Source organism: Magnetovibrio sp. PR-2, assembly GCF_036689815.1.
Lineage (GTDB): Bacteria > Pseudomonadota > Alphaproteobacteria > Rhodospirillales > Magnetovibrionaceae > Magnetovibrio.
Window position 1 is genome coordinate 219,690 of the sequence record NZ_JBAHUR010000005.1, and the last position, 55,804, is coordinate 275,493.

Genomic DNA, 55,804 nt, shown 5'->3' on the forward strand with positions numbered 1-55,804 from the left:
GTGTCGCCATGGGGCCTAAGCCCAAGGTGCGTGCCGCCCCATCCATATTGGCGGTGATTTTGCCCAAGCCTGTTTCTGCCGACCCAAACGAAAGCGACAAGAACCGCACCACATAGCCAAATGTGATGGCGATAATGGTGCCGGAAAAAATCAATCCGGTGGAAAAGCCAAAGCTCTCGCGTGCCCAGCCATCAATGGTGTTGTCCACCCATCCCAGATACATCACCAAACCGATGGCGAGCACAGCACCGGGAACCGCATAGCCCATTGCCGCAAACCGTGTCATGGCATGGATCCAGGGGCTTTGGCCTAAGCGCAGGCTGTAGGCCAAGAATATGCCTAAGATAATGGCGATGATGGCGGCGAGGGTCGACAGCAACAAGGAATTCCAAGTGGTGGTCCAGTAGTCGGCATCCAGTGTGTCTTGATAAAAATCAAGCGCATATCCGCCCAAGACCCATGACGGAACCAAAAAACCCAACACCACAGGCAACGCGCAGGCCATGAAGGCCAATGCACTCAGGCCCGGTGACAGTTTAAATCCAGGCAAAGCGCGTGTTTGGGTTGCGGTGTTGTGAAACTTTTGTTTGCGTCGGCCATAGCGTTCCAACCCGACCAAGACCATAACGAACATCAACAACAGACTGGCCAGTTGTGCGGCACCTTCGGGGCTGTTCATGTTCAGCCACACGTCGTAAATGCCCTTGGAAAATGTCGAGACGGCGAAGAAGTCCACTGTGCCGTAATCGTTCAGGGTTTCCATCATCACCAGGCTCACCCCAACGGCGATGGCAGGGCGGGCCAGCGGCAGGGCAACTTTCAAAAAACTTTCCCATGGGCCCTTGCCCAGTGTGCGGCTGGCTTCCAAAACACAAACACTTTGTTCCAGAAAGGATGCCCGCGCCAACAAATAGACATAGGGGTAGAGCACCAACGTCATCATGGTGATCGCGCCCCCCAGCGAGCGAATTTCCGGGAAATAATAGTCGCTCTTGGTCTCAAACCCGTAGAAATCGCGGATCATGCCCTGGATGGGGCCGGAATATTCCAGCAAGTCCGTGTAGACATACGCGATCACATAGGCCGGAACCGCCATGGGGATCAGCAAGGCCCACTCAAAAATGCGCTTGCCGGGAAACCGGCACATGGTGACGATCCACGCCGTTCCGGTTCCAATCACGAAGGTGCCAAAGCCCACGCCCAACATCAGCAACAGTGTGGTGATCACCAAATTGGTCAAAACCGTATCGACCAAATGTTGCCAAATGTCGCCGGACGGTGTCAGCGCCAAACCCAAAACCCACACGATGGGCATGGCAACGCCCAAGCACACGGCGAGTGTGCCAAATCCCCAGACATTAATCCTGGGCATTTTAAAGCGTTTTGGCGGTGTATCCACCAAGGTGGTCGGTGCTGTGTCTGTCATACTGGGGTCGGCCTAATAAACGAAAGCCCCCCCATTGGCTGTGATGCCTGGGGGGGCTTTGTGTTTAGTCGTCGAAGTGGACCTTATCCATCAACTTCGTTGCAGACGTTTGTGCCGCAATGATTTTGGTGAGATTGGTGTCATCCGCTTTGAACGTGCCCCAGGTGGCGACCAGGGAGTCCATTTTGACGCCGGGCTTCAACGGGTATTCGAAGTTGCCCGAAGAATAGATCGTCTGGGCCGTTTCCGAAGACAGGAAGGTCAGGAACTTATTCGCCAGGTCGAAGTGCTTGGACGCCTTGGTGATCGCCCCGGTGGACACGTTCACATGCGTGCCGCGGTCGCCTTGGTTGGGGAAAATGATGTTGACGGCTGCAGCCCATTGCTTTTGCTCGGGCTTTTTCTCGTTCGTGATCATTTTGCCAAAGTAGTAGCTGTTGCCCAAGGACACATCACATTCACCTTCGAAGATCGCTTTGACTTGTGCGCGGTCATTGCCTTGAGGCTTGCGCGCCAGATTGGCCTTCAAGCCTTTGGCCCAGTCTTCAGCAGCCGCTTCGCCGTTGGCGGCGATGACCGATGCGGTCAGGGTCACGTTGTAGGGGTGTTTGCCCGAACGGGTACAGACACGGCCTTTCATGTGTGGTTTTGCCAAGTCTTCGTATGTGGTCAGCTCGCCTTCTTTGACGCGGGTTTTCGACGCATAGACCGCGCGGGCGCGCATGGTGAGCCCCGTCCACATGTCGTTCGGATCACGGTATTGGGCGGGAACGTTACCTTTCAGTTCTTCACTTTTGAACGGCTGCAATAGACCTTCTTGGTCGAATTGAACGATCTGGCTGGCGTCAGCAGTGAGCACCACGTCGGCGGGGCTGTTCAGGCCTTCGGACTTCAAACGTTGCAATAGGCCTTTTTTCGAAAAGACGATGTTGACCTTGGCGCCGGTTTCTTTTTCAAACGCTTTGACCAGGGGATCGATCAAGAAAGCTTGGCGATACGAATAAACGTTGAGTTCTTGCGCTTGTGCAGCGGTGGTGAAGGTGGCGGCAACAACGCCCAAGGCAGCAAGGCCCAGGACCAGTGTTTTGTTTGTGCGTGAATGGGGCATGGTGTGTTTTACTCTCGTCGCAGATTTATGAGGGGGGAGGCTGGCTCACATCCGATTTTGGTGGGTCTTCTCAGTTCCAGTTTGGAATGATTATGAACTTGATAATCATTCGCAACAACTCTGCGGAACTTAAATAAGTTGCGAGTGAGTTGCAACAGCAAAAGTTGATTTTTATGATGAGATGATTTTCAAGACGGTTGAAGTTAAGCAAAGCGTTTGATTTCAAGAGAAAAAATTGCATCAACCGTTGTTTAACCCTAACTTGAGATGATCTATGATGATTTCAGACTCGAGTCTGCCGAAAGGTGCAAACTCTCATGGCGATGAAAATCGGCAACGTTAGCGGATCCAAGGGTGTTGGCGGGACCAAGCGCAAAAAAAGCGCTTCGGGTGCCGGTAGCAGTGCTTTTGCCGACCAACTGCGCTCAGCGGGTGGCGCGGATGGCGCTGCGCCGGCCGAAGGCGTCGTGGGCACCAGCGCTCTAGAAGGTGTCGACGCTTTGTTGGCCATGCAGGAAGTTGGCGATTCGACGGAAGAGAACAACCGCAAGCAGGCGCAAAACTATGCTTCGGATTTGCTCGACCGTCTGGCTCGAATCCAAGATGCTCTGTTGCGGGGGGGCATTGCGAAAGAAGACCTCATGCAACTCGCCAAACGCATCCGCGAGGGGCGAGCCAAGATACAAGATCCGCGTTTGAACGAAATTTTGGATGAAATCGAGCTCCGCGCGGAGGTCGAGATCGCCAAATACACCCGCGGCCTCTAATTTTTCTGTTCCTTTTCCGACAAACATCTCAGATTTTGCCGGATTTGAGCGATAACAGGGTGTCTTTACCCCTCAAAACGCGATTTTTCCACAGTTGAAGTGAAACGCCTCTTGCCTCAACCCGTGGGCTTTCATATATTCCGCGCGAAATACCAAACCTAGGGGGACATAGGTCGAACATGAACGTTACACTTCCTCCCGATTATAAACCCTCTCCCAAAGAGGAGTTTATGAATCCGATGATGCTCGAGTACTTCCGTCAAAAATTGTTGGACTGGAAGAACGAGCTTTTGAAGGAATCCAACGAAACGCTTGAACACCTCCAAGAAGGCGGTGTGATGGAGCCCGATATTGCTGATCGCGCGTCCATCGAAACGGACCGTGCGTTGGAGTTGCGCACCCGGGATCGCGCGCGCAAGCTGATCGCCAAAATTGATGAAGCTTTGGAACGCATCACTGACGGATCTTATGGCTATTGCGAAGACACGCACGAGCCCATTACGATCCCTCGTCTGGAAGCCCGCCCCATAGCGACGCTATCCATCGATGCCCAAGAGCGTCATGAACGTATGGAAAAAACCCACCGCGACGACTAAAAGCGGTGAACTGAACAACAAAAGGCCGGAGAGAAATCTCCGGCCTTTTTTGTATCTGAATCTCACTAAGGAACAAGAACTCCGAAGGGCGCAGCCCGAGGCAAGGCCAAGTGGCCGCCACGCGAGTGCGTGCAAGCCAAGGGAGCCGCAGGCGACCGCCCGGCGTTTGAGGGGCAAAATAAGACAAAAAAAGAAGCCGGAGCGAGACGCTCCGGCTTTTGAGTTTTGTTGGCAGGGCGGGGACGGCCCACCCTGACCAAACGGGAAACGATCCATACAACTCAGAACGGGAATAAGATGTCGAAGAGTTGCATGCCCCAGCGCGGTTGCTGGAGATCGCTGAGGGTTCCGCGGCCACCATAGGCCACGCGCATCTCAGCAATTTTGGTGTGTTGAACGCTATTGTCTGCGGCGATGTCGGACGGGCGGACCACACCGCTGACTTCCAACTCGCGCATTTCCGCGTTCACCATGACCTCTTGACGGCCCAAGATCACCAAGGCGCCGTTGGGCAGGATCTGGGTGACCACAGCGGCAAACGTCAGGCTGACCGTTTCAGAACGGTCAATGCTGCCGTCGCCTGCGGTTTTGTGCGTATTGCCGAAGTTGGCGGCATCGGTGCGATCAAAGCCCTGGGGCAAGTTGTTCTTGGCGAATTTTTGCGGATAGCCCAGCAAGGACGTGATGTCCGCATCTTCGCGGTCCGTGCGGTCGCGTTCCGTTTTGTTGCTCAAAGACGCACTGTCGTTCAGCGACAAGTTGACGGTGACGATATCGCCCACTTCTTTGGCGCGGTGATCTTTGAAAAACGCCTTTGCGCCGGGGCTCCACAATGAGTTGGCGTTGTCAGCCGGACGTTGCGGGGCGGGCATGGGCATGCTCACCGGGCGGTAGTTCGGCATGGCTTGTGGGTTGGTGATTTCGGTCAACTCAGGTCCGTCGCCGACTTGGGAGATCCGCGATACCGTGTTGCAGGCGCTGAGTGTCGCCGTTAAAGCCGTCGCCAAAGTGAGAGCTTTAAATGTGGAGATGGTCCGTTTCATGGTCTCTCTCCCTTTCCTTAGCGCAACGCAACGCTGAGCGGGGCCTCGACGCGGGCTTCGCCTGCGCCTGTGACGGTCGCTTCAACGACGGTGCGGGTTTGCGTGTTGGTGATGCGAATGGTGTCACCCTTAGATCCCGATTGCAGCGCTTTGCCTTGGACGGTTAAGCGCATTGCGGGGGTGGACAAAACCATCGTCACGAGATCGCCTTTGGTCACCGCCAAAGGACGGCGGATGTCACTGGACGAAATCGGTTTGCCGGGGGCAATGGCGCGTTTGGCGGCCATGCCAACGATGCGGCTGCTATCTGTGACGGCATTGCGCGCCAAGCGTGACTGCGGCATGGAGACCCAATCCAAATCGTGTTTGGAAATGATGTCGCCTTTCATCAAGCGTGATGACAAGACCGGAACCTCGCTCATGCGTTCCATACGGCCTGAAACCCGTCGGCGTTCGTCTTTGCCCGTGCCCCAGATTAAGATGGCGCTGAAGCGCGAGTTGGACATGTCGTAGTTCATCTGCTCGATGCCCAGCAGGTATTCTTCACCCACAGGAAGGTCCAGACGGAACGAACGGTTGGAAAGCTGGACCCGGGCGTTGGGGTCTGCGCCTTCGGCAATCAGGCGTTCGTAAAGTATTTCTTCGACTTCGGATTTGTTGACGATTTGGCTTTCGCGCTCAACGACGATGCGCTCAGCGGCAGAGCCCGGGCGCCAATCCATTTTGAAGGCTTTTGCAACCCGGCGCAGCCAGCGCGCATCGAACACGGAACGTGTGCCCGGGCGTGGGGCATAGGCGACCACGCGTTCTGCGTATTTGCCTGCGTTTTGGAACACATCGCCCAAGCGGATGACGCCGTCTTGGATAACGATGTGGTTGTTGAGCGTGATAAAGTCGATCTCGGGTGCGGGGGCGCCTTTTGCGTCCTTGGCGTTGGCTTGACCCATGGGGGCTGCCAACAACAAACCGAGAGCGAGTAGGATGGTGATGAGTTTCATGACACCCTCCATTACCTCAGTGACGTCAGGGTGCCCATCATGTCGTCCGAAGTCTGAATGACTTTGGAGTTCATTTCATAGGCACGCTGTGCTGAAATCAGGTTGGAAATTTCTTCCACCGCATTGACGTTTGAGGTTTCTAAGAAGCCTTGCAAAATGGTGCCGTACCCGGTGGAACCCGGTGCAGCCGTCGCAGCGTTGCCCGATGCGGGCGTTTCCAGATACAGGTTAGACCCAATGGATTCCAAGCCTGCATCGTTGGGGAAGATGGCGGTGTTGAGCTGACCAACGTTGGAATAGCTCACTTGGCCGTCCAATTTGACCAGGACTTCGCCGGACGTGTTGATGGAAACGTCAACGGCGTTGGACGGGACCGTAATGTTGGGCAGGATGGCGTAACCATCGTGGGTCACCAACTGGCCGTCGGCGTTCAGCTGGAACGTGCCGTCACGGGTGTAAGCGGTTTCACCGTTGGGCATTTGGATTTGGAAAAATCCACGGCCCTGAATAGCCAAGTCAAATGCGTTGTCGGTGGGGTTCAAGTTGCCTTGTTCGTGGATCCGGTAAACAGCGGCGAGTTTCACACCTAAGCCCAGCTGCACACCAGAAGGAACAATGTCGCCGGCGTCCGAAGACGTTGAACCCACGCGACGCAAGTTTTGATACAACAGATCGTGAAATTCGGTCCGGCGGCGCATGAAGCCGGTGGTGTTCATGTTGGCTAAGTTGTTCGAAATGACTTCGACGTTGCGTTGTTGGGCCAACATACCCGTTGCGCCGATGCTGAGAGATCTCATTGTTCCGTCCTTTCGCTCTTTGGCGTTTATCTTGTTTCTGGTGGAGACCTGTTATTTTTTTGCGGTCTCTACACCGGATTAGCTTTGAGAAATTTTGGCCAATTCTCCGATGGCCTTACGAATGCGTTCGTCTTCCTTGGTCAGCATGTTTTGAATGCTTTTGTATTTGCGGCTGATTTCGATCATGCGCGTCATTTCCATCACGCCTTCGACGTTGGAGCGCTCCAAGGCATATTGAGCCACTTCGGGGCGGTCCATGGCGATGGCGGCTTGATCGGTGGTGTACATGCCGTTGGCGGCGCGCTTGAGCTGCATTTCATTATCGAACTCGACGACTTGCAGTTTGCCCAGTTGGCCGTTTTGGGTGGAAATTGTGCCGTCGCCCGTGATGACGATATTGGTGTCTTCCGGAGCAAAGAACACAGGCGCGCCGGCCTGCGTCAAAACCGGAAGACCGGCTTGGGTCACCAGTTGTCCGGTGTTGTCCATGCGGAAGTTGCCGTTGCGGGTGTATTGCGGATCGCCATCCGGACCTTGGGTGACAAAATACCCTTTGCCGTGGATCGCGACATCCAACGGATTGCCGGTTTGTTCAATGGGACCGTCGTTGATGTTGCGATAAGACGCGACGTCGCGGGTGAAGGCCAGTTTCTGGTCGGCGATAAAGTCGGCAGACTTGGACCGGGTCAGGTGCTCAACAAACATCATGCGTTCGCCTTTGTAGGCGGTGGTGTTCATATTCGCGAGATTGTTGGCGATGGTGCTCATTTCCCGACGCAACGTCCCTTGACGAGATAGCGCGATATAGCCTGTATTTTCCATCTGTCTAACCTTCGGTTTTGATCGTTTCCGTTTGTGCCGCGTTTTTTTGTGCGGCGATTGACCAAAGGATTGCATAGACCGTGCCAATGTATAAAATATATGCAAATCAATATGTTAATGTGGTTTGAGAGGTGCCCCGAGATGGGAAAAAATCGGGCTGCGGCATGGCCTGCCGGGCAGAACTTGCCGAGAGATTGCGCCGCAGCCCTCAAGTGAAGTTGATTTGTCAGCCTTTGGGGTGTCTGGGGGGGATTGCCCAGGCCAGCCGTGCGGCGATCAGGGCGCTGGATTCGCAACAAAAAGTGAAATTTGAGGTCAACAAGGTGCGGCGGGTGGAGTGGCGAAACCCCTTGGTTTTCTTGGGTTAGTCAACCCCTTGTTAACCATCCGCGCTTTATTGTGATCAGCTGAGTTATGTTGCTTGGCGTCGCGGTTAGCCCCTTGGGGGGTGATGAGCGGCAATTGAGCATGAAAAGCAGACGGAGACGGCATGGCCGACGAAGAGCTGGACGAGGATCTGGAAGAAGGCGTTGACGAAGGTGACTTCGACGACGATGAAGACGGTGAAGGCGGTGCCGGTAAGAAACGCCTTTTGATCGTCGTTGCCGCCGTTCTGGTCCTGATTTTGGGTGGTGCAGCCGCCGCCTACTTTACAGGCCTGTTGCAGCCTGTGATTGACATGCTGGCCGGCGGTGAAGACGCCGCAGCGGTTGAAGAAGTTGAAGATACGCAAATCATTTCCGGTGATGCGGTGTTTTTCGATTTGCAGGAAATGTTGGTGAACATCAATACCGGCGGGCGCAAGGCGGTCTATTTGAAGATCCGCGTCAGCCTGGAACTGCAAAACGATCAAGACATCGTCAAGATCGAAGAGATGATGCCGCGCATCGTCGATAACTTCCAAATCTATCTGCGCGAGCTGCGCATTGAAGATTTGAAAGGGTCCGCAGGGATGTACAGGCTGCGCGAAGAGTTGTTAAAGCGCGTGAATGTGGCCGTGGCGCCTGCCGTGGTCAATGACGTGCTGTTTAAGGAAATGTTGGTTCAGTAGAGCCTGAGGTTGGACACGAGCACATGACAGCGCCTGGAGAAGATGTCGATCAAGACGCCATGGCTGCGGCCTGGGAAGCCGCCATGGGCGGTGGCGATGACGACGGCGGTGGTGCCGACGACGGCGGCGGTGGTGGTGCTGATGGCGGCGCGGATGACGGCGGTGATGATCTTGCGGCCGAGTGGGCGGCGATGCTCGATACCGGGGATTCCGGTGGAGGCGGCGGTGATAGCGGGGGGGCGCGTGAATCCACCCGTGTCCTGAACCAGGACGAAATCGATAGCTTATTGGGTTTTGATGATGAACTCGAAGATGGCGATCAGAAGTCCGGTATCCAAGCAATCCTCAACTCCGCGCTGGTGTCCTATGAACGCCTGCCCATGTTGGAGGTTGTGTTTGACCGCTTGGTGCGCCTGATGTCCACCTCGCTTCGTAACTTTACGTCGGACAACGTCGAGGTCTCGCTCGACAACATCACCTCTATTCGTTTTGGCGATTACCTGAACTCCATTCCGCTGCCGGCCATGTTGTCGGTGTTTAAAGCGGAAGAATGGGACAACTATGGTCTTTTGACGGTGGACTCGTCCCTGATCTATTCCATCGTGGACGTTTTGTTGGGTGGTCGCCGCGGCACCGCTGCCATGCGTATTGAAGGGCGTCCTTACACCACCATTGAACGCTCGTTGGTTGAACGCATGGTGCATGTGGTGCTGTCCGATTTGTCGGGTGCGTTTGAACCGCTGTCCCCGGTGACGTTCCGCTTTGACCGTTTGGAAACCAACCCGCGCTTCGCCACCATTTCGCGCCCGTCGAACGCGGCCATCGTGGCGCGCCTGCGCATTGACATGGAAGACCGCGGCGGGCAGATGGAACTGTTGTTGCCCTACGCAACGTTGGAACCGGTTCGCGAACTGTTGCTGCAGATGTTCATGGGTGAAAAATTCGGCCGTGATAGCATTTGGGAAACTCACTTGGCCGAAGAACTGTGGATGACGGAGGTCGAGCTGGAAGCCGTGCTGGATACGCAAACCATGCGTTTGGGCGATGTGTTCAGCATGCAAAAAGGCTCACACATGGATTTAGGAGCGACGCCGGACTCGCAAGTTATGTTATTATGTGGCGATATTCCCATGTATCTTGGCCGCATGGGGCGCAAAGGTGATCAGATCGCCATTCGCATCGATGGTCGGTACGAAAAACCAAAAGCCGATTAGTGGGTTGAAGGCAATAGGAAAAGCGTGAGAACGCTCTGAGGTTAATGTGCAAATAGGGCTCATACTCGATAGTGTCATCGTTGTACTTTTGGTGCTGACCATCACCTATGCTGCGCGCTTGAATCAACGCCTGTCCCAGCTGCGTGGCGATAAAAAAGAACTGCAAGCGCTGGCGAAAACCTTTGCCGATGCCACCGCCAAAGCCGAAACCGGCATTAAAAACCTCAAAATTTCCAGCGATTCTCTTCAGTCCGAGGTCGAAAAAGCGCATGCCTTGCGTGACGACTTGGAATATCTGGTTCAGCGTGGCGGGAAAGCGGCCGATTCGATGGTCGACACTGTTTCCAAAAGAAACGAGAAGGTTTCAATGCCGAGGCGTCAACATAGGCAAAGTGACGAAGTCGAGGATCTGTTGATCGAAGAAGCAATCCGAGCGGCCAAGCCGTTGGCGGAAGCTGCCGATCAAGATCGCCCCCAGGGGCGCCCCCAGGGGCGTCCCGAGGGCCGTTCCCAAGACCATTCACAAGACCGTAACAGGGGTAATATGTTTGCCCCGGCACCACAACCGAGCCCGCGTACCGCTCAACGTGCCCCAGAAGGGGCCTTGCGTGCGCTGGCTCAATCGACGCCGAAAGATCCCAATCGGCGTTCCGTCGGTCATCCCGAGCCCAAACCTGCACCGTTGCCGCGCGCTAATGAGGGCGCGCAATCTGAGATGGGTGGCGGCTTAGGGGGCTTGAGCCCTGAAGACCGACTTTTAGATGAGCATTTGAACCGCTCGCGCGATGGCAGCATTGGTGAATCCGATGCGGCGCGTGAACTGCTTAAAGCTCTGAGTTCAGTCAAATAATTGGTGAGAGAAGATCGCTGATATGACATTTCCTGCTTCCGTTCCTCCCGCTCCCGGCTCTCCTGCCTCCAGTGGTGCCGGTAATATCAATGACGAAATCGACTTCGATTACGATCAAAAAGAGCCTCAACCCAGCCTTTTGCGCCGCATTGTCGTGAAAATCAGGCTGTTGCCTATGGTGATCTTTTTTTCCACCCTGACGCTAACCGTGCGTATCGGCGACATCTGGGAAGGTGTGGACACGATTTTGAACGGCACCGTGACCGTGGCTGAACTGCAAGCCCAAACGGCGGGGCAAGAGCCCACCGATGCGGGACTGCCGATGGCGGATGAAGAGATTCCCGGCATGACACCCGATCTGGAAGGGGTGGATACGGACGCGCCCATCTCCATGCCTGAAGAAGATCAGGCGGCCGTCGCTGCGCGCATGTTGGCGGACGATCCCACGCTTTTGACCCAATCTGAAATCGATCTGTTGCAAAAACTGGCCGAGCGCCGGGTCGAGATCGACTCCCGTGCCAAAGAGCTGAAAACCCGCGAAGCTCTGCTTGCGGCCGCTGAGGCGCGGATTGAAGGAAAAATCGAAGATTTCAAAGCTTTACAGGCGACCATCGAAAGCCTGATCGTGACCTATGACGAACAGCAGGACGCGAAGTTGCTGAGCTTGGTGAAGATCTATGAAAATATGAAGCCCAAGGATGCCGCGCGGATTTTTGAAGAACTAGAAATGGAGGTTTTGCTGCAGGTCGCCGAACGCATGAAGGAACGTTCTTTGGCGCCAATCATGGCCAAAATGAACCCTCAGCGTGCGCGTGACGTGACCATCGAGCTCAATGCTTTGCGCAAAATTCCGCGTCCAGAGATCGAAGACGGCTAATTTTTGGCGTGCGGCGTAAGGGCTATCTCTTTAAAAAGGTTGCGAACTCTTAGCGACTCCTTTACCTAAGTAGTGCAATAAAGCGAATAATCCTGCTGAATCTTTGGGATAAATACCAAATAGCCACTTCCAAAATGATTTACAGGGCATAAAATAGGGTGGTGCGAAAGTGCACCGATGTGGGGACCGGGTACTTAAAAGTGGGGTCTTTCACAAAACAGATGAATTTAACTGCGCAAACTGACAGTTGCGTGGGAAGAAATGAAGGCCTTGGTCGGCCTGGAAATGGAGTATTCAGATGGCTGTCGATATGAATATGAATGTTCTGATTGTGGACGATTATAAAACCATGCTCAGGATCATCCGTAACTTGCTTCGCCAGCTCGGGTTTGAAAACGTTGACGAAGCCACCGACGGCACCGAAGCGCTTTCCCAGTTGAAAGAAAATAATGGCAACTATGGCCTGGTCATTTCGGACTGGAACATGGAGCCCATGACAGGGATTGAGCTGCTGCGCCACGTCCGCGCAGACGATGGCCTCAAACACATCCCGTTCATCATGGTGACCGCTGAATCCAAGTCTGAAAACGTGATCGCGGCAAAAGAAGCCGGCGTGTCCAACTACATTGTTAAGCCTTTCAACGCTGACACCTTGAAGTCGAAAATGGTCAGTGTGCTTGGTGATTTCTAGGGGCGATTGGGTCACCGTTTAAGGAACGCTCCATGGCGGCTAGCAAAGCTAAGGGTACGGACAAGTCAAAGAAAAAGGCGAAAGCCAAAAGCAAAGCTAAATCCGTCACGAAAGCGAAGGCTAAAACCGCAAAGCGTGCGGCTGCGCCTAAGAAACCTTCCAAAACTAAGAAAAAATCCAAATCCGTTGAGTTTCAAGCCACCTTCAAAGGTGTCTACGCTGAATTGGAGCGCTTAGCGGGTATCATCGATGCGGCCAAGCAAGAGATTTCGGATCTGCGTCCCCATGAGGATGGGGACGATCAGTTCGTCACGGCTTCCGATCAGCTCGATGCCGTGATTGAAGCGACGGCGGACGCCACCAACACCATCATGGACAGCTGCGACGTTATCGAAGGGGTGATGGGCGACGTTTCCCCAGAGGTATCGGCCAAATTGATGGACGCTACCACCCGCATATATGAGGCTTGCTCGTTCCAAGACATCACCGGTCAGCGCATAGGTAAGGTTGTGGGGGCGCTCAAAAGCGTTGAAGAACGCATCGACGTGATGGTGGACACCTTGGGCGGCGGCTTGCCAAAACCCCCGGCAAAACCCAAAAAAGCGGATGAAAAATCCGTCGAACCCCAGCCAGTGTCGGATGAGGACCTGTTGGAAGGCCCTCAACTGGGTGAAAAAGGCAAAAGTCAGGCCGAAATTGACGATCTGTTAGCAAGCTTTGATTAGGCTGTAGCGTTGAAAATGAGCGTATAATATCTGGCGATTCGCCTGCGCTTCATGCACGTTTCACGACCGGCTTGGCTGCTATGCAAACTTTTGATGACGAAATTCAGAGATTACCCGAAGAAGGCCCCAACACGGTTGCCTTGTTTTTGGGCCTGTATCTGGTGATTTTGGCCTTCTTCATTTTGCTAGTGACCATTTCCACCATCGAAGAAAACCGCTCCAAAAAGGTCATGGACAGCCTGTCGAGCACCTTCACCTCAATCGTGCCGCCGTCTGCAAACTTGATGACACTGAACCGTTCCGCCGAAGAAGGCGTTTTGGCGGGACAAGAGTTTCAGCAACAAATCACCGGTATTTTTGCTACGGAATTGGGCATATCCAAAGTTGATACGTTGCAGCCCGGCCGCCAAATGCGATTGATGTTAAAATCCGACAGCCTGTTCTTTCAGGGCGAGGCGCGCATCCGTTCGGCGATGTATCCGCTTTTGGACCGGACCGTTGCAGCGCTGTCTAATCGTCCCGCCGGTCAACGGTTTGATATGGAATTCGTGATCGGCACAGCCCCGTCTGCGGACGGCAAGACATTGCCGACAACGGAAACATTGGCGATTAAGCGTGCTGGGGCGTTTGCCAATGAAATGAATTCGCGCGGTATCCCCCCCGACAGCATTGCCGTGGGCGTGCGTCCCGGGCGTGAGGGTGACGTTGCGATCTATTTCTACACCCGTGATGTTGAAAAATCGAAATTGAACTTCACGCAAGACGAACGTTAGGGGCTATGGGGCCGATGGTGCACGACGAAATGGAGGATCTGAAGAAACCAGCCAAGCCGGGTTCGGCTTGGATGGTGACGTTTGCAGATCTGGTTTCGTTGATGCTGACGTTTTTTGTCTTGTTGTTTTCCATGTCGTCGTTGCAGATGGACGACTGGGACGCCATGACCGACACCCTGACCCAGACATTGAACCCCGGCAAGCTCAAAGCGGTGGCTGCTCAAACAGCGGAATTCAACATCCCCAAAGTTTTTCGCCGCCAAGCCGACAACCTGGACTATCTCTCAGGCGTGCTGAGCAAAGGCATTGCAGAGGACGAGCTTCTCAAAAGCTCACGCATTATGCAGCTCGACGACAGACTGGTTGTGGCTTTGCCGGGTGATCTGTTGTTCCAAGCGGGCAAAGCGGACATGCCCGAAGAAGCGTTGGGGGCTTTGCACACTTTGGGCTCCATGTTGCGCAATGTTGACAACCAAATCGGTGTGAACGGTCACACGGACCCGGTTCCACCTGGGAGCGGCAGTGCCTTTGCGAGCAATTGGGAGCTGTCCTTGGCCCGCGCCGCCGCAGTTGCCAATGCCCTTCGCCGTTCGGGCTATACCGATGAGATTTTGGCCTATGGTTATGCCGATAGCCGCTATGAACAGCTTCCCCAGTTGACCCAGGAAGAGCGCGACAAGTTGGGGCGGCGCGTGGACGTGATCATCTTCCCGACCGTGGGTGGGGAGGATTGATGGTCAAACGCCTTCTCCTGGTTTTGGTTGCGTTTTTCATTGGCTTAGCGTCGACAGGTGCTCTGGCCGATCAAGTGCGCGTGCGTACCAGTGTGCAAGACGGATATGCCCGCATCACCTTTCGTTGGTCTTCTCCGGTGGGTCATCAAGCGCAAAAGCAAGGCGATCAGCTTGTGGTGCTGTTTTCGCGCCCCATCGAAGCGAACCTAGGCGGTGTGCCGCGCGCGTTGAACAGGTGGGTGGCCGGCGTGGGGACACCGCCCAGTCCCAACTCTGTTGCGTTCCGCATCAAAGGCGACTTTTCTGTGCGCAGCTATGACAGCGGCTCTTCCGTTGTGGTGGATGTGGTCGGACTGGGGGATGCGGCCCAGCCCCCCACACAGCTAGAAGAACGTCCTCAGCAGACCGCCGCGACGAAACCTGCGGGCCCCACTTCGGGCGGGTCCGGCACCGACGTGCCCATCCGCACGGGTGTGCATGCGGACTACACCCGCGTGGTTTTCGACTGGCCGACCAGCACGGGGTTCAAAGTTGTGCGTGATGGCGACAAGGCGTCCATCCAATTTTCTAAGCCCGGGAAAAGCAACGTGTCACGGTTGGCGACGGGGCGTGTCAAAAACATCCAAGGTGCCAGCGTGTCGGTAGACGGCGGTAATTTAACGGTAGCCTTGAACGTTGACGCCACGTCTCAGCTAAAAGCGTTCAACAGCGGCGCGAAGGTGGTCGTGGATGTTTACGGCCCTGGGACACAAGCTGCAGCACCGCCTTTGAGCCAAGCCGTAGCAGAGCCGAAACCTGCCCCAACAGTTGAGCCGAAACCTGAACCTGCGCCCGTTGGTGCGGATCAACCGCCCGCGCCGAAAAAAGCACCTGTCGCTCCGGTTGAAGTGGCCCAAGAAACTAGTGCAGGCGAGGCCTCAAGCGCCTCTTCGAATACGCAGACTGCGCCCTTGGCTTTGCAACCCGAAAAGCCAGTTGCGCAACCCCTGACCACCAGCGAACAGACGGCTATTGAAGAAGAAGCCGCTGTCGACACTCGCGCCGAAGCCTCTAAGGTTGGGGATGTGGGGGTTGCGCTGAAGTTCAACTGGGATGAACCCGTCGGCGCGGCGGTGTTTCGCCGTGGCGGCGATTTGTGGGTCGTGTTCGACAAGCGTGCCAACGTGGATACAGGCGCCTTGTTGCGCGACGGCCAAGGTTTGATCACACAAGTCGAACAAGTCCCGTCGAGAACCGGCGCTGTTTTGCGTTTGCGCACCCAAGAAGGGGTCAATCCCAGCGTGAAGCGCGCGGGGCTTGCGTGGCTGTTGGAGTTTTTGCCTCAACCTTTAGTGCCGACCTCTCCGTTGCAAGCGGACGCTCAACCGGACTCTCCGCTGGGAGCGCGTCTGTTTGTAGCTGTGCCGGAACCCGGTAATGTCATCGCCTTTCGCGACCCGGAAGTTGGCGATAATTTAATTGCTGTCCCTGTTATTCCGCTCGGCCATGGTATGAGCCGGGCCTGGAGCTATCCGCAATTGCAGATGTTGCCTTCGAAACAAGGTGTTGTGATCAAACCCAAAACGGATGATCTGCGTATTCGCCCCTTGCGCCAAGGCGTTGAAGTCACCAGCAAAGGCGATTTGATGATTTCAGCCGTCAGTGCAGAGGCCAAAGCGAATGTAGAGCTGCAACAGCAAATGGCCACCAGCACAGGCATGAGCCAGTTTCGTGAACTCACCCGTGTTTTGAACTTGGAAAAATGGAAGCGCCCCGATCTTCAGAATTTCACACAAACCAAACAGGATTTGCAGCGCGAAATTGCCTTTGCGGTGAATAAACGCATCAAAAAACAAGCCCAACGCGAATTGATGTTTTTCTTGTTTTCAAATGGATTTGAAGCGGAAACCATCGGCATCTTGAACGAAATGGTGCGCACAGACCCCGCGTATGGCAACGATCCCGAGTTTTTATTGGTCTATGGTGCGGCCAGCTGGTTGATGGGGCGCATGGAAGACGCGCGTGACGTTCTCTATAACCCGAAACTAGACGGCAATGACGAAGCCGAATTTTGGCGTGCGGCCGTGATTGCCGGGGAAGGCGGTCTGGACCGCTCCGCGTTGGAGCTGCGCAAATTTGGCGCGATTACACAGCCTTATCCCAAAGCCATTAAAATGCCCATGGCGACGTTGGTGGCCGAAGCCGCGGTTGAGCTGGGAGATGTGAAGCAGGCCAACCAATACCTGGAAGTCTTGCGGGTTGATGATCCCTCACAAATTCAAGCCGATCAAATCAACTTCGTCCAAGGCAAAGTCGATGAAGTCAGCGGCGAAGACGAAAAAGCCGTCGGCGTATGGGAAGGTGTGATGGAAGGTCGCAATCGCCCGGCCCGTGCACGCGCCGCCGTCGCCAGGACCGAATTGTTGTTGAAGTTGAACCACTACACACCTGAAGACGCCATCGAAGAGTATGAAAAGCTGCGCTTCGTGTGGCGGGGTGATGATTTTGAGTTTAAAGTCCTGCGCCGTTTAGGCACGCTCTACTTGGAACAACAGGATTTTCGTGAAGGATTGCGCACCTTGCGCCAAGCCGCAACGTACTTCCCGGATCACGAAGAAACTAACCAAGTTACCAAGATGATGAGCGACACGTTTAATGAGCTTTACTTAGAAGGTGGCGCAGACATCCTGCCACCCGTGACCGCCATAGCCCTTTATGACGAGTTCCGCGAGCTCACCCCGCCTGGCGAGTTGGGGGATGAAATGATCCGCAATCTGGCGGACCGGTTGGTTGAGGTGGACCTGCTTGACCGTGCGGCCGCTTTGTTGGAAGAACAAATCGAATTTCGCATCAAGGGCGCGTTAAAATCCCGCGTCGGCGCGCGTTTAGCTTTGATCCAACTGTTTGACCGCAAATTTTCCAAAGCCATCCAGGTGCTGGACCAAACGCAAACCGACCAACAATCCGACGAACTGACGGCGCAGCGCGTCTTGTTGCGCGCCCAGGCGCATGTGGGCATGGGGGAAATGGAAACGGCGTTGGAGCTGATTCAAAACGAAGTCAGCCGCGACGCGGAATTGATCCGGACCAGCATTTACTGGGAGCAAGGGGATTGGAAACACGCGGCAAAATCTTTGGCGAAGCTGACCCGGTTGATGGAAATCAAAGCCCGCAAACCCTTAGATGACATGCAGGCGTCCGTGGTGCTGGCTATGGCCATCGCGTATACGTTAGAAGGCAATGAGGTGGCAATTTCGCGGGTCCAGGCGCAATACAGCTTTGCCATGTCCCAAACCCAATACGCAGATCCGTTTCGTCTGATCGCCGAGCCACCTGAAACGGGGCTCGTCGATTTTCGCGAGCTCGAACCCATCGTCGAAAAAGTTACGGATTTTCAGGGCTTTATGGAGATCTACCTGGAACGTGTCGCTGATGGCCAACTCAGTTCACTTTATTGAGTGGTTTTCAGCGCAAGCTATGCGCTTTGCCTGGGACACTTTTTTGGATAATTTAACTTGATCCGCTCTGCGCATTGGCGTATTTAGCGGCCCTTGCCCTTTCGGGTCACTCTAATTTGGGGAGCGTTGATGGATAACTCCGCACTTGCTAAATTGGATATGAACCTGGAGGAGGTTGCTGAAAAGCAAACCGATTCCCAGTCGCTCTATCCTGTGGTGGACAACACCAAAGACTACTTTATCGAAGAAAACGGCGTCCGCTTTGCGGGCAACCACGTTTTGGTCGAACTTTGGGGTGCCAGCAACCTCGATAACCCTGAGATTATCGAAGAGGCGCTGAACGCTGGTGCCTTGGCCGCCGGGGCGACGATCCTGCACAGCCACTTCCACCATTTTTCCCCGTATTCCGGTGTATCCGGTGTGGTGGTGTTGGCCGAAAGCCATATTTCCATCCACACGTGGCCGGAAAAAGACTACGCGGCGATCGACATCTTTATGTGCGGTGACTGCAATCCGTTGGATGCCTTGCCCGCCATCAAAATGGCCTTTCAGCCCGAAGATATGGACGTGTCTAAACACAAGCGCGGTGTGATCAAGTGAAACGCTTCGAAGAAGCCCTGCATGACGGCTATGCGCAAGGTTTTGACGTCACGAATGTCTTGTTCCACGAAAAAACCGAACACCAAGATTTGGTGATCTTCGAAACGCCGACGTTTGGCCGTGTGATGGCGTTGGACAATATTGTCCAAGTCACCAGCAAAGATGAATTCGTCTATCACGAAATGCTCACCCATGTGCCGATCTTCGCCAAGGGTGGCGTGACGGATGTTTTGATCATTGGCGGTGGCGACGGCGGCATTTTGCGCGAAGTCCTGCGCCATAAAACGGTTGAGCGCGTGACCATGGTCGAACTGGACCGCACTGTGGTGGACTTGTGCACGCAATATTTCCCCGGCATTTCAAACGGCGCGTTTGAGGATCCCCGTACGGATTTGGTGATCACGGACGGGGTCAAGTTCGTGGCCGAGAGTGACAAGCGCTTCGACGTGATTATTGTCGATTCCACCGACCCCATCGGCCCGGGTGAAGTTCTGTTCACTGAAACCTTCTACGCCGACTGCCACCGCTGTTTGCAATCGGGTGGTGTTTTGGTGACGCAAAACGGCGTTCCCTTTTTCCAAGGTGACGAAGTGACCAATACCTATCAGCGCATGGGCAAGTCATTTGCGGACAATGGATTTTATACCGCTGTCGTGCCGACCTACGTGGGGGGCTTTATGACCCTGGGCTGGGGCACGGACGATGCTTCATTGAAAGACATTGAATTGTCTGTGTTGCAACAACGCTTCGAAGACGCGGGGATCCTCATGAAATATTATACCCCCGAGATCCACAAAGCTGCGTTTGCGCTGCCGCAGTTTATCAAAGACCTGTGTCGCTAAATCAAAGCCCGGAATACTCCGGGCTTTGTTGTTCTTGCTCACGCATTGGGCTCAATCAGCACTGATGGGGATTTTTTTCGATTTGGGTTTGTTCAAAACCTTTTTCGGCATGGTGACCGTCACGACACCATTTTTATATTTTGCCGTGGCTTTGCCCAATTCGACACCTTCGGGGATGGGGAAGCTCCGTTCAACCGAACCGTAGTGCCGTTCGGTCAAGTGGTAGTCGTCCTCATCCGTTTTGGTTTCTTCTTTCTTGTGGCCCGAGATGGTGAGCAGGCCATCTTGTGCGGTGACCTCGATGTCTTTTTCGTCCAAGCCGGGAATTTCGGCTTCGACGCGATATTCGCCCTCGGCTTCACGAACGTCGGCTTTCATGGTCAAGCCTTCGAACGGGGTGCTGAGACCGGCAAACGCATTTTCAAAACGCCGAAACGCCGGAGCGTGTGTTTTGTCGCGTCCATGGCTGAACGGGCCTAAGGCGAACCCGGAAAAGAAGTTGTCGAACAAATGATCGACTTCTTCGCGCAGGGTCAGCAACGGATGCTGCATCAGACGTTCCGAGGCCGCAGGCGTTTTGCCTTCGGGTGTTTCAGGCGGTGAAGCGTCTTTGGTTTTCTTAACTTTGACCGACATGGCAGCCTCCTCTTTTCATGAGAAAACCGGGATGGTGGCTCGGCGCACCATCACCCAACACAGGGCGCTTCCCTGTGCTTTCAAAGACTATTCTACCACATTCTAAGCTGATTTTTAACGGCTACAATCCGCCGTAACTGCGCACCAAAGACCCGGCGATCATGTACCACCCGTCCACCAGGACGAAGAAGATGATCTTGAACGGCAACGCGATCATGATCGGTGGCAACATCATCATACCCATGGACATCAACACAGACGCGACGACCATATCCACGATCAAAAACGGCACAAACAATAAGAAGCCGATTTCAAAGGCACGGCGTAATTCCGAAATCATGAACGCCGGGATCAAGACCCGGATCGGCATGTTTTCCGCGACCTGCTCATCGCTCAACTGCGCCATGTCGACGAATAAAGCCAAGTCCTGTTCGCGCACATAGGACATCATAAAGTTTTCGAACGGGACAATGGCGCGTTCAAACGCAACTTGTTCTTCGATCACGCCATCCATCAAGGGCGCGACGGCATCGTCGTACACCTGTTCGAAGGTTGGCATCATGATGAACATGGTGAGAAACAAGGCCAGCGAGACCATGACTTGGTTCGGTGGCGTTTGTTGGGTGCCCAAGGCCGTGCGCAGGAACGACAACACCACAATGATGCGTGTGAACGACGTCATCATGATCAAAATCGACGGCGCCAACGACAAGATGGTGAGCAACAGCACCAACTGAATGATGCGTCCGGTGCTCGACGCCCCCGCGTCCGGGCCCATGTCCAGGGTTAAGGACTGCGCCAATGCATCAAGGGGCGTGATGGCGAAAAATGCGGCGACGGCCAACGTGAAGAGTGTCAACTTCATCGCGGGTTTAATCACTGGACCAATGATTTTTTTGGTCAGGGCAAAGGCCTTCATGTGCCCCTCCCTTCGCTGGGTGTGGTCACATCGTCGACCATTTTGGCAAAGCTCGGTCTTGCGGGGATGTTGGTTTCCACCACGGTTTCGCTTTCCGGGCCCATAACAATCAGATGTTCGACATCATCGCGGCGGATCAAAACCGCCCGCCGTTTGGCGTCAATGGGTAGAACTTCGACCAAGCCCAAACGGCGGTCCTGCCCTTTGCGGATTTCTGAGGACGCGACCCCGAAGCCATATTTGCGCACGAGCACGGTGAGTACACCGATAAGCCCCAGCACAAACATAAGTGCAAAAATAAATTTGAAGTAACTTCCGTAATCCATGGGTACCGACAATAGACGTTCTTAAAGGAGGGGGGAACACAACCCCCGTTAATGCCTGGAAAACCAAGGCTTTTTTCCGCAGCCATACGTCCGAAGTTTGCGACTTCGCACATGGGAGCCGATTCGTTACTTTTTGGGCGGGCCGTAGGCATCCTTCGCTTCGCGGTGGCGAATGGCATTGAGCCCGTCCTCACGGGCTTTTTGATGGGTTTCAAGATCCGTTTCCAAGGCGTCCAACGCAGCCGACAGGGCCACTAAGTGATCTTTATAGTTTGAAGCAATGGCTTCGGGCGCGGTGGTGATGGCTTCGGTGACGGCACGGATTCGCTCTTCCATGGCGCTGAGCTCGACATGGCGTCCTTCCGCCATCAACTGACGCGCGCCGGTGATTAAGCTCGCGGCTTTTTCCAACTCTTCGCGGATCAACTCTTCTGCAGCTTCGCTCATGGGCGCACCTCGTTCATCGTTTCTTCTGCGGGCCTAAGCCATCGGGCCATTCTTTGTTCTTTTCATAAATGTAGGACAGCATTTCTGCGACCACGGTGAAGGCCTCCAGCGGGATTTCACTGTCCACATCGACTTGGGCCAGCAACAGCGCCAAGTCCGAGTCTTGGCGAATTTCAATGCCGTTGGCCTCTGCGATCTCAACAATTTGACGCGCCAGCCAGCCTTGTCCCTTGGCAACCACGCGGGGGGCTTGGTCAACGCCCGGTGCATAGTTCAACGCGACAGCGACCTCGTCACCGGAGATGGAATCGTCCGATGTCTTTGAAATCACGGTCTTTTTGTCGTTATCGACCATATGGAGCGCCTTTTGTGAGCCTAAGTCTTAAGGAGGCAAGCCTGACAGAGGGCGCTTAATATCCTCTGAATCAGGCACAAAAGAATCGTCATGCGTGTGGGCACGGTGTGATTCATTGAATCTTAAAAGGTCTGGGAGAGACTCAAGGCTACAAGGTGTTGCCAGTTATCTTGCTGACGGCAGGGTGCCAAAGGGCCCCAGCCCGCCTGGAAACACCATTTACCGAGTACTTTCATCGCATTACGCTTTAAGGCGGAGTTATGGATCTCAATAAACTGACACTGTTCGGAATGGTCAAAGGCCAGATGAATTGGCTGAACAAACGCCAGGAAGTCTTGGCGCAGAACGTCGCCAATGCCGATACGCCGGACTACAAACCGCAAGATCTAAAACCCGTCAATTTCCGCGAAGTGATGCGTGACCAGCACAAGCGCGAAATGATGAACAGGATGTCCGGAACGGCTGTTGCGGGACTGGGCGGCAGCACGGCTTTTAAACCCGAATCTGAACGCGCGCCTTACGAAACCTCACCGGACGGCAACGCCGTGGTGCTGGAAGAGCAGATGGGCAAAATCGGTGAGACACAGATGAAATATTCCCTCGCCAATGAGCTTTATCGCAAGCATATCGGCATGATCAAAATTGCGTTGGGCAAACAACGTTAAGGTTAAACGGGTCAAGTTAGACAGGTAGACGTTATGGACGAACTTCTTAGAACGCTGCGTATTTCCGCCTCGGGCATGAAGGCTCAAGGCACGCGTTTGCGTGTTGTTTCAGAGAACGTCGCCAACGCCGATTCGCTGCCAACTCAGCCAGGCGAGCTGCCGTATCGGCGCAAAGTCGTCACGTTTAAGAACGAATTGGACAAAAGTATCGGCGTGAAAACCGTCGGTGTCGATCGCATTCAAAGCGACCGTTCAGATTTCCAGCGCCGTTACGATCCGGCCCACCCCGCAGCCGATGAAAACGGCTATGTCTTGGCGCCCAATGTTTCTTCTTTAGTGGAAATGATGGACATGCGCGAAGCCCAGCGGTCTTACGAAGCGAACTTGAACGTCATCAAATCGTCGAAGACGATGCTTCAACAAACCATCGGTATTTTGCGCTAGAGCGCGGAAAGTCTTGAAGTTACAGGAGTATAAGCCATGCCTATCGATCCGAGCGTAAATATTGCGAAGGCTGCCGACCTGTACAGCCAGGCGCAAAAGTCCGGGATTACGACCAGCGAAATCCCAAACCAAAACACCGACGGGCCCAATCAAAGCCAGTTTTCGGGGTTGCTCTCAACGTATCTGGATCGTGCCAACGAGATCGGAAAACAAGGCGAAGCCATGTCCATCAAAGGCATTCAGGGCGAAGCCAACGTCTCCGATGTGGTCACGGCCGTGGCCGAAGCTGAAGTCACTTTGCAAACGGTTGTTGCGGTTCGCGACAAGGTCGTTGAAGCTTACAAAGAGATTCTCCGCATGCCCATTTGATCGGGCCTGACCGTTTTGGCCTGTGGTGTGCGGTGATTAAAGTAAGTTTCAGCCGGACGAGGCCTTGAAAAACCATGACACAAGTCGATGTGCTAGAGATCGCGCAAGGGGCGCTGTGGGTCATTTTGAAGGTCTCAGGGCCGATCATGATGGCTGGTCTTATGATCGGTTTGATCATTGCCTTGTTCCAAGCGCTGACGACGATTCAGGAAATGACCCTGACATTTGTGCCGAAGATTATCGTCATTTTTGTCGCCATCGTCGTGTTTTTGCCGTTCATGATGACCGCGGTCATTGAATTTTCCATGACGCTGTTTGACCGAATATCCCAAGGTTAGGGCCGGAAAGGTAACGCTAAGCGATGCTCTCTCAGATCATCAACCTGAACCTGTTTGCGTTCTTGCTGGTGTTTTGCCGCGTCGGTGGCGCCATGTCCGTGATGCCAGGCTTTGGGGCTCAGCAGGTTCCGGCAACCGTGCGACTGACCTTTGCGTTGCTGATCAGTTTTGTGCTGACCCCGGTTTTGTTGCCGCTTTTGCCCGGCGAACCGCCCAGTGTGTCGATTTTGTTTTTGCTCATCATCGCGGAGCTGTTGGTGGGCGTTTTTTTCGGTCTGATCCCTCGAATTTTTATGGGTGCCGTGCACACGTCCGGTACCATCATGGCCATGGTCGCGTCCATGGCCAATGCCTTTGCCCAAGACCCGATCTCGGAATCGCAAAGCTCTGTTTTGTCCACTTTTTTATCGACCACGGCTTTGACATTGATTTTCGTCACCAACACACACCATTTGATGTTGGCTGCCGTGGTGGACAGTTACGCCGTGTTCAATCCGACCGAAGCGCCGATTATTGGGGATATGACTTTCTACGTCGCCCAGCGCGTCGCAGACAGCTTTCGCATTGGATTGCAAATGGCTTCCCCCCTGGTGGTGTCGGGACTGGCCTATTATATCGTCTTGGGTATCATGGGGCGTTTGATGCCGCAGCTGCCTGTGTTTTTCTTCGGCATGCCCATACAAATCGCATTGCAGGTCTGGATTTTGATCCTGTCTTTGTCCGTTATGATGATGGTCTTCATGCGCTTTTTCGAAGACGGCCTTATCGCTTTCACTCTATAGCCGCAAAGCGGGGAAAGGAATAATAGGAGCGCCATGGCGGACGAAGACGACTCACAAAAGACAGAAGACCCGACAGACCGAAAACTATCGAAAGCACGCGATAAGGGACAAGTCGGGGTCTCTCAAGAAGTAAAGAACTGGGGTGTGTTGCTGGGCAGTGCGGCGATGCTTGCTCTGATGGCACCTTGGATGATGGAACGCACGCTGATCTTTAACCAAGGCATTTTGTCGCATGTGGAAGACGTCAACGTCTCCCTTGGGATGATTTCCGGCTTCATGGCCGAGATCTTGATCGAAATGGGCATCACCGTCGCACCTGCTTTTGCGACCTTGATCGTCTTGGCGATTGTTGCCAGCGTGGCGCAAACGGGGTTCTTGGTGGCGCCGTCGAAATTGATGCCGCAGGTCAGCAACATCTCGGTGATGAAGGGCGTAAAGCGGATGTTTTCCGCACGTTCGCTTGTCGAATTTTTAAAAGGCCTGTTTAAGCTCACCGTTATTGGCACCATCTCATTTTTTATGGCCGTTCCGTGGATGACCGATGTCACGTTGATGCCGGACATGGACTTGCTGCTTATTTTGGACCGCATATATGTCGTTTCGTTAAGCATTTCCGCAGGCGCTTTGTTTGTCATGTTCGTCGTCTCGGTGATCGATTTTGCCTATCAAAAATTCGAATTCACCAAATCGATGAAAATGAGCCGCCAAGAGATTAAGGACGAACACAAAGACACCGAGGGCGACCCGCAAATTAAAGCGCGGATTCGCAAGCTTAGGATGGAACGCGCCCAACAACGGATGATGTCCAATATCCCCAATGCAGATGTGGTGGTTACCAACCCGACGCACTATGCTGTAGCCCTGGAATACAAGATGGATGCCATGGGCGCGCCGAAGTTGGTTGCAAAAGGTGTGGATTCTCTGGCATTTAGGATCAGGGAAGTGGCCGAAGAACATGACGTGCCCATCGTCGAAAACCCACCACTGGCCCGCGCGCTCTATGCGGCGGTGGAAATTGACGAAGAGATTCCTGTAGAACACTACCAAGCCGTAGCCGAAGTTATCGGTTACGTTATGGGCTTGAAAGGAAATGGACCAGGTGGCGGCGGACAAACCATCAACTGACGAGGCAACCGTGAAAGCGGGTGGATTGGATGATCTGCCCACCATGGAAGACTTGCGCGCGCACATGGCCGCCAATTCTGAGCTGCCCCAGCCAGAGCACAAGACATCGCCCGAACCTGAACCAAAGCCTGCTTTAGTACCGGACGTGGGGCTTGGCGAACGCGAGCCAGAGTTAGATTTACCTCCACCGCCGACGGCTGCAGACAAGGGGCAAAAACCGCCACCGTACCTGACGCGCGGCGGGCCATTGAAGGAAGAGTTAGGCCCCAGCGACGGCGCAAAAATCAAATCGGATAGTTTCCGTCCGTCACGCGGCCCGAACCCGGCGTGGTTCGCCGTGCCTGCCGCGTTGGCAGGGGCTGCGACTTGGGCTTTGGGGGCAGGGGTTTTGCCGGGTGGTTCTGGGCTGCTGAGCACGACGGCATTGACGCTCAGCGGGGCGCTGGCCGTGTTGACGGCGTGGTCCATTGGGCGTCGTACCCGCACGGATGAAGAAGAACGCTTGGTCTATATGGCCGCAGGCGAAACCGGTGATCCGTTGATGTTGAGCGATGACAAAGGGCGGGTTCTGTACGCCAATGAAGCCATGCGCGCCCTGTTTCATCCCAGTGCCATCGCAGAGGTTCCCAACGCCATTCGCTTTTCCGAACAAGACAGTGAAAGCCCAACTGTGATCCGGCGCATGTTGAGCGCGGCGAGCGGCGGCGCCAAGGACCGCGCAGAGCTGCCCTTGATGCAAGGCGGCGGGATCATCTGGCTGAGTTTCAGCGCCAAGCCCACCGGTAAGCCTGGCAGCGGCATTGTGGCGTGGTCGGCGCGCGATGTCACGGCGCGCCGGGAATTGGACCAGGTGCGTTCGACCGAGGAAGCCTTGCTGGCGGACTTGCTGGACAATTTGCCCGTAGGCTTTTTCTCGGTCGATGGTACGGGGCGGATGGTCTACGCCAACGACACACTGTGTTCGTGGCTGGGTGTGAGCTTAAGCCAAATTCGCGACAAAAATTTGGGCTTTGCTGAATTCGTCACGGAATTGGTCCCCAACGACAGTGAAGATGACGACGGCGACAATGGCCAAGTCACGTTGAAGCCGCTGCACCGTGGGGAAACGTTCAAAGCGTTCTTGCTGCAATCGGGGCGCATTAATGATGACGGCGATCTGCTCTATACGCGCTCCATTGTGGTGCGTGATTTGGTGCGCAAGCAACCGCCGCCGGAAACGGCTGTGGTCGCGCATCCGGGTGCAGACGAAGACATTTCCGATATTGCCCGACGTCTCTACTGGCTGTTCGACGAAGCCCCCGTCGCCATCGCCATGTTGGACATGAAGGCCAACATCACCGACTGCAACGGGGCGTTCTTAAAAATGTTGGGCTTGCACAAAGACGACGTGCAGGGCAGACCGCTGACCGACCGCTTGACCCGCGAAGACCGGGGCGACGTGGGGGGGCAGCTGTCCAAAGTCGTGATGGGCATCTTGCGCGCCGCACATATCGAAGTCCGGATGCCGGCCCCCGGTGGACGCGAAGTGACGGCGTCCTTGTTTGCTTCGCGCATGGAAGACGCCTTTGGCGAGGTCACAGGACTGCTTTTGCACTTCATCGACACCACCGAACAAAAGCATTTGGAAGTCCAGTTCGCGCAATCGCAAAAAATGCAGTCCATCGGCCAGTTGGCAGGGGGCATCGCGCATGACTTCAACAACTTGCTCACCGCGATGATTGGGTTCTCGGATTTACTGCTGACCCGCCATGGTCCGGAAGATCCGTCGTTTAACGACATCAACCAAATCCGCCAAAACGCGGTGCGTGCAACATCGTTGGTGCGCCAATTGTTGGCGTTTTCGCGCAAGCAAACCTTGGAACCCCAGGTGATCGAGGCGAAAGAGAAGTTGTCCGACCTCTCCGAAGTCATGAGCCGTTTGATCGGGCCGACCATTGAGCTCAACATCGAACATTCGCGCGATCTGTGGCCCATTCGTGTGGACCCAACCCAGTTTGATCAGGTCATTTTGAACTTAGCCGTGAACGCGCGCGACGCCATGCCGGGCGGTGGGACGCTGACCATCCGCACGTCGAACCTTGTGTTTGAGGAACCGACCCAGCGCGGTCTTGAGCACGTTCCGGCAGGCGAATATGTGACCATTGACGTGATCGATACGGGCGAAGGCATCCGTAAAGAAGACCTTGGGCGCATTTTTGAGCCGTTCTTTTCCACCAAAGAGGTGGGCGAGGGCACAGGCCTGGGCCTGTCCACGGTTTATGGCATCGTGCACCAGACGGGCGGGCATATTTTTGTCGACAGTGCGCCGGGTGAGGGGGCTGCGTTTACCGTGTGTCTGCCCCGTTTTGACGAAAGCCGCGGCACACCGCAGGTGGTTGACGCCGATCCCCAGACCCCAGATCCCCAGACCCAAGACCCTGAGCCCCAAACGCCGGAGCCTGCTGAACAACCGGGCCTTATGTCCGAGCGCGACAGCGGCGACGAAGCGGATTTGACCGGCGACGGCACCATTTTGCTGGTCGAAGACGAAGACGCTGTGCGCATGTTTGGTGCCCGCGCCCTGCGCAACAAGGGCTACACCGTGCTGGAAGCCGAAAACGGCGAAGAAGCCTTGGAAGTCATCAACGGAACCGAAGAAGAGATCGATCTGATCGTCACCGACGTGGTCATGCCCGGTATGGACGGCCACACCTTGGTGCAGTTCGTGCGCCAAGAAATTCCGGATATGAAGGTGATCTTGATCTCCGGCTTTGCCGAAAACGTGATCCCCGGTGGGATTGATGAAAACGCAGGCTTCGCGTTTCTGCCCAAACCCTTCTCGCTCAAAGACTTAGCAGCAAAGGTCAAATCCGTGTTGGCCGAATAATCCGCCTTACCACGGTAATTCAGGTTGGCACGGCAGGGGGGTGCCGTAGGAATTGTCGATGGAACAGAGCCACTTTCCTGTATTTGGCCCCTCTTTTTGCAGCTTAAAAATGTAGGTCGATAGCCGCTGTTCGCTATGGGGGCTGCCGTCGGCCATGGTGGCGTTGACGGTGGTGAGTGTGGTGGCCAAGGCCATGTTGCTTTCCACCAAGACCTTCAGGTCGGTTTGGCTGACCTGTAGGGTGTGATTGAAGTACGCGGCGATGAGCTCCAGCGTCGTGCGAATGTCGGCCTTGCCCTTTACGGGTTGGCCCTCATGGACCATCAGCACCGCATCGTCGGTGAAGCACGCAATCACCCCGTCAATATCGCCCCGGTTCAACGCGGCCCCGGCTGTGTCCAGCACGGCTTTGATATCTTGCTTGCTCACGGCGCGCGCCCCTTTCTTCTCTATGACGCACAAAGACAGGCTTTGTGCCGGACGGTATTGAGAAAAAAGACAAAGCCCACACTCAAAACAGGGCTTTTGGCCCCGGTTTTGCAACGACCGCGCAGATATTCATTTTTGTCGCCTGTGCGACAATCATCAGCGAGGATTGAGATGTTACTGGAAACCTATAAAGAAAACGAATTATTCAGCCTTACCAACGTGTTAGGCGAGCCGAGCTCCGGCAAGGAAGCGTTTCGCGGCGATTTGGTGATTGAGCTGGGCGACATGCATGAAAGCTCACAAACCCGCAACCCGCCGAAAAAAGTTCTGGAGCAAGCCGTGCTGTTCATTGACGGCGGCAAGATTTCCTTCATGGCCGGTTACTTGGTCGACATCGCGTTGTTGGGCGATCTGGTGGAAAAATTCAGCAGCGATTTCGCCGATGACATGACCGCCGTGGTCTACGTCTTCAACATCGACGCCCCTATGCAGGTTGAAGTGGGCTCGGTCACCTTTTCCGTTATTCCCATGACCCAAGGTTTGGTGTGGAACGAGCTTTTGGACTTGGTCTATCTGGACAAATCCGATCTCAAAGGCCAAAGCCCGGAAGAAAAAGTCGAAACCGTGGCTGATGCTCGCGCTGAAGTGAAAGCCAAAGGCGACATCCTGGACGTCGTCGCAGCTGCTGCTAAATCCAACGGTGCGGTGCGCGAATTGGACGGCCCAGTGTAAGCTAAGCTTCGCAAATCTCTAAAAAAGCGGGGCAGTTGCTCCGCTTTTTTTGTCTCTATATAAATCATACTAACCAGGGACACATAGACATACAGGGACATGTTCGCTACTCTAGAGGTCAAGTTTCTGGGCAGAGGGAAATATTATGGCTCGATTGGCACGCGTGGTGGTCCCCGGGGCACCACACCACATCATTCAACGCGGCGTAAACGACGAACAGGTCTTTATGAGTGATGACGACTACAAGCTCTATATCGAACTGATGAGCGAATGGTGCGCAAAGCACAAGGTCAAGGTCTTGGCCTATGCCTTGATGCCCAACCAAGTGCAATTGGTTGTGGTCCCCAAAACCGCGAACGGCTTGGCGCGCGCCATCGGCGAAGCGCACCGGCGCTATGCCCGCACCGTCAACACCCGCGAAAATTGGGCCGGGTATCTGTGGCATGGACGCTTTCAGTCTTATCCGCTGGACACTGCCCACACGCTGCCCGCCTGCGCCTACGTGGAACGCCGCCCGCAGGCCACAGGTGCCGCCAAAACCGCGCGCACCTACAAATGGTCCAGCGCCAAGGCACACTTGAACGGCAAAGACGACGCCCTGGTCACCGTGGCACCCATGCTCAAAAAAGCCAAAGGCGGCTGGGGTGACGTGATCAAAGGCAAGGATGATGCGGACATGGCGAAAGCCCTGGAAAGCCACCTTTCTACCGGGCGCCCGCTCGGCAGCGACAAGTTCTTGGACAAAGTCGAAGCCCAGCTCGGCCGTACCCTGCGCCCGCAAAAGCGGGGGAGGAAGCCGAAGAAGGGGTGAGGTTAGCCCAGGGTGGAGGCTTCTCTTTCTTCCCACGTTTCAAGGACAAACAGCGACAAAGTGTGCGCTGCGTGGACAGCTAAGCGTGCGTGCCTTGGTGTAACTTTATACCTCTTCTGACCTTCTTGAGGTTCTGTGCGACCATGCGCGCCGCCTGCGTGGGTCCTAAATGCTCCTATACCACCAGCAATGTTGTAGAGACCCGATAGAATTTTTTTGAGATCATTATCTTCCATTTGAGATGGGTCAAGCCCTAGCGATTTTGCAGTCGCATTCCATAAGGGCATAATGCTTTGCTCTTTCGGCAGGTCATCGCCAGTTCTAGTTAGATAGAATTTGCATATGCTTTCCAAAATTGCACATGCGGCATCTACAGCTTGTCTCGGTTGTAGCTCAATGCTTGCAACCGCACGATCATATTCTTCTTTGACGGTCTCAATGGGTCTTTCTTGAAGGCGTTCTTCAAGAGACAGGCTGGCACCAGTGACACCGCCACGAATAATTAACCCACCGCGACGGTATTGCAGGCCTTCTTGCGAGAAGGCTTTGATCAAATCGTTCTGGTGGGATTTAACTTCATCCCATCGCTCATTGTTGACCTGGTAACCCCAAGAGGTGCTGTTTAGGGAGTCGTCTGATGGAATAGGTTGATCCATAAACTCTGCAATTGCTTGACCTAAGTTATCAATTGGTTTGGTGTTTAATGAATTAGCGTCCCTTAACCACTGCATAACTTTAGTGGGCTTACTTCCAGTAGGAACATCTTCTGGAAAACCAGCCGATAAAAACAACATGTCTATTTGGTCATGTGTGTATTCAGATGACACAATACGAGCTACGGTACCAATAAGAGAGGGGGGAATCTTCATGGGATTGTTTGCCTCAATGAGGGAGTTTTCTTTTTCAGTATCAATTTAAAGTACATTCCTTCAGGACAAGGAACAACTATGTCTCTGGTAGTATTGTGCATACGATGTTTCGTGCGATTCTGTCTCGGAATCTGGCAATGTGTGTATGCTGTTGCATGTTTTAATTTTATCAAAAATTGTGAGAACACTTTGTGAACTCATGTTAAATTAATCAATTAAATCAATGAATTAAAATTTATTTTGACAATAAGAACAAAATAGGTACATCCTGGCTTCATTGAACATCTTGTCACGCTATGAAAGATTGGAGCTAGGGGATCATGTCGCAATCAGCTTTACGCTTAGTGGAGAAAGACTCCGTGGATAAAAACAAAGCGCTGGAAGCCGCCGTCTCACAGATTGAGCGCGCTTTTGGCAAGGGCTCGGTGATGAAACTGGGCCAACGCGAAACCGTCGAGGCCGAGGCCATTTCCACCGGATCGATTGGTGTGGACATCGGGCTCGGCATCGGTGGCCTGCCCAAGGGCCGCATCGTTGAAATTTATGGACCGGAAAGCTCGGGCAAAACCACGCTGGCGCTGCACGTCGTCGCCGAAGCCCAGAAGACGGGTGGAACCTGCGCCTTTGTGGACGCGGAACACGCGCTTGACCCGGCCTACGCCAAAAAATTGGGTGTGAACATTGACGAGCTGCTGATTTCACAGCCGGACGGTGGTGAGCAAGCGCTGGAAATCACCGACACGCTGGTGCGCTCCGGTGCCGTGGACGTTTTGGTGGTGGACTCGGTTGCTGCTCTGGTGCCACGTGCAGAACTCGAAGGTGAAATGGGCGACCATCACGTCGGCCTGCAAGCCCGCTTGATGAGCCAAGCTTTGCGCAAACTCACAGCATCGGTGGCGCGCTCCAACACGCTCGTGATCTTCATCAACCAAATCCGCATGAAAATCGGTGTGATGTTCGGCAACCCCGAAACCACCACCGGCGGCAACGCGCTGAAGTTCTATAGCTCCGTGCGCATGGAAATCCGCCGCATCGGTGCCATCAAGGACCGCGACGAAGTGGTCGGCAACCAGACCCGTGTCAAAGTCGTGAAAAACAAAATGGCGCCGCCGTTCAAAATGATCGAATTCGACATCATGTACGGCGAAGGCATCTCCAAAATGGGCGAGCTGCTGGATCTGGGCCTGAAGGCCGAATTGGTTGAAAAATCGGGTTCTTGGTTCTCATGCAACTCGGTGCGCATCGGCCAGGGGCGGGAAAACGCCAAGAACTACCTGCGCGAAAACCCCGAAATGGCCGAAGAGCTGGAGCGTCAAATCCGCGCCAACGCAGGCCTGATCGCCGAAGAAATGCTGGTCGGTGGCCCCGACAGCGACGCGAAGGACGACGCTGAAGAGTAAGGGCTATCACGCATTCCGCATGATCCCCATGCGAAAGACGCGGTTTTGGAGGTTTCCACACACCTCCGGAACCGCGTTTTTCGTTGGGAAATAGGGGCTCTAGAGTGGACAGAGGGCGCTTTCCTTAGTAAAAGCTCTGTTCGGCCTGATCGTGGGAAATATCCCCTGAAACGGCCCCTGAAACAGTGATGAACCATCCGGACCTACGCCCCATGCAAACCGCAAACGACATCCGCAAGGCCTTTCTCGACTTTTTTGGCAAAAACGACCATGAAATCGTGCCGTCGAGCCCCCTTGTGCCCCACAACGATCCGACGTTGATGTTCGTCAATGCGGGCATGGTGCAGTTCAAAAATGTGTTCACGGGTATGGAAAGCCGCGATTATTCGCGCGCGACCACCTCGCAAAAATGTGTGCGTGCAGGCGGTAAGCACAACGACTTGGAAAACGTCGGCCACACGGCGCGCCACCACACGTTTTTTGAAATGCTCGGCAACTTCTCGTTCGGCGATTATTTCAAGGACGACGCCATCGACATGGCGTGGAAACTGATCACCAAAGAATACGGTCTGGACAAAGACCGCTTGCTGGTCACCGTTTACCACACAGATGACCAAGCCTACGACATCTGGAAGAAGGTCGCTGGCCTGCCTGACGAGCGCATCATCCGCATCCCCACGTCCGACAACTTCTGGTCCATGGGAGACACGGGTCCATGCGGGCCGTGTTCGGAAATCTTTTATGATCACGGCGATCACATCTGGGGCGGCCCTCCGGGCACACCGGAAGAAGACGGCGACCGCTTCGTGGAGATCTGGAACTTGGTGTTCATGCAATACGAACAACAAGACGCGGACACCCGCATCGACTTGCCCAAACCCTCCATCGATACAGGCATGGGGTTGGAGCGCATCGCCGCTGTCATGCAAGGCACCCATGACAACTACGACATTGATTTGATGCGCGCGCTCATCGAAGCGTCCGCTGGTGAAACCGGAACCGATCCGGATGGGGATCACCGGGTGTCGCACCGCGTCATCGCCGACCACCTGCGCGCCAGTGCGTTTTTGATCGCCGACGGCGTGCTGCCCAGTAACGAAGGCCGCGGATATGTGCTTCGCCGCATCATGCGCCGCGCCATGCGCCACGCGCATCTGATCGGTGCGGACGATCCGGTCATCTACAAATTGTTCCCAGCCCTGCAAGCCAAAATGTCGGCAGCGTTCCCGGAGCTCAACCGGGCCGAAGCGCTGATCACCGAAACCCTCAAACTGGAAGAAACGCGCTTCAAGAAAACCTTGGATCGCGGTCTCAAGCTGTTGGACGAGGCCACGGGTGACATGGGCGAGGGCGGTGAGCTTGACGGCGAAACCGCGTTTAAACTGTACGACACCTACGGCTTCCCGCTTGATTTGACCCAAGACGCGCTCAAAGCCAAAAACATTTCGGTGGATGAAGACGGCTTCAACACCGCCATGGAAGCGCAAAAAGCTGCTGCCCGTGCCAGCTGGTCGGGCTCCGGCGACGCTGCGACCGATACGGTCTGGTTCGACGTTCGCGATAACGTCGGCGCGACGGATTTCTTAGGCTACAAAACTGAAGAAGCCCAAGGCCAAATCACCGCCATCGTCAAAGACGGCGCGCGCGTGGACGCAGCGTCTGAAGGTGACGAAGTCATGGTGACCGCCAACCAAACGCCGTTTTATGGCGAAAGCGGTGGTCAAATGGGCGACGTCGGCATGTTGCAAGGCGACGGCGTTTCGGTCTTGGTGACGGATACGCAAAAGAAACTGGGCGACGTGCATGTGCACGTGGGTAAAGTCAGTGTTGGCACGCTCAAAGTCGGCGATGAAGTGACGTTGAGCGTTGACGCCACCAACCGCGCCGCCATCCGTGCAAATCACTCCGCCACCCACTTGCTGCACGCGGCTATGCGCACGGAACTGGGCGATCACGTGACGCAGAAGGGCTCGATGGTGTCGTCCGAGCGCCTGCGCTTTGACGTGAGCCACCCCAAAGCGGTGAGCACGGAAGAACTTTCGAACATTGAATTGGCCGTCAACGGTCAAGTGCGCACCAACACCGAAGTCGTGACACGCCTGATGGCTCCAAAAGAAGCCGTCGAAGCGGGTGCTATGGCGCTGTTTGGTGAAAAATACGGCGACGAAGTGCGCGTCGTGTCCATGGGTGCCGAAGACGACAAAGACTATTCGGTCGAGCTGTGCGGCGGCACCCACGTTCAACGCACCGGCGACATCGGCTTGTTGAAAGTCGTGTCCGAAGGTGCGGTCGCGTCCGGGGTGCGCCGTATTGAAGCGCTCACAGGTGCGGCAGCGGTCGAATACTTGGAATCCCAAGAAGCCGCGCTGCAATCGGCCGCGCAGGTCTTGAAGTCTTCCCCGGCTGACGTGCCGACCCGCGTTCAACAGCTTGTGGATGATCGCAAGAAGATGGAACGCGAAATCGCGGATCTGCGCAAAAAGCTGGCGTCCGGCGGTGGCTCTGGCGGGGCTCAAGAAACCAAAGACGTCGGCGGCGTCACATTCGCTCCAACACTGTTGGAAGACGTGCCGGGCAAAGAGCTCAAAAGCTTGGCCGACGACATCAAAGCACAAATCAAATCCGGCGTTGTGGCGCTGGTTTCCGTGTCCGACGGTAAGGTGTCCCTGGTGGTCGGCGTGACCGAAGACTTGACCGACAAAGTCAACGCGGTCGATTTGGTGCGTGCAGGCTCGGCAGCCGTGGGCGGCAAAGGCGGCGGCGGCCGTCCCGACATGGCCCAAGCCGGTGGACCCGATGGCGACAAAGCCCAGGCTGGCCTGGATGCCATCGAAGCGGCACTTGCAGGCTAACTCAGCAGGTTAATCTGAATAATATTTCCCCGGTGTCGTGCCCAACGCACGCTTGAACATGGCGATGAACGCGCTTTGGCTGGTGTAACCGAGATCCAGTGCCACGCGCACCACGGGTTCGTCAGCGGCTAGGCGAACAAGTGCTGCCATGAGGCGTGCTTGTTGCCGCCACGCGCTGAATGTCATTCCGGTTTGTTCCGGGAACAGGCGTGCCAGCGTGCGCACGCTGGCACCCGATACCTTGGCCCAGTCCGCTTGGGATCGGTTGTCGGCAGGCTCGGCGACAATGGCTTCGGCGATGCGTTTGAGCCTTTCGTCCGTGGGCATGGGCAAGTGCAACGGTACGGTTTCCAGCGATTGCGCCATATCGATAATCACGTCCATGATGCGCCCGTCGGGGCCGCCTTCATCGTATTCGTCTTCGATATCGGAGGCATGGCGCAACAGTTCTTGCAGCACCGGCGGCACGACCACCACGGCACAGGTCTTGGGCAGGTTCGCCACCACACCCGGTTCAAAAAAGGCATTGAGCATGCGGCAATCCGTAATGGGCCGCACACCATGGTCCAGGCCGCTGGGTACCCAGACCGCGCGATTGGGCGGCACCACCCATGTGCCATGGACGGTTTTCACCGACATCACCCCCTTATCGGCATAGACCAACTGTTCGCGGGTGTGATGGTGGGTCGGACGCTCGGTCCCCCGGGCGATGGCCCGTTGTGGGCGGATCACAATGGGGCGGGGCACGCGGTGGTCGTCCAAAAGGACACCGGGAATGGCAGGCTGATTTGGCATAATCTCGATATAAAATGTCTAATTCACGTGTATAAGCCTACTGCTTTCCTGGGTTATTTTCAATTCATTCCAATGAACACGGCGCATATAACGCCCAATGAGGATTCCCGAATGTCCAACCCAGCAACGCCCGTTTGGAAACGGCCCGAGATTTTGTTGATCTTAATGTCTGTCGCACTGCCGCTGAGTTTTAGCACTTGGCAGGCGTTGCTCAACAACTTCACCATCGAACGCGCGGCGTTTACGGGTGTGGAGATCGGCATTTTGCAAAGCCTGCGCGAAATTCCCGGCTTTTTGGCTTTCGGCGTGGTGTTCTTGTTGTTGGTTCTACGTGAACAGCCATTGGCCTTTATCTCGCTGTTGTTGTTGGGGCTCGGCACCGCGCTGACGGGTTTTTTCCCCAGTGAATACGGGCTCTATATCACCACCATCATCATGTCCATTGGGTTTCACTATTTTGAAACCTTGCGCCAGTCGTTGGCGTTGCAGTGGCTCGACAAAGACCAAGCCCCCGTTGCCATGGGGCGAATGGTGTCGGCGGGGTCATTCGCGGGGCTTATCGCATTTGGCTTGATCTGGCTGGGCATCGATGTGTTGGCCGTGGACATGGTTTGGGTCTATCTCATTGGAGGCGGCTTGACCATTGGCATTACGGTCTGGTGCTGGGCGGCGTTTCCGACCTTTAAGGGGAAGGCCGACCAACACAAGCACTTGGTGCTGCGCAAACGCTATTGGCTGTATTACGCCATCACCTTTTTGTGGGGCGCGCGCCGTCAAATCTTTGTGGTGTTTGCGGGCTTCTTGATGGTGGAAAAGTTCGGCTTCGATGCGGCGGCCATGAGCTTGATGTTTTTGGCCACCAGCGCCATGACCATGTGGTTTTCCCCCAAAGTCGGGCGCATGATCAAAAAACTGGGTGAGCGTAAAATCCTGATTATCGAATACACCGGGTTGATTGCGGTGTTCTTGGCCTATGCCTTTGTCGACAATGCGTGGATTGCGGTGGGTTTGTATTTGCTGGATCACTTGTTTTTTGCCATGTCGTTCGCGTCAAAAACATACTTTCAAAAGATCGCCGATCCGCAAGACATTGCCTCCACATCCGGGGTGAGCTTCACCATCAACCACATTGCTGCCGTTGTGATCCCCGTGGTCTTTGGCCACATTTGGGTCAGCGATCATTCTTTGGTGTTCTTGGCCGGAGCAGCCATGGCGGGTGCGTCTTTGGTTTTGGCGTTCTTGATCCCCGAACGCCCCGAAGCCGGACGCGAAACGGTCCTGGCGGCTCTGCGTCAACCCAGACCTGCCGAATAAATTTAACGAAACGGAGGCGCGTAGAGCAGCCCGCCTTGGTTCCAAAGCTTGTTCAAGCCGCGATCCATATTGAAGTCGGTCTGGTTGCCTAAGTTGCGGTGGAAAATTTCGCCGTAGTTCCCAACCGCCTGAATGACGCGGTAAGCCCAGCCGTCGTCTAAACCTAACGGTTTGCCCATGCCCGGCACAGCCCCTAAGAAACGCCGTTGCGCGGAGTTTCCTGTCGTGCGTAAAGTGTCCACGTTTTGGGATGTAATGCCCAACTCTTCTGCTTGCACGACGGCAAAGCTCACCCAGCGCACAATGTTGAACCAATGGGCATCATCGTCGCGGACAACGGTGCCAAGCGGTTCTTTGGAAATGACGTCTTCCAGCAACACGTAGTTGCCGGGGATCGGCGTTTCTTTGAGGCGGAATTCAACCAAGAACGAACGATCTGCACTGAACAGATCGCAATCGCCGGCTAAAAACGCGTAGCGGACCTCCTCGAACGAAGCGACACGTTTGAGGGTTATGGGTAGACCGTTGTCGCGGATGTACTCGGCAATGTTGTCTTCGCTGGTGGTGCTTTTTTCAATGCAGGCCCGCGCGGTTTTTCCATTGGATTTGAGTTCCTTTAAGTTTTTTATGCCCAACGACTTTGGCGCGACGAAGCCTTGTCCGTCGTAAAAGTTTGTTGCAGCAAAGTGAACGCCCAGCTCGGCGTCACGCGACAGGGTCCATGTTGTGGAGCGCACCAACACATCAATGGCCCCTTCTTGCAACGCTTCGAAACGGTTTTGCGGGATCAAAAACACAAACTTGATTTTGCTGGAATCTTTGAGAACAGCGGCTGCAATCGCGCGACAATAGTCGCGGTCAAACCCGGCAATGGTCCCGGGCGTTTCATAGTCACGTGGCGTCGTGACATGGCCGGCGGTACTGCACGTGAGAAGATCGGCGTTTTGGATTTTGGACAGTGTTGAACCAAAAGCAGAGAACGGCGCGCTGAGCCCGATCAGCAAGAGCAAAGCAGAACACCTGGTCAAAAAAGTGGTGGTGGTACAGGGGGTGCGTGTAGACATTTGCCAGCCTCTCTTTATATGAGCACACATCATACTGGTCTGAGGAAACCCTGGTAACCCTTAAGGTCGTGACTTCAGGCAAAAAACACTCAAAATACAATCACTGATGTATATTTCTGCATTTTATGTTGAGGCCCTTCCTTGGACTAACTACAGTATCAAAGAGGGTGCTCGATCGAAGCTATACAACCCGGCTGTTCTGGGGAAAGGTAGATGTAAGTGCCGCTGACGCGAGGAAAACTCTAGATATGCTGAGATCCTTTTCCAGTATTCGTCAACGCGTCTTACTGGCGTTCTTCTTTCTCGCGTTTATCGGTGTCGCGTCCAGTGTCTGGGATGTCTATCTTCTCAAACAATATGAAAAGCGCTTGGATGCTCTATCCCATGAAAATGTACCCGTCCTAATCGCTGCATACGAAGTCGCACGGCAGGGAGAAGCCATTTCAAAAGGGGCCTCGGGTGTTGTGTTGACCCGGGACCGCTGGACGCGCCAAGCCTTTGTCAATCGCATTACCGAACAGTTTAACGGGTTGGACGATCAGCTTCAGGTCCTCTCGAAAAAGGGAATCGAAGAGGCCCGGCTGAGCTTCATTCAAGAAAACAAGGACGCCCTGCAAAACAGCTTTGCAGAACTCGCCCGTGCCGTTGAGCTCAAAAACGAGGCCGTTCGCGACAATCACCTGGCTGTGGTTCCGGCTTTGTCAGCAGAAGTGGATCGCTTGTTGTTGTTACACAGGAATCATGCGGAACGTTTGACTTTTTCCGTGGCCGCGCTGGCCCGATCGCGCAAAGTTGACATTGAAAGTGCCATCGACGAAACCTTGGAACAGATTGACGTGGAAAGCCGTATGCTCAACGCGTATGCGTTGGTGTCGATTTTCCTGACCATTGCCGTCGCCATTTTCTTAGACCGACGCGTGAGCACCCGGCTGGTGAAAATTCAGCGCGCCATGCGCTCCGTGGCCGACGGCGATAGCAAACAAGAAATCCCACGTGGCGGGTCAGATGAAATTTCGGATATGGCCGACGCGTTGGGCACCTTCGTTGAAAAACTCGGTCAGCGCGAAGAGCGGTTGCAAGAGCTTGTTGCGGAACGCACCAGTCAACTCAAACAGACGAAAGACAATCTGGTGATCAGTGAGCGGCGGTTGCGCAATTTGTTTGAAGTGGCCTCGGACTGGTTTTGGGAAGCAGATGGTGAAATGCGATTGAAATATCTGTCTTCGGACTTTTTCGAAGCAATGGATCATCCGCCCGACATCATCGGCGCTGAAATTTTTGAGCGGCTCAAGGCCGACGATATCGAGTCTGCGCCGGGGGAGTTGGAACAACTGAATGAAGCCATGCGTGCTCATCAGTCATTTGTGCGCTTTGAATTTAAACTGCGCACGCCGAAGGGGGGCGATAAATACCTTCAATCAGCAGGTGTTGCCGTGTTTGATGAAGACGGGGGCTTTGAAGGTTACCAAGGCGCGCTTTTGGACATTACAGATGTGCGCCAAAAAGAAATCGAAATGCGCCATGCCCAGAAGATCCAAGCTTTGGGCAACCTCGCCGGTGGGATGGCACATTCGTTCAACAACATTTTTCAACCCATTATGATTTTGAGCGAGCTGTCGATGCTGGATGCTGAAGGCGATTCACAGCTGAAAACGCGTTTGCAAATTGCCATTGATGCGTGCAAACGCGGCAAATCGTTGAGTGACAGAATCTTGCTGTACTCGCGCCAGGAGGACCCCAAACGCGAACGCATCAATGTGCAAAACATGCTGGAAGCCACCTTAGAGCTGTTTCGAACCTCCAAACCGTCTTCGATTGTTTTGGTGGAGGACTTCGCCGAAGATGTCGGCGACATCTATGGGGATGGCGCACAACTGGAGGCATTGTTGTTGAATATGGCGACCAATGCTGTGGATGCTTTGGGCGGCAGAAAGGGGGAGATCAAGATATCGTTGACGCCGTCTTTGGGCCAGGACGCCGAGTTTGACGTGGGTTACGAGGAACACTATCAACGGTATGCCAAGATCACCATTTCCGATAATGGTTGCGGTATGGCGAGCACTTTGGTGGAACGCATTTTCGACCCGTTCTTTACCACCAAGGGCCTTGGCAAAGGCACGGGATTAGGCCTGTCCATGGCCAGCGGCATCGTCACCATGCATGGCGGCGGAATCAAAGTGAACAGTCGGGTCGGTCAAGGAACGGTTTTTCATATCTATTTGCCTTTTGCCGACGAAACGGGAGCCACCCCCATTCCCGTGGACTTGGCAAGTTTTGAGGGAGTATAGCAATGGTCAATGTGTTGGTCATTGAAGACGATGCCGCTGTTCGTTTTTCTTTGTTGGAAGCGCTGACGGCTATGGGTCACACAACGGCTTCAGCCACGAACGGTCGGGAAGGTTTGCAAATGTGCCAAGATGAAACCTTCGATTTGGTCATCACGGATATCATCATGCCGGAAAAAGACGGTGTCGAAACCATCCTGGAACTGAAGATCGAACAGCCCGACATTAAGATTGTTGCGATCTCGGGCGGTGGCAGAAACGTCGACATTATGGAGACGACTTATCAGCTTGGTGCGGATTGTGCCTTGACCAAGCCGTTCTCTCTCGGGGATTTGAGTGTCTGCGTCAAACGGGTGTTGGGCGAAGCGTAGGGGCGTCTAGGATTAGGCCCCATCGCCCTTGATATGCATGCGCTTGATTTTATCGGGTGCGCCGACGATGCGCCCGTTCGCGTGCTTTTCGCCTTTTTTGATGGCATCGACAACATCCATGCCAGCCGTGACTTCGCCCCAAACGGTATACTTGCCGTTTAAGTGCGCCGCTGTGCCCAGCATGATAAAGAATTGGCTGTCGGCGCTATTGACGTCACGCGCACGTGCCATGCCGACCATGCCGCGCATGAACTTTGCGTCAGAAAATTCTGCAGGTAGGTTGAGACCAGAGCCCCCCGTGCCTTGGCCATCCGGGTCGCCGCCTTGGGCCATGAAGCCCTCGATGACGCGATGGAATTTAAGGCCGTCGTAAAAGCCTTTACGCACCAACTCTTTGATGCGTTGAACATGGACAGGCGCCAAGTCAGGCCGCATTTGAATGACGACCTGACCGTGCTTGGTGTCCATCAGCAAGACATTGTCGTCGCTGCTTAAGTCGAGATTGGTTTCCCCCGTCCCGCTGTAGAGAGTTTCCTCTGCAACTTTCGGGACAAGGGCGTCCGCCATGACGAACCAAATGGCTCCGGCAATGGCGGCGACGACGGCAAGCAGGACGGCAAGACGTATCACATGCGTGTCCGATTATTCCGCGTCAGCCGCGACTTGAACTTTGACGATCTTGTCGGGGTTAGCCGGCGGTTCACCTTGGGCGATGTTGTCGACGAATTCCATGCCTTTGACCACTTGGCCCCAGACCGTGTATTGGCCGTTGAGGAAGGACCCTTCATCGAACATGATGAAGAATTGGCTGTCGCCACTGTTGGGGTCTTGGGAACGGGCCATGCCGAGGGTTCCGCGTTCGAACGGTTGGCGGGAAAATTCAGCCGGGATATTCATGCCCGAGCCGCCCATGCCGTTGCCATCCGGGTCGCCGCCTTGAGCCATGAAGCCCGGGATCACACGGTGGAAGGTGAGGCCGTCATAAAAGCCTTCACGAACCAATTGTTTGATGCGCATGACGTGCTTGGGTGCCAGGTCTTCGCGCATTTCAATAACGACTCGGCCGTCTTTAAGGTCCAAGTACAAGGTGTTTTCCAGATCCAAGGCCAAGCCTTCATCAGACATGATCAAAACTCCAGTCAGCAGTGCAGCAAGTGCAAGAAAGAGACGCTTCATTTAGTCCCTCGATAATCAAAAATTGAACGAGCGCGGACCCTAACATGGTCGTCGCCAAACAAAAACCCCGCGGTTGCATCCTCAGGACATTCTTTTCAGCTTATTTTGGAATGGAAAGCGTCTTGGGGGGGTATCTTCAAAAATGTCTTGGAAAACCTCTTGTAAGGCAGAGAACGAGAAGGGCTTTTGCAAAATGTGTGTTGCCCCGGCTTCTTCGGCGATGGTGAGGTATTCTTCTGGGTAAGAAAAGCCCCCGCCGCTCACCGCGACGATGGGTAAGGTCAAGCTGATTTCGCGCAGCTTTTTGATAAACGTGTATCCATCGAGAACGGGCATGACGATGTCGGTAATGACCGCATCAATGCATTGTTTTTGCATGATTTCCAAGCCGGCCTCGGCATTTTCCACGCCAAAAGCCCGGTGGCCTGCCGTTTCAACCATTTCAACGATGGTGAAGTTGGATAAAGGTTCGTCGTCAACGATGAGGATATTAGACATTTTTTTCCATGGGCTCACCTTGTGGTGAGCAGGTTCTTGAGCGTTTTACGCTAGGCAAATGTGTGAAGAGCGGTGTTGTGGGAACGAAAAACCTTGCGCACACCGGCGGCCAATTGGGGCAATTTTTCAATGTGGCGGCTGCGTCTGTCGGGCGTGTTGTTGGAGATTGAGAAAACAAAATCCCCAAAATGCGTGCAAGGTTCCAAAACGTTGGGGGAACAGGTGTGCAAGGCTCGCGCGTATAGGTCTTCGATGACAGTGTGCAACCGTTCGAGATAATCCTCAATTTCGGTGTGGGTGTCGTTCAACTGATTGGTCTGAACGAGGTGTTCGGTCAGCCAAGAAATCTGCACGATATGGCGGGCAATTTTGTGAAGATTTATATCTTGAGACACTGAAGCGATCTTGGTTTTGATGGTCTCTGAATCTTCATCGGCAATGGCTCTGAGGTACATCGGGTTGGGGACTTTGAGTAGGGGCACGATTTCCCCGAACGAGCGCTGATTGTCGCGTCGGTCGGGACCAATGTATTCACTGGTCACGACAAAAGGTTTGCGTTGCAGGGTGATCTGTTTGAGCCGTTTCACAAGCGTTTCAACAGCACCTTCTTTCACCAAAATAGAATCACAGCCACTATCGACCAGTTGACGAATGGATTGGGGTTGAGGGTCTGAGATCAATGTGAACACCACAACAACCGGATTGGTGCCGATGCGTTGGTGGCGAATGTCTTGAATAAACGCCTGAGTGTCTTGGGGATTTGTCGTATGGCCGCAAATGATGCAATCAACATCTGTTGCACCAAGAGCTTCTTCAATCGCCCCATGACGGCTGGTGGATAACATGCTGTGAAAGCCATGCGTGCCAAGTGCTGCCTCCAGTTCGTCGCGGATCACGTCTGAAGGTTCCGAAACAACTAAGCGCACTTTTGAAAAGTTCATATCGACCATGAGTCACCACCTCAAAACCGCTGTGCGATAGGGAATTTGCCCGTAATGTCAGTGACAAATTTATAAAAACTTCACTTATTTTTGGTATTATAGAATAATTAGACTATTTTGTCCCTGACATTTTTATAGTTTTTGTGGGGGCGTGGGTTTGGGGTAGTCTGATTATGAGCAAGCGTGGGGCAAAGGTGTTTGTTATGGTGAATTCCAATAGTGCCAAGCAAAGTGAGCCGGTCAGTCAGGATTTATTATCGACATCTCAAATTGTCGAAATGTCGGGGGTGACGCGTGACGTTTTGAGAAAATGGGAAGAACGATACGGCTTCCCGGTTTCCTTGAAAACGCACACGGGTGAGTGTGCATATCACCGCAGGGATATCGAAAAGCTCAATCTCATCCGCCGATTGATTGCGGAAGGCTGCCGTCCCCGTGATGTGGTCGGTGCAAGCTTGGGAGATTTACAACGCCTCGCACAATCTTATGCACTTGAGGTGGAGCCCGAAGACGAGGTTTTAATCCAGGCCGTTTTGGACACTTTGGAAGGGTCTCGGGCCTATCGGCTGTTTTCGATTTTGCACAAGGCGCTGATGGCGGAAGGCCTTTATCCGTTTGCGACACAAACGGTTGCGAAGTTAAACCGCATTGTCGGTGATCTGTGGCTCGGCGGTGAATTGAGTGTTTATCAAGAACATATCTACACCCAAACGGTTCATTCTGTTTTGGACCAAGCCATTTTGTCGTTGAAAACACCGATAGACGTGCCACGGGTGTTGATTGCAACCCCACCAGGGGAATTGCATACGATCAGTTTGAAAATGCTGGAAGCCGTGTTGGCATTGGAGGGCATATTCGCCATCAATGCCGGTTCGCAGTTGCCTGTGAGCGAGCTGAAAACAGCGGTTACGGATCACGGGATTGACGCCATCGCCATTTCGTTCAGTTCGGCGTGCTCGAAAAGAGACGCCAACGCCTTTTTTGTGGATTTGGTGTCTGCGCTGCCGCAAGACACGCTCATTTGGTGCGGTGGGCAAGGGGCGCGTGGATTAAGTGCCGACAACATAAAGTCTTCCACCCGTTGCTTTGAAGGGTTCGAAGACTTTTCACGGTACTTGCAAACGGAAAAACCCCTTGCAAAGTCGACCACGTTTTTGGGTGTTTAGGGCTTAATCGAATAGAGAGTCGATTTCGTCTTGGCTGATGGAGCGTTGCGGGTCCAAAGCGGGACCGTTGAGCAGCTTTTCATCATCGGATTTGTCATCGCCTTTGATTTCAACTTTTTCAATCTCTTCACGGCCCCAAAGTTCAGTGAGGGCAGATACGCGGTCCTCCACGTACGTCAATGAACGCGCGACCTTGGTCACCCGTTGACCGGTGATGTCTTGGAAACTGCAGGCCTGAATCGTGTTCATATCGTTATCGGTGATTTTGTCCAACAGCGCGAGTTGCGCCGGATCCTTGATCAGCTTGCGCAACTCGCCAACGGCGTCTTCGTTGCTTTCCGCGCAGGCCATGATGGTATTGGACGCCTCATCAGTGGCTTTGATCACCGCATCCAATTGATCGGACATGGTGTGAAATTCGTGATCTTCATCGGCTGGGCGGGAAATGCTGGCAATTTCCTCACGCACACGGTTGATGTAGCTCAGCAGGCCCTGCAGCTCACCGTAAAGGGCGGCTGTATCTTCTTTGTCAATTGGCGCCGTCATTTCAAGCGCATCCCCTGTCGTCAATTTTTATCTGGCATAAGACTTGTCGTAAGCCCTTAAACAAGCAGAATTTAACTCACTTTAACAGTGAAAACCGTTAAAAGGCGTTAAAAATGACGTTTTTGTGAGTTTTTTCAATTCTCTGGCGTGCCGGGCTTGGGCGGCATCATGGCTTTCATCGCCATAACTTGCAGCTTCATGCGTTGTTCGGGGGACAAGTCGGCCAGAACGTCTTGTTTTTGGGCACGCACACGCCGGGCTTGGTCGATGAGCTCTTGGCGCGTCGGTGTCGCGGTTTTTTGCGGTTTGTTGTGAATTTCGTCGATTTTGCTGTCGAGCTTTTGCTTAATCTCTTTTTGCGACTGGTGTTCAAGCCCGCGCGCGACCCGTTGGGGGTGGGGCGGGTCACCGGGTTGGGTCTTGGCGTGCTCCATGACATCGCGTGCGCGCTTGTCGAGGAACAGAGACATCATTGCTTTGCCGATTTTCGACATGTTTCGCCTTTCGTTTGCGGCTGAGTGTAACGCGATTCCCGCCTGGACCCAAAGCGCGGACCGCGAACCCGCTCAAAGAGCGTGCGATATCTTTCTTAAAATAGCGTTTTGATGTTTCTTAAATCGTATTGGTGATTGCATTTCAGTCCAACCTGATTAGGATGGCCCCACCAAATCCCGACCTCCCCGGAGAGTAGTAGGCCTGCACGTGACTGCCGTGTGGGAATGAGTGTTTTTTATCGAGTACGTGAAGCAGGGGCTTCGCAGTCACGAATGATTCATAGAATAAATATAGCGCTTTTCCCCGAAGCGCAGTATGTTGCGGGTCATTATGAAAAGGACAAGAAAAGCTAAGATTATCGCCACGCTAGGGCCTGGCCGTTCTTCGGAACAAGACATTGCGGAATTGATTGAGGCAGGTGCCGACGTATTCCGTTTAAATTTCTCTCACGGTGTGCATGAAGACCATAAACGCCGTTACAACATCATCCGCGGATTGGAAGAAAAGTTCCAACGCCCCATTGGGATCTTGATGGATCTCCAGGGGCCGAAATTGCGCGTGGGTGAGTTTGAAAACGGACGCATTGAGTTGACCCGCGGTCAGCCTCTGCGTCTTGAACTGACCGATGCCAAGGGCAACGAGACGGTTGCCCCCCTGCCGCATCCCGAAATTTTCGCCGCCCTGCGTCCGGGCATGGATTTGTTGTTAGATGACGGCAAGGTCCGTCTTCGTGTCGACAAAGCCGGTAAGGACTTCGCCGAAACCGAGGTGGTGTTCGGCTCTGAAATTTCCAACCACAAGGGGGTCAACGTCCCCAGCGCCATCTTGGAGCTGTCGGCCTTGACTGAAAAAGACCACGCCGATTTGAAATACGGCTTGGAATTGGGTGTCGATTGGGTGGCTCTGTCGTTTGTGCAGCGCCCCAGCGATGTCGCGGAAATTCGCAAGATCGTCGGTAACAAAGCCGGGATCATGGCGAAGCTGGAAAAACCTAGCGCCATCGAACACCTGCACGGCATTGTTGAACTGTCAGACGCCATTATGGTGGCGCGCGGCGATTTGGGTGTGGAACTCCCGCCCGAAGACGTTCCCGTGCAACAAAAACGCATCATCAACGCGTGCCGTATCGCGGGCAAGCCCGTCGTTGTGGCAACGCAGATGTTGGACAGCATGGTCTCGGCACCGACGCCGACCCGTGCGGAAGCTTCTGACGTGGCAACGGCCATTTATGACGGTTCGGACGCGGTGATGTTATCGGCAGAAACGGCGGTGGGCGACTATCCGATTGAATCCGTGTCGATCATGGACCGCATCATCAATCGTGTGGAACGTGACCGGCTGTATCGCAAGATGACCGAAGCCGCTCGCTCGGTGCCGGAGGCTACGGCGGCAGACGCGATCTCCGCTTCGGCCCGTCAAACGGCGGAAACGGTCTCGGCGCAAGCGATTGTGTCGTTCTCGTCGACCGGCTCGACCACCATTCGCATCGCCCGCGAACGTCCCAGTGTTCCGATCTTGGGTCTGACACCCAACTTGGACATTGCCCGTCGTTTGGTGTTGGCGTGGGGTGTGCACTCTATCCGCACCAAGGATGTGCAAAGCTTCAGCGAAATGATGGGCAAGTCTGTGCGCATCTCGCAACGTCAAAATTTTGCCCAAGAGGGTGACACCATCGTCATTGTCGCTGGCATTCCCTTTGGTGTTCCGGGCGGCACCAATATCTTGCACATCGCCAAGGTGGACTAGTCACACACCAAACAAGGACAAAAGCGGCGTGAGCGTTGATCGTTCACGCCGCTTTTCTTTTTGGACCGCAAGGTCTAGCCTGTGGCCCTGAAAAAAAGGACCGCCCCCATGTTTGAAACCCTCATTGCCATTGTTGCGCCGGTTTTGATTTCCGCGGCCATCGGCTATGCCTGGGCGCATTACGGCAAACCCTACAACACCGAAATGGTGACGCACTTGGTCACAGTTGTGGGTGTGCCGTGCTTGGTGTTCACCACCTTGGTTCATGTGGAAATTGAGCTTGATGCCTTGGCGCAAATGGCGGGGGCGACGTTTGCGGCATTGGGCATCATGGCGGGCGTTGGTTATGGGTTCCTCAAACTGAAGGGCTGGTCCGTTCAGGCTTTTTTGCCCGCGCTGATTTTTCCCAATACGGGCAACATGGGCTTGCCATTGTCCTTGTTGGCGTTTGGGGAGACCGGCATGGCGTTGGCGGTGGCGTACTTCACCGTCTGCATCATCTTTCAGTTTACCGTTGGCGTCGCGGTGAGTACCGGGACCATGTCGTTGGTGTCGCTGTTGCGTGTGCCGACCCTGTACGCCATCATTATGGCGCTGTCGTTTAAAGTTTCAAATACGGCTGTGCCCGATTGGGCGGCAAACACCATTGAAATTCTCAGCGGCTTTACCATTCCTTTGATGCTGATCACCTTGGGTATTTCGCTCCAACAGCTTAAAGTCCGGGAAATGGGCAAGAGCTTGACCGTTGCTTTAATGCGCATGGCCATGGGCTTTGGCGTTGCATTGTTCATTGCCGAAGTCATGGGCTTTGAAGGGGCAATGAAGGGCATTTTGATTTTGCAGTCCACGTTGCCCGTTGCGGTGTTCAACTACCTGTTCGCCGCGCGCTATGACACCGAACCCGGTGCGGTGGCTGGATCCGTGGTTTTGTCCACCGTCATATCGTTTGCGACTTTGCCGCTGTTGATGTGGTTCGTTTTGTGATGAGAAGCTTAGCTCGCGATCTCAGCTTGCTGTTTATCTTGGCTCTGATCTGGAGCTCTTCATTCACAGTCATCAAAGTCGGCGTAGAGAGCGTGCCGCCTGTGACGCTTGCGTTGTTGCGCATCGCCATTGGTGCGTTTTTGCTGTTTGCATGGTTGACATTCAAAGGCCACAAGCTTCCGACACAGCCGCAAATCTGGGGTTCGTTCTTTCTCATTGGTGTGTTCGGCTACGCGTTACCGTTCACCTTGATCAATTGGGGTGAACAGCAGATCCCATCGGGCTTGGCAGCCATCGTGATTGCGGCCATGCCGTTGGCGGCCCTGGTGTTGGGGCGGATTTTTTCCGATGAGGTCTTAAACGTCAGAAGGCTCATCGGCGTCTTGGTTGGCTTTGCAGGCGTGATCGTGTTGATGGGGCCAGAAGTACTCTTGGCCCTGGGCGACCAGGCGTTGCGCCAACTCGCCATTGCCGGTGCTGCCCTGTGTTATGCCATCGGCGGCATCTTGTTTCGCAAGCTTCCAACAGCCAAGCCGTTGGAGCACGGCACAGGCGTGTTGATCGCTTCGACGATTTTGTTGTTGCCACTGGCGTGGGTATTCGAAGACCCCCTAGCGGTTGCGTACACCTGGACGTCGGTGTGGACCTCTATCTATCTGGGGTTGTTGCCAACGGCGGTGGCGACCATTTTGTTGATCATGGTTATAGCGTCTCGGGGCGTGACGTTCTTGGCGCTCAACAACTACCTCATTCCGCTCATGGGCGTGTTGTGGGGCTATTTGTTTTTGGACGAACAGATCACACCGGAAATCTTGATGGCGCTCGCCTTGATCTTTGCGGGCATCGCCATAGCCGGAACAGGCAAGGCGACCCACGATCCGGCCTAGCTATAAAGTGCCCGCAGATCGTCGCCGTAGACCTCTTTGATTTTGTGACGACGCACTTTCAGGGTCGGCGTCATCTGTGCGTTTTCGATGCTGAACGGTTCCTTGGCGATGATGAATTTGCGCACCTTTTCGATATTGGACAGCTGTTTGTTTACACCTGTGACAGATTCGCCAATGGCTTTGTGTAAATCTTCGTCATCAAAAACGTCTTCGAGATGCTTCGACTTTTTATTTTCCTTGGCCCATTCGTTCAGCCAGTCTTGATCCGGTACGATCAGCGCGACCAAGTGCGGGCGTTTGTCGCCAAACACCATGGCTTGGGCGACTGGGGGTTCCAGCGTCAAGATGCCTTCGATGCGCTGCGGGGCAATGTTGTCGCCGCCGGAATTCACGATGATGTCTTTCTTGCGATCCGTAATCGCCAAGTGACCGTCTTCATCAATGACACCAATGTCGCCCGTGTGCAGCCAGCCATCAACCACGGCGGCTTCGGTTGCCGCGCTATCGCGCCAATAGCCGTTCATGACCAAATCGCCTTTGACCAGAATCTCGCCGTCGTCGGCGATGCGCACTTCGGTGTCGGGAAAGATGGGTCCGACCGCGTGCATTTTGATTTTTTCAGGAACGTTGACACACACCACAGGACCAGACTCGGTCTGACCATAACCTTGAAGGATACGAAGGCCTAAGGCGGTGAAGAACAAACCGATGTCGGGATTAAGCGGTGCGCCGCCGGACACAAACGCTTTCAGCTCGCCGCCGAATTTCTCGCGCACCTTGGCGCGCACCAGACGTTCCAGGGCGAAGTTCTGAACCTTTTCGACCAACGACATGTTGTGAGGTTCTTGAAAGGCTTTGATGCCCAGTTCCACGGTTTTGTTGAACAGCTTTTCCTTTTTGCCGCCTTGTTTAGCCACACCACGGGTGATGCGCTGGTGCATCATTTCGTACAAGCGCGGCACGGCCATCATGACGGTGGGTTTGACCTCCGCCATGTTGTTGAGCAATTGGTCCGCACTTTCGGCGTAATAGATGTCCGCGCCTAAATACATGGGCCAGAATTGGCCGGCGGTGTGTTCATAGCTGTGGGACAGGAGCAGGAACGACAAGAACCGTTCTTGGGACAGGCCCAGTTTCTCCAACACCTGGGTGGCGCCGCGCAGGTTGTGCAGCACGGCAGCGTGGCTCAGCATTACCCCCTTAGGTGTGCCGCCCGTGCCGGAGGTGTAGATGATGCACGCCGTGTCGTATTTATCAAACCGTGTGGCCTCTTCGGAGATGTTGGTGTGGGACTGGTGCGCCCGATTGAGCGCGGCTTGCCAGTTCATCACTTCGAGATTGAGGCTTTGTTGAAGCTCCATATCCTCCATGGTGATGGCGAAGTGGGTGAGGTCTGACAAGTGTCCGGCTTGCAGGGCTTTCTCCGCCAGTTTCGCGGTGGAGATAATTATGCCCACGGCTTGTGCGTTTTCCACAATATGGCGGTGGTCGTCCACGGTATTGGTTGTATACGCGGGGACCGTGACGCCACCAGCGGCCATGATGGCCATGTCGGCGATCAGCCATTCAGGACGATTTTCGGACACCAACACGACGCGTTCGCCGTCTTTGACGCCTAAAGAGCGCAGCCCCTTGGCCAGCTCTGTGACTTGGGCTGCGACCTCGCGCCAAGATAAAGGACGGAACTGGCCGTCGTGTTTGGCCCACAAAAACGGGTGTTCACCGCGCTTTTCGACCTGTTCGTAAAACATTGCGACAAGATTTGGCCAGTTTTGTGCGTCCATCGTCAAAAAATCCCACTTTGGATATTGTGCTATTCGCCGTTCCAACCTTATATCAAAGCTCAGGTTTCAAGGAGATGAAAATATGGCCGAAAGCCCAGCTTTGCCCACCAAATTGCCCACATGGGACTTATCGCACTTGTATGCAGGCCCCCAAGACCCAGCATTGAGCGCAGATTTGGACGCAGCCGAGCGCCGTTCTCAGGGCTTTGCAGCAAAGTATACGGGCAAACTGGCAGATTTGGACGGTGCTGGATTCGCGGCCGCTATGGCGGAGTACGAAGCCTTCATGGAAATCCTGCACAAGGCCATGAGCTACGGCCAATTGCTGTTTTCGGTGAGCACCGGCGATGGTGAAGTGGGACGCTTCTACCAAACGCTGCAAGAACGTGTGACGGATATCTCGGCCTTGACCTTGTTCTTCACCCTGGAAATCAACCGCCTGGATGACGACATTTTAGAAGCGAAGCTGCAAAATGAAGAGGCTGGGCGTTATCGTCCCTGGCTGCGGGAACTGCGCATGTATCGCGATCACATGCTGTCCGACGACATTGAAAAGCTTTTGTTGGAAAAATCCGTGACCGGGCGGTCGGCTTGGGTGCGATTGTTCGAAGAAACCTTCGCCGACATGCGTTTTGACGTGGAAGGTGTGGGCGAGGGGTTGACCCAATCCGAAGTTTTGAACCTGCTGTCGGACAAAGATGAAGCCAAACGCAAAGCCGCATCCGCTGGGTTTGGCAAAGTGCTGGGCGAAAACGTGCGCTTGTTGGCGCTGGTCACCAATACGCTGGCCAAGGACAAAGACATCGAAGACCGTTGGCGCAACTATGAGCGCCCGGTGTCGGAGCGCAATCTGTCCAATCAAGTCGAAGACGAAGTGGTGGACGCGCTGGTGTCTTCGGTGAAGGACAATTATCAAAACCTGGCGCATCGTTATTTCAACTTGAAGGCCAAGTGGTTCGGCAAAGACAAGCTGGACTACTGGGACCGCAATGCGCCGTTGCCCGATGACCTGTCTTCGAAGTTCCAATGGGATGAGGCCAAGTCCATGGTGTTGGACGCTTACCACGCCTTTGAGCCCACCATGAAAGATGTGGCGAACCGCTTTTTCGCCGAAAACTGGATCGATGCCGAACCGCGCGAGGGCAAGGATTCCGGCGCGTTTTCTCACCCGGTCGTACCCAGCGCTCATCCTTATATCCTGATGAACTTCCACGGCAAAGCCCGCGACGTCATGACGTTGGCGCACGAACTTGGTCACGGGGTGCACCAAGTCTTGGCCGCCGACCAAGGGGCTTTGATGTCGGACACGCCGCTGACGACAGCGGAAACCGCGTCTGTGTTCGGTGAAATGCTGACGTTCCGCAAAATGGTGGACAGCGAAAACGACGCGGCCCGCCGCCGCATTTTGTTGGCGGGCAAGGTCGAAGACATGCTCAACACCGTTGTGCGTCAGGTTTCTTTTCACGAATTTGAACGCCACGTCCACGATGAACGCAAACAAGGCGAATTGTCGGTGGAACGCTTGGGCGAGATTTGGATGAAGGTGCAAACGGAAAGTTTGGGCCCGTCCATCCGCCTGGACGACACCTACAAAAACTATTGGGCCTACATCCCGCACTTCGTGCACACGCCGTTTTACGTTTATGCCTATGCGTTCGGGGATTGCTTGGTGAACTCGCTTTACGACGTGTTTGCCGACGGGCACGAAGGCTTCCAGCAGAAATATCTGGAGATGCTGCGCGCCGGCGGCACCAAACGTCACAAAGAACTTCTGGCGCCGTTTGGTCTAGACGCCGGCGATCCCAAGTTCTGGTCGCGCGGCCTAAAAGTTGTGTCTGGTTTTATTGACGAACTGGAAGCCCTGGACCAGGCTTGAGCTTCGCTAAATTGCGGATATCCAAGGTCTTAGGGAACTGTTAGGGTTCATGTGATACTCAGAAAGTGGAAGGTTGGGCCGATTCTTGCTCACAACTTCCAGCTTCGAGCACTATATATAGATTGATACCAGTAGAGTCCGGCGAATTTCTGGCATGTTTGATTTGGAAGACGATACACCTGAGACCGGCGGCGCCATTGAAGTGGCGCACCGTTCGACGGCTGCGACCAAAACCATTATCAAAGCGACTTTGGATTTGATGATGCGCCATGCCTTGCTCACGCGCGACAAAAAGACCCCGCAGTTGGACGAAGACATCAAGGAATTGGTGCGTGAGATCGAGGTTGTGATTCGCACCAACTTGCTGAATCACGGCAATGAGGTCGCAGAACAAATCCGCAAAGACCTGCCGTTGTATGTCCAGCCGAAAGTCGAGGCTCGCGCCGACGTCAAAGGCGAGGAGCCGCAGCCTCAAGACGATCAACCGGAAACCGGAAATCGGTCTAAGTTTTTGCTGCGTTTGATCGCCGGACGCTTTTCACATCTGTTTGCCGATCCCAACCAGCCGATTTTCCCACGCGAAGTGGTCAAGGGCTTTGACGACTATATGATTAAGTTGTTGGGCGAAGTGCTTTATGGCGAGCTCAACATCGAAGCCCAAGAACTTCTCAGTCAGTTTTCCTCCGACGATGATGGCGAGATTTGGAAGCTGATTGGCGCCAACGACCGCCACAAACGCTTTGCCTATAACATCCTGATCCGGATCTTGATGAAATTCGAAGACTTCGACTGGGCGCGGCGCAACTTTGTGTCGATCCTCAACAATGTGACCGAGCGCGCGTCGGGCTTCGTGTTCGAAGACAAGCACTTCCAACTGCTGTTCAACGCGCTGTTCTCTGATCTGTTCAAAGCACTTTGGGACGACGAAGAAAGTTTGAAGCTGGACTTCATGTTCGGCGACGGTACGGCGGACCGCTTGGACGGCATTCGCGATCAGTTCAAAGCCTACCGCGCCGAGATCATGGAGCGCGATCGCGCCCAACAAGCCGTGGCAGCGGGTTAATCCAGCTCTTCTTTCAAATCACAAGGCCCCGCGCATTCCTTGACGAAATTTAAGACCGGGCCGCTTTTAACCGGGTAGATTTGCACGGGAATGAACTTTCCGTTGCGGCTGAAATAAAAATCGTAAGCGGCTTTGTTCCAAATTTTTTCATGGCGTTTTTTAAAGCCGGCAACTGGGATCGGTTTGACGCGCACCCTGTACGTTTCGTACTTGGCCTCACCAACCGTGCGGGTCGCGGGGCCTAAGTACGTGGCTTTCATATCAAAGCGTCTGCGTCCGTCAAAGCCGGGCAGGACGCCTTCTTTGGGCCCGCCGCTTAAATGCGTGTCGACAAAGGCCATGAGTTGAGGCACCAAGGTTACCGGATCCATGGTGCCAACGGTCTTATCCGGTTCGACCTTATCCAAGACCTCAGGACCTTTGTCTTTGGGATCCCATTTATCCTCTTTACCTTCTATCGGGGACGTTCCCGTCACGGCTTTGGCGGGGTTTTGTTCTTCGCCAAAGGTAATGTCAACCCACCGCCAATGTTTTCTGCTTTTGTATTCGGTAAAGTAGTGGCTGGGTTGGAACTGGGGTGCGCGTTGGTCGTTTGAAGAGACGACAGCCCCCTTGCTTTTGGCCTCTGCATCCAGCTCGGTGAAAAACCAGACCAGGCCGCGCGATTTCAAATGAAATTGATTTTCGAAGCCATTTTCATCGGTCTTGAGCGAAAGTGCGAAGTCCGCAATGTGAAGTCCGCCCCAATAAGCGGCGTAGCGCAAATGAAGTTGGTCTTCGGTTTTGGGAGGTTCAACAGCTCGCGCGGGATTGCCAAACCACCCAAACGGGGCGGGGAGTAAGGCCGCAACCAAAGCGATTTTAAGGGGTTTGCAGATTGGGTGTTTCAGTTTCATGACTCCCACAATACTTAAGCATTGCTTGCGCGCCAAGGTCGTTGGTGTAATCTATTGACCAAATCTAATGTAGCCCGGAATCTTTGGGCTTCTGCTGCCCAATAGGGTAGGTGTTGCCATTATGCTGCACTGCACAAAAAACGATGTTTTTTTGATTTTTTTGTGACGCAACGCTTGTGCAACCCGAAACAAGCGGGCATA

57 protein-coding genes (1 of these 57 running past the window's edge) are annotated in these 55,804 nt (G+C 54.3%); 34 read left to right on the forward strand and 23 right to left on the reverse strand.

Going from position 1 to position 55,804, the window contains the following annotated elements; all coding sequences use genetic code 11:
* Both V5T82_RS07830 and V5T82_RS07835 read right to left on the reverse strand, forming a co-directional pair.
* A protein-coding gene (locus V5T82_RS07830) for an ABC transporter permease (protein ID WP_332895056.1) crosses the window boundary here: on the reverse strand, positions 1 to 1,426 show its 5' portion. Its footprint begins 290 nt before the window's first position; 1,426 of the gene's 1,716 nt are visible here — the first part of the coding sequence; its start codon is at positions 1,424 to 1,426; its stop codon lies beyond the left edge, outside the window.
* A 64-nt stretch (positions 1,427 to 1,490) separates the two neighbouring features.
* Positions 1,491 to 2,534 carry a Fe(3+) ABC transporter substrate-binding protein gene (locus V5T82_RS07835; protein ID WP_332895057.1) on the reverse strand — a complete coding sequence of 348 codons (1,044 nt, stop codon included), beginning with the start codon at positions 2,532 to 2,534 and terminating at the stop codon, positions 1,491 to 1,493.
* A 317-nt stretch (positions 2,535 to 2,851) separates the two neighbouring features.
* On the opposite strand from V5T82_RS07835, the gene V5T82_RS07840 reads away from it, so the two are divergent.
* Together V5T82_RS07840 and dksA are read left to right on the forward strand one after the other, a co-directional pair.
* Positions 2,852 to 3,301 carry a flagellar assembly protein FliX gene (locus V5T82_RS07840; RefSeq protein ID WP_332895058.1) on the forward strand — a complete coding sequence of 150 codons (450 nt, stop codon included), beginning with the start codon at positions 2,852 to 2,854 and terminating at the stop codon, positions 3,299 to 3,301.
* Positions 3,302 to 3,480: 179 nt separating this feature from the next.
* Positions 3,481 to 3,897, forward strand: coding sequence for an RNA polymerase-binding protein DksA (dksA, locus tag V5T82_RS07845; protein WP_332895059.1), 417 nt, complete (start codon positions 3,481 to 3,483; stop codon positions 3,895 to 3,897).
* Positions 3,898 to 4,178: 281 nt separating this feature from the next.
* Here dksA and flgH read toward each other — a convergent pair whose 3' ends face one another.
* The 4 genes from flgH to flgF all read right to left on the reverse strand — a co-directional run bounded on the left by flgH (position 4,179) and on the right by flgF (position 7,632).
* Positions 4,179 to 4,940 carry a flagellar basal body L-ring protein FlgH gene (flgH, locus tag V5T82_RS07850; RefSeq protein ID WP_332895060.1) on the reverse strand — a complete coding sequence of 254 codons (762 nt, stop codon included), beginning with the start codon at positions 4,938 to 4,940 and terminating at the stop codon, positions 4,179 to 4,181.
* A 17-nt stretch (positions 4,941 to 4,957) separates the two neighbouring features.
* Complete coding sequence (gene flgA / locus V5T82_RS07855) at positions 4,958 to 5,938, reverse strand: flagellar basal body P-ring formation chaperone FlgA (protein ID WP_332895061.1); 981 nt, start codon at positions 5,936 to 5,938, stop codon at positions 4,958 to 4,960.
* Positions 5,939 to 5,949: 11 nt separating this feature from the next.
* Complete coding sequence (flgG, locus tag V5T82_RS07860; protein ID WP_332895062.1) at positions 5,950 to 6,735, reverse strand: flagellar basal-body rod protein FlgG; 786 nt, start codon at positions 6,733 to 6,735, stop codon at positions 5,950 to 5,952.
* Positions 6,736 to 6,813: 78 nt separating this feature from the next.
* Positions 6,814 to 7,632 (reverse strand): flagellar basal-body rod protein FlgF, encoded by an 819-nt coding sequence (gene flgF, locus V5T82_RS07865; protein WP_332895063.1) that lies wholly within the window; start codon positions 7,630 to 7,632, stop codon positions 6,814 to 6,816.
* A gap of 415 nt (positions 7,633 to 8,047) precedes the next feature.
* On the opposite strand from flgF, the gene V5T82_RS07870 reads away from it, so the two are divergent.
* From V5T82_RS07870 to speE, 11 genes are all read left to right on the forward strand, one after another.
* The gene (locus V5T82_RS07870; RefSeq protein WP_332895064.1) at positions 8,048 to 8,608 is read left to right on the forward strand and encodes a flagellar basal body-associated FliL family protein; all 561 of its coding nucleotides are present in this window, start codon (positions 8,048 to 8,050) and stop codon (positions 8,606 to 8,608) included.
* Between the two features lie 23 nt (positions 8,609 to 8,631).
* Entirely contained in the window at positions 8,632 to 9,822 is a 1,191-nt protein-coding gene (gene fliM, locus V5T82_RS07875) for a flagellar motor switch protein FliM (protein WP_332895065.1), read from the forward strand.
* Between the two features lie 46 nt (positions 9,823 to 9,868).
* Positions 9,869 to 10,672 (forward strand): DUF6468 domain-containing protein, encoded by an 804-nt coding sequence (locus V5T82_RS07880; RefSeq protein ID WP_332895066.1) that lies wholly within the window; start codon positions 9,869 to 9,871, stop codon positions 10,670 to 10,672.
* Positions 10,673 to 10,694: 22 nt separating this feature from the next.
* Positions 10,695 to 11,549, forward strand: coding sequence for a MotE family protein (locus tag V5T82_RS07885; RefSeq protein ID WP_332895067.1), 855 nt, complete (start codon positions 10,695 to 10,697; stop codon positions 11,547 to 11,549).
* Between the two features lie 298 nt (positions 11,550 to 11,847).
* A complete protein-coding gene (locus tag V5T82_RS07890) occupies positions 11,848 to 12,240 on the forward strand; it encodes a response regulator (RefSeq protein WP_332895068.1) in 393 nt (130 codons plus the stop codon).
* Between the two features lie 32 nt (positions 12,241 to 12,272).
* Entirely contained in the window at positions 12,273 to 12,965 is a 693-nt protein-coding gene (locus tag V5T82_RS07895; RefSeq protein WP_332895069.1) for a protein phosphatase CheZ, read from the forward strand.
* Positions 12,966 to 13,045: 80 nt separating this feature from the next.
* The gene (locus tag V5T82_RS07900) at positions 13,046 to 13,738 is read left to right on the forward strand and encodes a hypothetical protein (RefSeq protein ID WP_332895070.1); all 693 of its coding nucleotides are present in this window, start codon (positions 13,046 to 13,048) and stop codon (positions 13,736 to 13,738) included.
* Positions 13,739 to 13,752: 14 nt separating this feature from the next.
* Positions 13,753 to 14,472 carry a flagellar motor protein MotB gene (locus V5T82_RS07905; RefSeq protein ID WP_332895071.1) on the forward strand — a complete coding sequence of 240 codons (720 nt, stop codon included), beginning with the start codon at positions 13,753 to 13,755 and terminating at the stop codon, positions 14,470 to 14,472.
* On the forward strand, positions 14,472 to 17,909 hold the full coding sequence (locus tag V5T82_RS07910; protein WP_332895072.1) for a hypothetical protein: 3,438 nt from the start codon (positions 14,472 to 14,474) through the stop codon (positions 17,907 to 17,909). Before V5T82_RS07905 ends, V5T82_RS07910 begins: the two co-directional genes overlap by 1 nt.
* Before the next feature lie 129 nt (positions 17,910 to 18,038).
* Positions 18,039 to 18,509, forward strand: coding sequence for an adenosylmethionine decarboxylase (gene speD / locus V5T82_RS07915; protein WP_332895073.1), 471 nt, complete (start codon positions 18,039 to 18,041; stop codon positions 18,507 to 18,509).
* Entirely contained in the window at positions 18,506 to 19,351 is an 846-nt protein-coding gene (gene speE / locus V5T82_RS07920; RefSeq protein WP_332895074.1) for a polyamine aminopropyltransferase, read from the forward strand. Before speD ends, speE begins: the two co-directional genes overlap by 4 nt.
* 51 nt (positions 19,352 to 19,402) lie before the next feature.
* Here the strand turns inward: speE and V5T82_RS07925 are convergent, their stop codons facing one another.
* The 5 genes from V5T82_RS07925 to V5T82_RS07945 all read right to left on the reverse strand — a co-directional run bounded on the left by V5T82_RS07925 (position 19,403) and on the right by V5T82_RS07945 (position 22,034).
* Positions 19,403 to 19,987 carry an Hsp20/alpha crystallin family protein gene (locus tag V5T82_RS07925; protein WP_332895075.1) on the reverse strand — a complete coding sequence of 195 codons (585 nt, stop codon included), beginning with the start codon at positions 19,985 to 19,987 and terminating at the stop codon, positions 19,403 to 19,405.
* Between the two features lie 121 nt (positions 19,988 to 20,108).
* Positions 20,109 to 20,852, reverse strand: a complete 744-nt coding sequence (fliP, locus tag V5T82_RS07930; protein WP_442917434.1) for a flagellar type III secretion system pore protein FliP — start codon at positions 20,850 to 20,852, stop codon at positions 20,109 to 20,111.
* A gap of 50 nt (positions 20,853 to 20,902) precedes the next feature.
* Positions 20,903 to 21,232, reverse strand: a complete 330-nt coding sequence (locus V5T82_RS07935; protein ID WP_332895077.1) for a flagellar biosynthetic protein FliO — start codon at positions 21,230 to 21,232, stop codon at positions 20,903 to 20,905.
* Positions 21,233 to 21,358: 126 nt separating this feature from the next.
* Entirely contained in the window at positions 21,359 to 21,679 is a 321-nt protein-coding gene (locus V5T82_RS07940) for a hypothetical protein (protein WP_332895078.1), read from the reverse strand.
* A 13-nt stretch (positions 21,680 to 21,692) separates the two neighbouring features.
* Positions 21,693 to 22,034, reverse strand: a complete 342-nt coding sequence (locus V5T82_RS07945) for an EscU/YscU/HrcU family type III secretion system export apparatus switch protein (RefSeq protein ID WP_332895079.1) — start codon at positions 22,032 to 22,034, stop codon at positions 21,693 to 21,695.
* A 260-nt stretch (positions 22,035 to 22,294) separates the two neighbouring features.
* On the opposite strand from V5T82_RS07945, the gene flgB reads away from it, so the two are divergent.
* The 7 genes from flgB (at position 22,295) to V5T82_RS07980 (ending at position 28,623) form a co-directional block, all read left to right on the forward strand.
* A complete protein-coding gene (flgB, locus tag V5T82_RS07950; RefSeq protein ID WP_332895080.1) occupies positions 22,295 to 22,699 on the forward strand; it encodes a flagellar basal body rod protein FlgB in 405 nt (134 codons plus the stop codon).
* Between the two features lie 33 nt (positions 22,700 to 22,732).
* Positions 22,733 to 23,143 (forward strand): flagellar basal body rod protein FlgC, encoded by a 411-nt coding sequence (gene flgC, locus V5T82_RS07955; RefSeq protein WP_332895081.1) that lies wholly within the window; start codon positions 22,733 to 22,735, stop codon positions 23,141 to 23,143.
* A gap of 36 nt (positions 23,144 to 23,179) precedes the next feature.
* Positions 23,180 to 23,512, forward strand: coding sequence for a flagellar hook-basal body complex protein FliE (fliE, locus tag V5T82_RS07960; protein ID WP_332895082.1), 333 nt, complete (start codon positions 23,180 to 23,182; stop codon positions 23,510 to 23,512).
* Between the two features lie 74 nt (positions 23,513 to 23,586).
* Positions 23,587 to 23,850, forward strand: coding sequence for a flagellar biosynthesis protein FliQ (gene fliQ, locus V5T82_RS07965; protein WP_332895083.1), 264 nt, complete (start codon positions 23,587 to 23,589; stop codon positions 23,848 to 23,850).
* Between the two features lie 23 nt (positions 23,851 to 23,873).
* Positions 23,874 to 24,632 carry a flagellar biosynthetic protein FliR gene (gene fliR / locus V5T82_RS07970; RefSeq protein ID WP_332895084.1) on the forward strand — a complete coding sequence of 253 codons (759 nt, stop codon included), beginning with the start codon at positions 23,874 to 23,876 and terminating at the stop codon, positions 24,630 to 24,632.
* Between the two features lie 33 nt (positions 24,633 to 24,665).
* Entirely contained in the window at positions 24,666 to 25,757 is a 1,092-nt protein-coding gene (gene flhB, locus V5T82_RS07975) for a flagellar biosynthesis protein FlhB (protein ID WP_332895085.1), read from the forward strand.
* Complete coding sequence (locus tag V5T82_RS07980; RefSeq protein WP_332895086.1) at positions 25,732 to 28,623, forward strand: PAS domain-containing protein; 2,892 nt, start codon at positions 25,732 to 25,734, stop codon at positions 28,621 to 28,623. The genes flhB and V5T82_RS07980 overlap by 26 nt, the downstream gene beginning before the upstream one ends.
* 6 nt (positions 28,624 to 28,629) lie before the next feature.
* Here V5T82_RS07980 and V5T82_RS07985 read toward each other — a convergent pair whose 3' ends face one another.
* Positions 28,630 to 29,052 carry a YybH family protein gene (locus V5T82_RS07985; protein ID WP_332895087.1) on the reverse strand — a complete coding sequence of 141 codons (423 nt, stop codon included), beginning with the start codon at positions 29,050 to 29,052 and terminating at the stop codon, positions 28,630 to 28,632.
* Positions 29,053 to 29,096: 44 nt separating this feature from the next.
* On the opposite strand from V5T82_RS07985, the gene V5T82_RS07990 reads away from it, so the two are divergent.
* The 3 genes from V5T82_RS07990 to V5T82_RS08000 all read left to right on the forward strand — a co-directional run bounded on the left by V5T82_RS07990 (position 29,097) and on the right by V5T82_RS08000 (position 30,595).
* Positions 29,097 to 29,222 carry a hypothetical protein gene (locus V5T82_RS07990; protein ID WP_332895088.1) on the forward strand — a complete coding sequence of 42 codons (126 nt, stop codon included), beginning with the start codon at positions 29,097 to 29,099 and terminating at the stop codon, positions 29,220 to 29,222.
* Between the two features lies 1 nt (position 29,223).
* Positions 29,224 to 29,784, forward strand: a complete 561-nt coding sequence (locus V5T82_RS07995) for a hypothetical protein (protein ID WP_332895089.1) — start codon at positions 29,224 to 29,226, stop codon at positions 29,782 to 29,784.
* A gap of 145 nt (positions 29,785 to 29,929) precedes the next feature.
* On the forward strand, positions 29,930 to 30,595 hold the full coding sequence (locus V5T82_RS08000) for a transposase (protein WP_332895090.1): 666 nt from the start codon (positions 29,930 to 29,932) through the stop codon (positions 30,593 to 30,595).
* A gap of 2 nt (positions 30,596 to 30,597) precedes the next feature.
* Here the strand turns inward: V5T82_RS08000 and V5T82_RS08005 are convergent, their stop codons facing one another.
* Positions 30,598 to 31,464, reverse strand: coding sequence for an abortive infection family protein (locus V5T82_RS08005; RefSeq protein WP_332895091.1), 867 nt, complete (start codon positions 31,462 to 31,464; stop codon positions 30,598 to 30,600).
* 320 nt (positions 31,465 to 31,784) lie between these two features.
* On the opposite strand from V5T82_RS08005, the gene recA reads away from it, so the two are divergent.
* The gene (gene recA / locus V5T82_RS08010; RefSeq protein ID WP_332895092.1) at positions 31,785 to 32,864 is read left to right on the forward strand and encodes a recombinase RecA; all 1,080 of its coding nucleotides are present in this window, start codon (positions 31,785 to 31,787) and stop codon (positions 32,862 to 32,864) included.
* A gap of 212 nt (positions 32,865 to 33,076) precedes the next feature.
* Positions 33,077 to 35,716 carry an alanine--tRNA ligase gene (alaS, locus tag V5T82_RS08015; protein WP_332895093.1) on the forward strand — a complete coding sequence of 880 codons (2,640 nt, stop codon included), beginning with the start codon at positions 33,077 to 33,079 and terminating at the stop codon, positions 35,714 to 35,716.
* 9 nt (positions 35,717 to 35,725) lie between these two features.
* On the opposite strand, the gene V5T82_RS08020 is transcribed toward alaS, so the two are convergent.
* Positions 35,726 to 36,511, reverse strand: coding sequence for an AraC family transcriptional regulator (locus tag V5T82_RS08020; RefSeq protein ID WP_332895094.1), 786 nt, complete (start codon positions 36,509 to 36,511; stop codon positions 35,726 to 35,728).
* Between the two features lie 111 nt (positions 36,512 to 36,622).
* Between V5T82_RS08020 and V5T82_RS08025 the strand changes: the two genes are divergently transcribed.
* Positions 36,623 to 37,825, forward strand: coding sequence for an MFS transporter (locus V5T82_RS08025; protein ID WP_332895095.1), 1,203 nt, complete (start codon positions 36,623 to 36,625; stop codon positions 37,823 to 37,825).
* Positions 37,826 to 37,827: 2 nt separating this feature from the next.
* On the opposite strand, the gene V5T82_RS08030 is transcribed toward V5T82_RS08025, so the two are convergent.
* Positions 37,828 to 38,889: an amino acid ABC transporter substrate-binding protein gene (locus tag V5T82_RS08030; RefSeq protein WP_332895096.1), complete on the reverse strand. Its 1,062-nt coding sequence runs from the start codon at positions 38,887 to 38,889 to the stop codon at positions 37,828 to 37,830.
* Positions 38,890 to 39,137: 248 nt separating this feature from the next.
* Here V5T82_RS08030 and V5T82_RS08035 point away from each other — a divergent pair, with 248 nt between their 5' ends.
* Both V5T82_RS08035 and V5T82_RS08040 read left to right on the forward strand, forming a co-directional pair.
* Complete coding sequence (locus tag V5T82_RS08035) at positions 39,138 to 41,177, forward strand: ATP-binding protein (RefSeq protein WP_332895097.1); 2,040 nt, start codon at positions 39,138 to 39,140, stop codon at positions 41,175 to 41,177.
* Between the two features lie 2 nt (positions 41,178 to 41,179).
* Complete coding sequence (locus V5T82_RS08040; protein ID WP_332895098.1) at positions 41,180 to 41,545, forward strand: response regulator; 366 nt, start codon at positions 41,180 to 41,182, stop codon at positions 41,543 to 41,545.
* 12 nt (positions 41,546 to 41,557) lie between these two features.
* Here the strand turns inward: V5T82_RS08040 and V5T82_RS08045 are convergent, their stop codons facing one another.
* The 4 genes from V5T82_RS08045 to V5T82_RS08060 form a co-directional block, all read right to left on the reverse strand.
* Positions 41,558 to 42,013 carry a peptidylprolyl isomerase gene (locus V5T82_RS08045; protein WP_332895191.1) on the reverse strand — a complete coding sequence of 152 codons (456 nt, stop codon included), beginning with the start codon at positions 42,011 to 42,013 and terminating at the stop codon, positions 41,558 to 41,560.
* Positions 42,014 to 42,187: 174 nt separating this feature from the next.
* Complete coding sequence (locus V5T82_RS08050; RefSeq protein ID WP_332895099.1) at positions 42,188 to 42,670, reverse strand: peptidylprolyl isomerase; 483 nt, start codon at positions 42,668 to 42,670, stop codon at positions 42,188 to 42,190.
* A 132-nt stretch (positions 42,671 to 42,802) separates the two neighbouring features.
* Positions 42,803 to 43,219 carry a response regulator gene (locus tag V5T82_RS08055; RefSeq protein WP_332895100.1) on the reverse strand — a complete coding sequence of 139 codons (417 nt, stop codon included), beginning with the start codon at positions 43,217 to 43,219 and terminating at the stop codon, positions 42,803 to 42,805.
* 50 nt (positions 43,220 to 43,269) lie between these two features.
* Complete coding sequence (locus V5T82_RS08060) at positions 43,270 to 44,169, reverse strand: type 1 periplasmic-binding domain-containing protein (RefSeq protein WP_332895101.1); 900 nt, start codon at positions 44,167 to 44,169, stop codon at positions 43,270 to 43,272.
* 194 nt (positions 44,170 to 44,363) lie between these two features.
* On the opposite strand from V5T82_RS08060, the gene V5T82_RS08065 reads away from it, so the two are divergent.
* On the forward strand, positions 44,364 to 45,326 hold the full coding sequence (locus V5T82_RS08065; protein ID WP_332895102.1) for a MerR family transcriptional regulator: 963 nt from the start codon (positions 44,364 to 44,366) through the stop codon (positions 45,324 to 45,326).
* A 3-nt stretch (positions 45,327 to 45,329) separates the two neighbouring features.
* Here the strand turns inward: V5T82_RS08065 and V5T82_RS08070 are convergent, their stop codons facing one another.
* Positions 45,330 to 45,872: a protein phosphatase CheZ gene (locus V5T82_RS08070; RefSeq protein ID WP_332895103.1), complete on the reverse strand. Its 543-nt coding sequence runs from the start codon at positions 45,870 to 45,872 to the stop codon at positions 45,330 to 45,332.
* Between the two features lie 134 nt (positions 45,873 to 46,006).
* Positions 46,007 to 46,366, reverse strand: a complete 360-nt coding sequence (locus V5T82_RS08075; protein ID WP_332895104.1) for a hypothetical protein — start codon at positions 46,364 to 46,366, stop codon at positions 46,007 to 46,009.
* 331 nt (positions 46,367 to 46,697) lie between these two features.
* Between V5T82_RS08075 and pyk the strand changes: the two genes are divergently transcribed.
* The 3 genes from pyk to V5T82_RS08090 all read left to right on the forward strand — a co-directional run bounded on the left by pyk (position 46,698) and on the right by V5T82_RS08090 (position 49,984).
* Positions 46,698 to 48,113 carry a pyruvate kinase gene (gene pyk, locus V5T82_RS08080; RefSeq protein WP_332895105.1) on the forward strand — a complete coding sequence of 472 codons (1,416 nt, stop codon included), beginning with the start codon at positions 46,698 to 46,700 and terminating at the stop codon, positions 48,111 to 48,113.
* A 108-nt stretch (positions 48,114 to 48,221) separates the two neighbouring features.
* The gene (locus tag V5T82_RS08085) at positions 48,222 to 49,097 is read left to right on the forward strand and encodes an AEC family transporter (RefSeq protein WP_332895106.1); all 876 of its coding nucleotides are present in this window, start codon (positions 48,222 to 48,224) and stop codon (positions 49,095 to 49,097) included.
* Entirely contained in the window at positions 49,097 to 49,984 is an 888-nt protein-coding gene (locus V5T82_RS08090; RefSeq protein ID WP_332895107.1) for a DMT family transporter, read from the forward strand. The genes V5T82_RS08085 and V5T82_RS08090 overlap by 1 nt, the downstream gene beginning before the upstream one ends.
* Here the strand turns inward: V5T82_RS08090 and V5T82_RS08095 are convergent.
* Positions 49,981 to 51,768, reverse strand: a complete 1,788-nt coding sequence (locus V5T82_RS08095) for an AMP-dependent synthetase/ligase (RefSeq protein WP_332895108.1) — start codon at positions 51,766 to 51,768, stop codon at positions 49,981 to 49,983. The genes V5T82_RS08090 and V5T82_RS08095 overlap by 4 nt on opposite strands.
* 82 nt (positions 51,769 to 51,850) lie before the next feature.
* On the opposite strand from V5T82_RS08095, the gene V5T82_RS08100 reads away from it, so the two are divergent.
* Entirely contained in the window at positions 51,851 to 53,644 is a 1,794-nt protein-coding gene (locus tag V5T82_RS08100) for a M3 family oligoendopeptidase (protein WP_332895109.1), read from the forward strand.
* A gap of 154 nt (positions 53,645 to 53,798) precedes the next feature.
* A complete protein-coding gene (locus tag V5T82_RS08105) occupies positions 53,799 to 54,707 on the forward strand; it encodes a hypothetical protein (RefSeq protein ID WP_332895110.1) in 909 nt (302 codons plus the stop codon).
* On the opposite strand, the gene V5T82_RS08110 is transcribed toward V5T82_RS08105, so the two are convergent.
* Positions 54,704 to 55,603 carry a DUF3108 domain-containing protein gene (locus tag V5T82_RS08110; RefSeq protein WP_332895111.1) on the reverse strand — a complete coding sequence of 300 codons (900 nt, stop codon included), beginning with the start codon at positions 55,601 to 55,603 and terminating at the stop codon, positions 54,704 to 54,706. The two genes, V5T82_RS08105 and V5T82_RS08110, sit on opposite strands and share 4 nt — an antisense overlap.
* Between the last annotated feature and the right edge of the window lie 201 nt (positions 55,604 to 55,804).

Bases quoted from the DNA above. Each gene is read 5' to 3' on its own strand.
- V5T82_RS07835 (WP_332895057.1), bottom strand. From the start codon at position 2,534: ATGCCCCATTCACGCACAAACAAAACACTGGTCCTGGGCCTTGCTGCC.
- V5T82_RS07840 (WP_332895058.1), top strand. From the start codon at position 2,852: ATGGCGATGAAAATCGGCAACGTTAGCGGATCCAAGGGTGTTGGCGGG.
- dksA (WP_332895059.1), top strand. From the start codon at position 3,481: ATGAACGTTACACTTCCTCCCGATTATAAACCCTCTCCCAAAGAGGAG.
- flgH (WP_332895060.1), bottom strand. From the start codon at position 4,940: ATGAAACGGACCATCTCCACATTTAAAGCTCTCACTTTGGCGACGGCT.
- flgA (WP_332895061.1), bottom strand. From the start codon at position 5,938: ATGAAACTCATCACCATCCTACTCGCTCTCGGTTTGTTGTTGGCAGCC.
- flgG (WP_332895062.1), bottom strand. From the start codon at position 6,735: ATGAGATCTCTCAGCATCGGCGCAACGGGTATGTTGGCCCAACAACGC.
- flgF (WP_332895063.1), bottom strand. From the start codon at position 7,632: ATGCAATCCTTTGGTCAATCGCCGCACAAAAAAACGCGGCACAAACGG.
- V5T82_RS07870 (WP_332895064.1), top strand. From the start codon at position 8,048: ATGGCCGACGAAGAGCTGGACGAGGATCTGGAAGAAGGCGTTGACGAA.
- fliM (WP_332895065.1), top strand. From the start codon at position 8,632: ATGACAGCGCCTGGAGAAGATGTCGATCAAGACGCCATGGCTGCGGCC.
- V5T82_RS07885 (WP_332895067.1), top strand. From the start codon at position 10,695: ATGACATTTCCTGCTTCCGTTCCTCCCGCTCCCGGCTCTCCTGCCTCC.
- V5T82_RS07890 (WP_332895068.1), top strand. From the start codon at position 11,848: ATGGCTGTCGATATGAATATGAATGTTCTGATTGTGGACGATTATAAA.
- V5T82_RS07895 (WP_332895069.1), top strand. From the start codon at position 12,273: ATGGCGGCTAGCAAAGCTAAGGGTACGGACAAGTCAAAGAAAAAGGCG.
- V5T82_RS07900 (WP_332895070.1), top strand. From the start codon at position 13,046: ATGCAAACTTTTGATGACGAAATTCAGAGATTACCCGAAGAAGGCCCC.
- V5T82_RS07905 (WP_332895071.1), top strand. From the start codon at position 13,753: ATGGTGCACGACGAAATGGAGGATCTGAAGAAACCAGCCAAGCCGGGT.
- V5T82_RS07910 (WP_332895072.1), top strand. From the start codon at position 14,472: ATGGTCAAACGCCTTCTCCTGGTTTTGGTTGCGTTTTTCATTGGCTTA.
- speD (WP_332895073.1), top strand. From the start codon at position 18,039: ATGGATAACTCCGCACTTGCTAAATTGGATATGAACCTGGAGGAGGTT.
- V5T82_RS07925 (WP_332895075.1), bottom strand. From the start codon at position 19,987: ATGTCGGTCAAAGTTAAGAAAACCAAAGACGCTTCACCGCCTGAAACA.
- fliP (WP_442917434.1), bottom strand. From the start codon at position 20,852: ATGAAGTTGACACTCTTCACGTTGGCCGTCGCCGCATTTTTCGCCATC.
- V5T82_RS07935 (WP_332895077.1), bottom strand. From the start codon at position 21,232: ATGGATTACGGAAGTTACTTCAAATTTATTTTTGCACTTATGTTTGTG.
- V5T82_RS07940 (WP_332895078.1), bottom strand. From the start codon at position 21,679: ATGAGCGAAGCTGCAGAAGAGTTGATCCGCGAAGAGTTGGAAAAAGCC.
- V5T82_RS07945 (WP_332895079.1), bottom strand. From the start codon at position 22,034: ATGGTCGATAACGACAAAAAGACCGTGATTTCAAAGACATCGGACGAT.
- flgB (WP_332895080.1), top strand. From the start codon at position 22,295: ATGGATCTCAATAAACTGACACTGTTCGGAATGGTCAAAGGCCAGATG.
- flgC (WP_332895081.1), top strand. From the start codon at position 22,733: ATGGACGAACTTCTTAGAACGCTGCGTATTTCCGCCTCGGGCATGAAG.
- fliE (WP_332895082.1), top strand. From the start codon at position 23,180: ATGCCTATCGATCCGAGCGTAAATATTGCGAAGGCTGCCGACCTGTAC.
- fliQ (WP_332895083.1), top strand. From the start codon at position 23,587: ATGACACAAGTCGATGTGCTAGAGATCGCGCAAGGGGCGCTGTGGGTC.
- fliR (WP_332895084.1), top strand. From the start codon at position 23,874: ATGCTCTCTCAGATCATCAACCTGAACCTGTTTGCGTTCTTGCTGGTG.
- flhB (WP_332895085.1), top strand. From the start codon at position 24,666: ATGGCGGACGAAGACGACTCACAAAAGACAGAAGACCCGACAGACCGA.
- V5T82_RS07995 (WP_332895089.1), top strand. From the start codon at position 29,224: ATGTTACTGGAAACCTATAAAGAAAACGAATTATTCAGCCTTACCAAC.
- V5T82_RS08000 (WP_332895090.1), top strand. From the start codon at position 29,930: ATGGCTCGATTGGCACGCGTGGTGGTCCCCGGGGCACCACACCACATC.
- V5T82_RS08005 (WP_332895091.1), bottom strand. From the start codon at position 31,464: ATGAAGATTCCCCCCTCTCTTATTGGTACCGTAGCTCGTATTGTGTCA.
- recA (WP_332895092.1), top strand. From the start codon at position 31,785: ATGTCGCAATCAGCTTTACGCTTAGTGGAGAAAGACTCCGTGGATAAA.
- alaS (WP_332895093.1), top strand. From the start codon at position 33,077: ATGCAAACCGCAAACGACATCCGCAAGGCCTTTCTCGACTTTTTTGGC.
- V5T82_RS08020 (WP_332895094.1), bottom strand. From the start codon at position 36,511: ATGCCAAATCAGCCTGCCATTCCCGGTGTCCTTTTGGACGACCACCGC.
- V5T82_RS08025 (WP_332895095.1), top strand. From the start codon at position 36,623: ATGTCCAACCCAGCAACGCCCGTTTGGAAACGGCCCGAGATTTTGTTG.
- V5T82_RS08030 (WP_332895096.1), bottom strand. From the start codon at position 38,889: ATGTCTACACGCACCCCCTGTACCACCACCACTTTTTTGACCAGGTGT.
- V5T82_RS08035 (WP_332895097.1), top strand. From the start codon at position 39,138: ATGCTGAGATCCTTTTCCAGTATTCGTCAACGCGTCTTACTGGCGTTC.
- V5T82_RS08040 (WP_332895098.1), top strand. From the start codon at position 41,180: ATGGTCAATGTGTTGGTCATTGAAGACGATGCCGCTGTTCGTTTTTCT.
- V5T82_RS08045 (WP_332895191.1), bottom strand. From the start codon at position 42,013: ATGGACACCAAGCACGGTCAGGTCGTCATTCAAATGCGGCCTGACTTG.
- V5T82_RS08050 (WP_332895099.1), bottom strand. From the start codon at position 42,670: ATGTCTGATGAAGGCTTGGCCTTGGATCTGGAAAACACCTTGTACTTG.
- V5T82_RS08055 (WP_332895100.1), bottom strand. From the start codon at position 43,219: ATGTCTAATATCCTCATCGTTGACGACGAACCTTTATCCAACTTCACC.
- V5T82_RS08060 (WP_332895101.1), bottom strand. From the start codon at position 44,169: ATGGTCGATATGAACTTTTCAAAAGTGCGCTTAGTTGTTTCGGAACCT.
- V5T82_RS08065 (WP_332895102.1), top strand. From the start codon at position 44,364: ATGGTGAATTCCAATAGTGCCAAGCAAAGTGAGCCGGTCAGTCAGGAT.
- V5T82_RS08070 (WP_332895103.1), bottom strand. From the start codon at position 45,872: ATGACGGCGCCAATTGACAAAGAAGATACAGCCGCCCTTTACGGTGAG.
- V5T82_RS08075 (WP_332895104.1), bottom strand. From the start codon at position 46,366: ATGTCGAAAATCGGCAAAGCAATGATGTCTCTGTTCCTCGACAAGCGC.
- pyk (WP_332895105.1), top strand. From the start codon at position 46,698: ATGAAAAGGACAAGAAAAGCTAAGATTATCGCCACGCTAGGGCCTGGC.
- V5T82_RS08085 (WP_332895106.1), top strand. From the start codon at position 48,222: ATGTTTGAAACCCTCATTGCCATTGTTGCGCCGGTTTTGATTTCCGCG.
- V5T82_RS08090 (WP_332895107.1), top strand. From the start codon at position 49,097: ATGAGAAGCTTAGCTCGCGATCTCAGCTTGCTGTTTATCTTGGCTCTG.
- V5T82_RS08095 (WP_332895108.1), bottom strand. From the start codon at position 51,768: ATGGACGCACAAAACTGGCCAAATCTTGTCGCAATGTTTTACGAACAG.
- V5T82_RS08100 (WP_332895109.1), top strand. From the start codon at position 51,851: ATGGCCGAAAGCCCAGCTTTGCCCACCAAATTGCCCACATGGGACTTA.
- V5T82_RS08105 (WP_332895110.1), top strand. From the start codon at position 53,799: ATGTTTGATTTGGAAGACGATACACCTGAGACCGGCGGCGCCATTGAA.
- V5T82_RS08110 (WP_332895111.1), bottom strand. From the start codon at position 55,603: ATGAAACTGAAACACCCAATCTGCAAACCCCTTAAAATCGCTTTGGTT.